Annotated in this window: 52 protein-coding genes and 1 pseudogene (1 of these 53 only partly in view); 32 read left to right on the forward strand and 21 right to left on the reverse strand. The window is 72.6% G+C overall.

The genetic code is table 11. From position 1 onward, the window contains the following. Positions 1–1,019: 1,019 nt before the first annotated feature. The 4 genes and pseudogenes from E1300_RS12115 to E1300_RS12130 form a co-directional block, all read right to left on the reverse strand. A complete protein-coding gene (locus E1300_RS12115) occupies positions 1,020–2,570 on the reverse strand; it encodes an HNH endonuclease signature motif containing protein (RefSeq protein WP_131757069.1) in 1,551 nt (516 codons plus the stop codon). 449 nt (positions 2,571–3,019) lie between these two features. After that, positions 3,020–3,229 carry a DUF397 domain-containing protein gene (locus E1300_RS12120; protein ID WP_306440652.1) on the reverse strand — a complete coding sequence of 70 codons (210 nt, stop codon included), beginning with the start codon at positions 3,227–3,229 and terminating at the stop codon, positions 3,020–3,022. Beyond that, a pseudogene (locus tag E1300_RS12125) lies at positions 3,204–3,668 on the reverse strand (DUF5753 domain-containing protein); the annotation flags it as partial. The gene E1300_RS12120 and the pseudogene E1300_RS12125, both read right to left, overlap by 26 nt. A 12-nt stretch (positions 3,669–3,680) precedes the next feature. Then, positions 3,681–4,058 carry a helix-turn-helix domain-containing protein gene (locus E1300_RS12130; protein WP_165502802.1) on the reverse strand — a complete coding sequence of 126 codons (378 nt, stop codon included), beginning with the start codon at positions 4,056–4,058 and terminating at the stop codon, positions 3,681–3,683. A 786-nt stretch (positions 4,059–4,844) separates the two neighbouring features. Here E1300_RS12130 and E1300_RS12135 point away from each other — a divergent pair. The 11 genes from E1300_RS12135 to E1300_RS12185 all read left to right on the forward strand — a co-directional run bounded on the left by E1300_RS12135 (position 4,845) and on the right by E1300_RS12185 (position 15,730). Next, positions 4,845–5,258, forward strand: a complete 414-nt coding sequence (locus E1300_RS12135) for a VOC family protein (RefSeq protein ID WP_131757073.1) — start codon at positions 4,845–4,847, stop codon at positions 5,256–5,258. Positions 5,259–5,913: 655 nt separating this feature from the next. After that, positions 5,914–6,699 carry an MlaE family ABC transporter permease gene (locus tag E1300_RS12140; RefSeq protein ID WP_131757074.1) on the forward strand — a complete coding sequence of 262 codons (786 nt, stop codon included), beginning with the start codon at positions 5,914–5,916 and terminating at the stop codon, positions 6,697–6,699. A gap of 13 nt (positions 6,700–6,712) precedes the next feature. Then, on the forward strand, positions 6,713–7,579 hold the full coding sequence (locus E1300_RS12145; protein WP_131757075.1) for an ABC transporter permease: 867 nt from the start codon (positions 6,713–6,715) through the stop codon (positions 7,577–7,579). Then, the gene (locus E1300_RS12150) at positions 7,576–8,604 is read left to right on the forward strand and encodes an MlaD family protein (RefSeq protein WP_131757076.1); all 1,029 of its coding nucleotides are present in this window, start codon (positions 7,576–7,578) and stop codon (positions 8,602–8,604) included. Before E1300_RS12145 ends, E1300_RS12150 begins: the two co-directional genes overlap by 4 nt. Before the next feature lie 2 nt (positions 8,605–8,606). Next, positions 8,607–9,686, forward strand: coding sequence for an MCE family protein (locus E1300_RS12155; RefSeq protein WP_131757077.1), 1,080 nt, complete (start codon positions 8,607–8,609; stop codon positions 9,684–9,686). Continuing rightward, a complete protein-coding gene (locus E1300_RS12160) occupies positions 9,686–10,735 on the forward strand; it encodes an MlaD family protein (protein ID WP_131757078.1) in 1,050 nt (349 codons plus the stop codon). The genes E1300_RS12155 and E1300_RS12160 overlap by 1 nt, the downstream gene beginning before the upstream one ends. Next, positions 10,732–11,772, forward strand: coding sequence for an MCE family protein (locus E1300_RS12165; RefSeq protein WP_165502803.1), 1,041 nt, complete (start codon positions 10,732–10,734; stop codon positions 11,770–11,772). The genes E1300_RS12160 and E1300_RS12165 overlap by 4 nt, the downstream gene beginning before the upstream one ends. Continuing rightward, positions 11,772–12,857 (forward strand): MlaD family protein, encoded by a 1,086-nt coding sequence (locus E1300_RS12170; RefSeq protein ID WP_242619104.1) that lies wholly within the window; start codon positions 11,772–11,774, stop codon positions 12,855–12,857. Before E1300_RS12165 ends, E1300_RS12170 begins: the two co-directional genes overlap by 1 nt. Continuing rightward, positions 12,854–14,185: an MlaD family protein gene (locus tag E1300_RS12175; protein ID WP_131757080.1), complete on the forward strand. Its 1,332-nt coding sequence runs from the start codon at positions 12,854–12,856 to the stop codon at positions 14,183–14,185. The genes E1300_RS12170 and E1300_RS12175 overlap by 4 nt, the downstream gene beginning before the upstream one ends. 14 nt (positions 14,186–14,199) lie before the next feature. After that, entirely contained in the window at positions 14,200–15,069 is an 870-nt protein-coding gene (locus tag E1300_RS12180; RefSeq protein WP_131757081.1) for a hypothetical protein, read from the forward strand. A 10-nt stretch (positions 15,070–15,079) separates the two neighbouring features. Further along, a complete protein-coding gene (locus E1300_RS12185; RefSeq protein WP_131757082.1) occupies positions 15,080–15,730 on the forward strand; it encodes a TetR/AcrR family transcriptional regulator in 651 nt (216 codons plus the stop codon). Positions 15,731–15,765: 35 nt separating this feature from the next. Here E1300_RS12185 and E1300_RS12190 read toward each other — a convergent pair whose 3' ends face one another. The 3 genes from E1300_RS12190 to E1300_RS12200 form a co-directional block, all read right to left on the reverse strand. Continuing rightward, positions 15,766–16,638 carry a hypothetical protein gene (locus tag E1300_RS12190; RefSeq protein WP_131757083.1) on the reverse strand — a complete coding sequence of 291 codons (873 nt, stop codon included), beginning with the start codon at positions 16,636–16,638 and terminating at the stop codon, positions 15,766–15,768. A 33-nt stretch (positions 16,639–16,671) separates the two neighbouring features. Next, complete coding sequence (locus E1300_RS12195; RefSeq protein WP_131757084.1) at positions 16,672–17,055, reverse strand: group I truncated hemoglobin; 384 nt, start codon at positions 17,053–17,055, stop codon at positions 16,672–16,674. A 230-nt stretch (positions 17,056–17,285) separates the two neighbouring features. Further along, on the reverse strand, positions 17,286–17,852 hold the full coding sequence (locus E1300_RS12200; protein WP_131757085.1) for a TetR/AcrR family transcriptional regulator: 567 nt from the start codon (positions 17,850–17,852) through the stop codon (positions 17,286–17,288). Between the two features lie 140 nt (positions 17,853–17,992). On the opposite strand from E1300_RS12200, the gene E1300_RS12205 reads away from it, so the two are divergent. The 3 genes from E1300_RS12205 (at position 17,993) to E1300_RS12220 (ending at position 19,446) form a co-directional block, all read left to right on the forward strand. Then, positions 17,993–18,430: an SRPBCC family protein gene (locus tag E1300_RS12205; RefSeq protein ID WP_131757086.1), complete on the forward strand. Its 438-nt coding sequence runs from the start codon at positions 17,993–17,995 to the stop codon at positions 18,428–18,430. Positions 18,431–18,698: 268 nt separating this feature from the next. Further along, positions 18,699–18,965 (forward strand): hypothetical protein, encoded by a 267-nt coding sequence (locus tag E1300_RS12215; protein WP_131757088.1) that lies wholly within the window; start codon positions 18,699–18,701, stop codon positions 18,963–18,965. A 16-nt stretch (positions 18,966–18,981) separates the two neighbouring features. Next, positions 18,982–19,446 carry a VOC family protein gene (locus tag E1300_RS12220; protein WP_131757089.1) on the forward strand — a complete coding sequence of 155 codons (465 nt, stop codon included), beginning with the start codon at positions 18,982–18,984 and terminating at the stop codon, positions 19,444–19,446. Between the two features lie 100 nt (positions 19,447–19,546). Here the strand turns inward: E1300_RS12220 and E1300_RS12225 are convergent, their stop codons facing one another. The 3 genes from E1300_RS12225 to E1300_RS12235 form a co-directional block, all read right to left on the reverse strand. After that, positions 19,547–20,770 (reverse strand): ketosynthase chain-length factor, encoded by a 1,224-nt coding sequence (locus E1300_RS12225; RefSeq protein ID WP_131757090.1) that lies wholly within the window; start codon positions 20,768–20,770, stop codon positions 19,547–19,549. Further along, a complete protein-coding gene (locus E1300_RS12230; protein WP_131757091.1) occupies positions 20,767–22,038 on the reverse strand; it encodes a beta-ketoacyl-[acyl-carrier-protein] synthase family protein in 1,272 nt (423 codons plus the stop codon). The genes E1300_RS12225 and E1300_RS12230 overlap by 4 nt, the downstream gene beginning before the upstream one ends. A gap of 150 nt (positions 22,039–22,188) precedes the next feature. Next, the gene (locus E1300_RS12235; protein WP_131757092.1) at positions 22,189–23,496 is read right to left on the reverse strand and encodes a ParB/RepB/Spo0J family partition protein; all 1,308 of its coding nucleotides are present in this window, start codon (positions 23,494–23,496) and stop codon (positions 22,189–22,191) included. Positions 23,497–23,836: 340 nt separating this feature from the next. Between E1300_RS12235 and E1300_RS12240 the strand changes: the two genes are divergently transcribed. The 3 genes from E1300_RS12240 to E1300_RS12250 are packed head-to-tail and all read left to right on the forward strand — an operon-like array spanning position 23,837 to position 27,161. After that, complete coding sequence (locus E1300_RS12240; protein WP_131757093.1) at positions 23,837–24,601, forward strand: gamma-glutamyl-gamma-aminobutyrate hydrolase family protein; 765 nt, start codon at positions 23,837–23,839, stop codon at positions 24,599–24,601. A gap of 35 nt (positions 24,602–24,636) precedes the next feature. Then, positions 24,637–25,287 carry a sulfotransferase family protein gene (locus E1300_RS12245; protein ID WP_131757094.1) on the forward strand — a complete coding sequence of 217 codons (651 nt, stop codon included), beginning with the start codon at positions 24,637–24,639 and terminating at the stop codon, positions 25,285–25,287. 32 nt (positions 25,288–25,319) lie between these two features. Beyond that, a complete protein-coding gene (locus tag E1300_RS12250) occupies positions 25,320–27,161 on the forward strand; it encodes an FAD-dependent monooxygenase (protein ID WP_131757095.1) in 1,842 nt (613 codons plus the stop codon). Positions 27,162–27,190: 29 nt separating this feature from the next. Here E1300_RS12250 and E1300_RS12255 read toward each other — a convergent pair whose 3' ends face one another. Then, positions 27,191–27,601: a VOC family protein gene (locus tag E1300_RS12255; protein ID WP_131757096.1), complete on the reverse strand. Its 411-nt coding sequence runs from the start codon at positions 27,599–27,601 to the stop codon at positions 27,191–27,193. 142 nt (positions 27,602–27,743) lie between these two features. Here E1300_RS12255 and E1300_RS12260 point away from each other — a divergent pair, with 142 nt between their 5' ends. Then, positions 27,744–28,520, forward strand: a complete 777-nt coding sequence (locus tag E1300_RS12260) for an alpha/beta fold hydrolase (protein ID WP_131757097.1) — start codon at positions 27,744–27,746, stop codon at positions 28,518–28,520. Between the two features lie 47 nt (positions 28,521–28,567). Here the strand turns inward: E1300_RS12260 and E1300_RS12265 are convergent, their stop codons facing one another. Then, complete coding sequence (locus E1300_RS12265) at positions 28,568–28,897, reverse strand: TcmI family type II polyketide cyclase (RefSeq protein ID WP_131757098.1); 330 nt, start codon at positions 28,895–28,897, stop codon at positions 28,568–28,570. 42 nt (positions 28,898–28,939) lie between these two features. Beyond that, on the reverse strand, positions 28,940–29,725 hold the full coding sequence (locus E1300_RS12270) for an SDR family NAD(P)-dependent oxidoreductase (RefSeq protein WP_131757099.1): 786 nt from the start codon (positions 29,723–29,725) through the stop codon (positions 28,940–28,942). Between the two features lie 208 nt (positions 29,726–29,933). On the opposite strand from E1300_RS12270, the gene E1300_RS12275 reads away from it, so the two are divergent. The 4 genes from E1300_RS12275 to E1300_RS12290 all read left to right on the forward strand — a co-directional run bounded on the left by E1300_RS12275 (position 29,934) and on the right by E1300_RS12290 (position 35,882). Then, positions 29,934–30,962 (forward strand): methyltransferase, encoded by a 1,029-nt coding sequence (locus E1300_RS12275; RefSeq protein WP_131757100.1) that lies wholly within the window; start codon positions 29,934–29,936, stop codon positions 30,960–30,962. Positions 30,963–31,027: 65 nt separating this feature from the next. After that, on the forward strand, positions 31,028–33,508 hold the full coding sequence (locus E1300_RS52380) for an FAD-dependent monooxygenase (protein ID WP_131757101.1): 2,481 nt from the start codon (positions 31,028–31,030) through the stop codon (positions 33,506–33,508). Positions 33,509–33,515: 7 nt separating this feature from the next. Then, complete coding sequence (locus E1300_RS12285; RefSeq protein ID WP_131757102.1) at positions 33,516–35,114, forward strand: FAD-dependent monooxygenase; 1,599 nt, start codon at positions 33,516–33,518, stop codon at positions 35,112–35,114. 30 nt (positions 35,115–35,144) lie between these two features. After that, positions 35,145–35,882, forward strand: a complete 738-nt coding sequence (locus E1300_RS12290) for an antibiotic biosynthesis monooxygenase family protein (protein ID WP_131757103.1) — start codon at positions 35,145–35,147, stop codon at positions 35,880–35,882. Positions 35,883–35,938: 56 nt separating this feature from the next. Here E1300_RS12290 and E1300_RS12295 read toward each other — a convergent pair whose 3' ends face one another. Genes E1300_RS12295 through E1300_RS12315 form a run of 5 tightly spaced genes read right to left on the reverse strand, consistent with a single transcriptional unit; the run spans position 35,939 to position 42,033 of the window. Beyond that, the gene (locus tag E1300_RS12295) at positions 35,939–37,843 is read right to left on the reverse strand and encodes a hypothetical protein (protein WP_131757104.1); all 1,905 of its coding nucleotides are present in this window, start codon (positions 37,841–37,843) and stop codon (positions 35,939–35,941) included. Next, positions 37,840–38,178, reverse strand: coding sequence for a 4Fe-4S dicluster-binding protein (locus E1300_RS12300; RefSeq protein ID WP_131757105.1), 339 nt, complete (start codon positions 38,176–38,178; stop codon positions 37,840–37,842). Before E1300_RS12300 ends, E1300_RS12295 begins: the two co-directional genes overlap by 4 nt. A gap of 7 nt (positions 38,179–38,185) precedes the next feature. Then, the gene (locus E1300_RS12305; RefSeq protein ID WP_131757106.1) at positions 38,186–38,995 is read right to left on the reverse strand and encodes a DUF3050 domain-containing protein; all 810 of its coding nucleotides are present in this window, start codon (positions 38,993–38,995) and stop codon (positions 38,186–38,188) included. 18 nt (positions 38,996–39,013) lie between these two features. Further along, complete coding sequence (locus tag E1300_RS12310; protein WP_207399666.1) at positions 39,014–40,558, reverse strand: glutamine synthetase family protein; 1,545 nt, start codon at positions 40,556–40,558, stop codon at positions 39,014–39,016. Beyond that, on the reverse strand, positions 40,555–42,033 hold the full coding sequence (locus E1300_RS12315) for an amidase (RefSeq protein ID WP_207399667.1): 1,479 nt from the start codon (positions 42,031–42,033) through the stop codon (positions 40,555–40,557). The genes E1300_RS12310 and E1300_RS12315 overlap by 4 nt, the downstream gene beginning before the upstream one ends. A gap of 255 nt (positions 42,034–42,288) precedes the next feature. Here E1300_RS12315 and purB point away from each other — a divergent pair, with 255 nt between their 5' ends. The 4 genes from purB (at position 42,289) to E1300_RS12335 (ending at position 46,765) form a co-directional block, all read left to right on the forward strand. Continuing rightward, entirely contained in the window at positions 42,289–43,575 is a 1,287-nt protein-coding gene (gene purB, locus E1300_RS12320) for an adenylosuccinate lyase (protein WP_131757108.1), read from the forward strand. Further along, the gene (locus tag E1300_RS12325) at positions 43,559–43,996 is read left to right on the forward strand and encodes a GNAT family N-acetyltransferase (RefSeq protein WP_207399668.1); all 438 of its coding nucleotides are present in this window, start codon (positions 43,559–43,561) and stop codon (positions 43,994–43,996) included. The genes purB and E1300_RS12325 overlap by 17 nt, the downstream gene beginning before the upstream one ends. Positions 43,997–44,140: 144 nt before the next feature. Further along, a complete protein-coding gene (gene hemG, locus E1300_RS12330) occupies positions 44,141–45,643 on the forward strand; it encodes a protoporphyrinogen oxidase (protein WP_131757109.1) in 1,503 nt (500 codons plus the stop codon). A gap of 129 nt (positions 45,644–45,772) precedes the next feature. Further along, positions 45,773–46,765 carry a methyltransferase gene (locus E1300_RS12335; protein WP_131757110.1) on the forward strand — a complete coding sequence of 331 codons (993 nt, stop codon included), beginning with the start codon at positions 45,773–45,775 and terminating at the stop codon, positions 46,763–46,765. A gap of 24 nt (positions 46,766–46,789) precedes the next feature. On the opposite strand, the gene E1300_RS12340 is transcribed toward E1300_RS12335, so the two are convergent. After that, positions 46,790–48,160 (reverse strand): NDP-hexose 2,3-dehydratase family protein, encoded by a 1,371-nt coding sequence (locus E1300_RS12340; RefSeq protein WP_131757111.1) that lies wholly within the window; start codon positions 48,158–48,160, stop codon positions 46,790–46,792. A gap of 172 nt (positions 48,161–48,332) precedes the next feature. Between E1300_RS12340 and E1300_RS12345 the strand changes: the two genes are divergently transcribed. The 4 genes from E1300_RS12345 to E1300_RS12360 all read left to right on the forward strand — a co-directional run bounded on the left by E1300_RS12345 (position 48,333) and on the right by E1300_RS12360 (position 52,310). After that, positions 48,333–49,493: a glycosyltransferase gene (locus E1300_RS12345; RefSeq protein ID WP_131757112.1), complete on the forward strand. Its 1,161-nt coding sequence runs from the start codon at positions 48,333–48,335 to the stop codon at positions 49,491–49,493. A 58-nt stretch (positions 49,494–49,551) separates the two neighbouring features. After that, on the forward strand, positions 49,552–50,160 hold the full coding sequence (locus E1300_RS12350) for a VOC family protein (protein WP_131757113.1): 609 nt from the start codon (positions 49,552–49,554) through the stop codon (positions 50,158–50,160). A 121-nt stretch (positions 50,161–50,281) separates the two neighbouring features. After that, positions 50,282–51,268: a methyltransferase gene (locus E1300_RS12355; protein ID WP_207399670.1), complete on the forward strand. Its 987-nt coding sequence runs from the start codon at positions 50,282–50,284 to the stop codon at positions 51,266–51,268. A 64-nt stretch (positions 51,269–51,332) separates the two neighbouring features. Continuing rightward, on the forward strand, positions 51,333–52,310 hold the full coding sequence (locus E1300_RS12360) for a Gfo/Idh/MocA family protein (RefSeq protein ID WP_242619108.1): 978 nt from the start codon (positions 51,333–51,335) through the stop codon (positions 52,308–52,310). Here E1300_RS12360 and E1300_RS12365 read toward each other — a convergent pair. After that, positions 52,234–53,454 (reverse strand): aminotransferase class I/II-fold pyridoxal phosphate-dependent enzyme, encoded by a 1,221-nt coding sequence (locus E1300_RS12365; RefSeq protein WP_131757115.1) that lies wholly within the window; start codon positions 53,452–53,454, stop codon positions 52,234–52,236. The genes E1300_RS12360 and E1300_RS12365 overlap by 77 nt on opposite strands. A 106-nt stretch (positions 53,455–53,560) precedes the next feature. Continuing rightward, entirely contained in the window at positions 53,561–54,289 is a 729-nt protein-coding gene (locus E1300_RS12370; protein ID WP_242619106.1) for an SDR family oxidoreductase, read from the reverse strand. Between the two features lie 202 nt (positions 54,290–54,491). On the opposite strand from E1300_RS12370, the gene E1300_RS12375 reads away from it, so the two are divergent. Beyond that, positions 54,492–55,994 carry an FAD-dependent monooxygenase gene (locus tag E1300_RS12375; RefSeq protein WP_242619107.1) on the forward strand — a complete coding sequence of 501 codons (1,503 nt, stop codon included), beginning with the start codon at positions 54,492–54,494 and terminating at the stop codon, positions 55,992–55,994. A 52-nt stretch (positions 55,995–56,046) separates the two neighbouring features. Next, positions 56,047–56,526 carry the 5' end (the start) of an FAD-dependent monooxygenase gene (locus E1300_RS12380; RefSeq protein WP_131757118.1) on the forward strand. The gene runs 1,017 nt beyond the window's last position, so 480 of the gene's 1,497 nt are visible here — the first part of the coding sequence; the start codon lies at positions 56,047–56,049; the stop codon falls past the right edge of the window.

Genomic DNA, 56,526 nt, shown 5'->3' on the forward strand with positions numbered 1-56,526 from the left:
GCACCGCCACGCGGGCACCGCCACGCGGGCACCGCCACGCGGGCACCGGCGGGCGACTCGGGGTACCGCGGCGCGGGCACGGCGGCGCCGGGCGGGACGCGGGGCACGGTCAAGGTAGATGACCCCACGATCGGGCCGACCTCCGCCGAACCCAGTCTCCGGGGCCTGGCAGAGTGCGCGCCCTCTTCACTAGACCGGCGGCATGCCGCGCGAACGTCGTGGCGGACGGCTACAGCGATCGCGAAAGGCGTCGCGCCCCTCATCGACCAACGCCCTTCTCATCTCAGTGCTCGCCCCCTCGTCCTACATGCCCTCGGCGCGTTCGCGCGGCAACGCGTCACGCGACGGCATGGCGATACCGGCGCGGTGCAACCTCGGGGCGGGTGCAACCTCGGGGTGGGGCGGGCCTGCGGGCGGGGCCTGGGGGTGGGTGCAGCGGGGGGTGGGTGTAGCCGGAGGGCGAGTGCGCTTAAGGCCGGGCTTGGGGGGCTTGGGGCCGGGCTTGGGGGGCTTGGGGCCGGGCTTGGGGGGCTTGGGGCCGGGCTTGGGGGGCTTGGGGCCGGGCTTGGGGGGGGGCGGGGTGCGCGGCTCTTCAGCCAGGTCAGCGGATGCTCGGCAGGTCGCGGGCCTGACAGGCATGGAGCGGGCACGGCGAGTTGGAGTGGGACGCGGCAGTGGACAACGGAGGCGGGACGCGGGGCGGGACGCGGCCACCGTGAAGGCAGGCGGGCCAGCGGTCGGGTCAACCTGCGTCGGATTCAGGCTTCACGCTTCACGTTCAGCGGCTTGCGGGGCCTGGGCCGATCTTGTAGGGGTGGCGGAATGCGCGCCTCTTCGTCCAGACCAGCGGATACTCGGCAGGATGCGGGCGGGACACTGCTACCGGCTAGGGCGGCCTTGCTCGTCGGGCCGCCTCGCACTGGCCCGCACCCCTGGGTTTGGCGGAGTGCGCACCTCGTCTACCGGAACGGCCACTTGCTAGTGGTGGTTCTTCGGGCGGCGGTGGGAGGGGTCTGGTTTTACGGGTCTGCGGATTGGTGGCTGTTGCGGGTGCGGCGGACCGTTCGGGCGGGTGGGGGGCGGCGGCGTAGAGCGGGGCGCAGCAACGTTCGATGGCCCCTGCGTTCCGGTGTCGTGACGGGGGGTGTGTCGTCGATGTGGTCGTGGGCGACGGTGGGGCAGGCGCTTTGGGTTTGCTGTGGTTGGTTGGTCGGGGTGGTTTCGGGGCCGCTGTGGCGGGTTGGGTCGTCCTGGTTCGCCGGTGGGTGGGTGGTCGGGGTGGTGTTGCGGCTGTCGCTTCGGGTGGTGGGGGCGGGGTCATCGAATGTGGGCATGCCTGTTTCGGCGGCGTTGATTCGTTGAGTTGTGGCTGGGGACGGGGGTGGCAGGAGGCGGTAGGTGTAGCGGCCGTCTGGGGCCTTCGTTATCTGCATCTGGTCTGGGTGGGTGTGCTTGTGGCGGTTGTGCCAGCCGCAGCACAGGGCGAGTTGGTCGATGTCGGTGGGGCTGCCATTGAGAGCCCAGCCTTTGACGTGGTCGACTTCGCACAGCGCCCCGGGTACTTCGCAGCCTTGCACCGCGCAGGTGGAGTACAGCGTCTCTAGGACTTGGCGCTGAGCTGGGGTGGCGAAGCGGACGCGGTGTCCCAGGTAGAGGGGGATGTTGCCGCGTCCCAGGAGGAGGGGTGAGACGCCTGCCGTGAGGGCGATGCGGCGGGCTTGTACGGCGGGGATGGGGGTGCCGTCGGCGAGCCGGGCCGGGGCTTGGCCGCCGGTGAGGGTGTCCAGATCGCAGATGACGGTGACCTTGGTGGCGGTGTGTCCGCCGGACAGGACGCTGGACAACGCGGCTGCGGTCCGCTCGGAGAGGTCGCGGTGGTCGTCGGTGCCGGCGGGTTTGGCCAGGGGTCCCAGTGCGCCGTCCCAGACGGCAGCGTCTTCGGCGTTCAGCCAGCCCTTGAGGTAGCGGCCGCCGTCCAGCGACCGGGTCGAGGTGATCCAGGACCGTTCGTAGCCGCGCTTGGACTCGGGATCGGGCTTGTCGGTGCCGTCCCGTTCGGCGATCACGTCGCGGATGCGGGCACCGAACGCGGCGAGTTTTCCGGCGGAGAAACCCTGGTCGGTCATGTCCAGCAGGAGGGTCTCGGCTCTGGTGCAGTCCGCGTCGTCTAGGCGGGCGACAGCGGCGGCGATGGTGGCCGCATACCCGTAGGACAGTCGTCCGGTGGCCAGCCTCTCGGTGACGGCGGGTAGACGAGGCCGTTGGCGAGCCAGGGTGATGCGGTCAGTGGCGCGGGCCTCGCGCATGCCCATCCGGGTTCGCAGCCATGCCTTGGCGGACGGAAGGCCCCAGCGGCGCATCTCTCCGGAGACGTCCACCCTTGCGATCCGCCCGGCCAGCGCACTCTCGTGGGAGTCGATCACCCGTCCGAGCGCCTCGGCCTGCTCCATGCACGCGGAGGGACTGTCGGGCACTTCGCGGCGGGCGAGTTCGGCCGCGATCAATGCCGCCGCGTCCACCAACTCCGTGGTGGACATCGACGCCATATCGATCATCGCTTCCGAATGCATGTTCGAATACTATCCCAGGAGACGATGATATGGCCGACGGTCCGCCCTTTTTCCGGGTTGGATTACTGTTACCGTCTAGATACGTCGTCCGTCACAACCATCGCCCCTTCAAAGTTGCAGTGATATATGTCGACTTTGAGCCCTTGCATCGTTTTGTTCGGATTTGGCGATTTGCTTCGCATACGGCAGAGAGTTGGCTTGGCCGCTGTGGGGCTTGGACGTGGTTGCTGTGGTGGTCTTGGACGTGCGGTGGGGGCGGCGCGTCGGTGCGGGGCAGGCGGAGCCTGCCGTTGTGCGCTGCCCCAGGGGCCGTAGAGGCTCCGAAGTCAAGGGTGGGCCGGAGGCCCATCGCGAAGCGACGCGAAGCGCCCTTGACTTTGGAGGGACGGCCCCGTACGCAGCGCCGCCCCCACCGCCCCCGTTGCCCTTACAGCGCTTGCCCTTGTCGATTACTCGGTTCCCCGCACTCGATTCATCAGATCACGTGCCGCGACCGGAGTGAGGGCGATTACAGGCCCATTCGGGTTCTTCGAGTCTCGAACTACTACACATCCCCACTGCACGCCGACTTCGACGCATTCGCCGCCAGTGCCGTCACTGTGACTACTCTTCCGCCACGTCACCACTGGCCGGTCAAGTTGACTCACGGTACTCCTCACGCATCAACCTCATGAAGTCGATGGACTCGGCTCGATTGAGAGCTTCGCTCACCACTGATGTGAAATGTACCCCCGCCTTGAAGACAATCGCCCGATCCTCGATGAATTGGCTGACACTCCCCGTCTCGGTGTACATGAGATCAGGATCCTTCGGGAAACTGAGCAGGATGAAGCCCCCGGCCAGGGCGATGGGGGTGACGCTCTCGAACGGCATAACCCTCACCTGCACAGACGGCGTCTGCGCCATGGCGATCAGATGGTCGATCTGAGCCGTCATGACTGCCGATCCACCCACTGGCCGCCGGAATGCGGACTCGTCCAGGACGAACATCGCCTCCGGGGACTTGTCGCGGATCAGCAGGGCCCGCCGCTCCATGCGCACCGCCACCCGCGCGGCCGACGTCTCGGCCGGTGCGCTGGGATCCATGATCGCGCGAGCGTAGTCCTCGGTCTACAGAAGACCTGGAACGATCTGGGCCGCGAAGCAGCGGATCCCGATAGCCCTGGACTCCTGTTCGAGATAAGACTCGAAACCGGGACGCAGGGCGCGGTGTTGGCCGGCGCGGCGGATGGCGGTGTAGAGGCGGTGGAAGTGGCCGTCGTTCTCCTCCCAGCCGTCGGTCTTGAAGTAGGTGTCCAGGTCGAGGGCCGCTTGTTCGGACGCGGGCTTGTCGGCCTTTTCGAGCTGGCAGACCCACTGCGGGGAGCAGCCGAGGGCCTTGGCGAGCTGGCTCATGGACAGGCCCGCGCGCAGGCGGAGGCGGCGGAGTTCCTGGCCGAAGTGGACGCGCAGGGCATCCGGATCTTGTTCCTGCTGGTCGCTGGCCATGTCAGGGGCCTCCGGCCTCGGTTGGCGGGGGGGAACGAGGTGCTGGACGTCCAGTAGATGACGCTTCATAGCCGAGAGTAATGGCTCGGTAGCAGTCTGTCCTGAACACGAGTAAGGCCGGCGCCTCGTCCGGCCTGGGAAAGGGACGGATGCGTCATGAAGAACGCGGAAACGGCCGCCGTCGAGCGGGACTTCCCCGCTTGGATGGTGTGGGTTCACGGCAGGGCGTGTTCTGGGGCGCCGTCCGGCGGGATCCGAGGCCGCAGCTGACCCCGACCGTCATCGCCGATTCCGAGGACGAGTTGCGCGCGATGCTGACGCGCCAAGCAGCGGAACAAGCCTTGGGGCAAGCGGCGGAACGACCGGCGGTGGGGCGACCGGCGGTGGGGCGACCGGCGGTGGGGCGACCGGCGGTGGGGCGACCGGCGGTGGGGCGACCGGCGGTGGGGCGACCGGCGGTGGGGCGAGCGGTAGGACGAGCGGCGGGAGATGGCCAGGGGCGGTGAGGCCGGACACGAGCCCGGTGCCTTGGGGTCCGATCCCGGGGCTCAGGGTCTGGTACGGCCTCTACACCGGATCGTGGTGGGCGTTCGTACCCGGTCGTCCCGACCGGCTGATCGAGGCGCCCTCCCCCGGCCTGCTCCTCCAGAAGCTCGCGCGGGTGGCCTGCGTGGACACGCCACTCACGTCCAGGCGCCATCGGTCAGGAATCGAGAAGCGTTCGCCCTCGCCCCCTACGTAGCGTCATCTTCAACGGAGCGCATCGCGAATACGGGAGGCATGACGATGAAGGCACACGTGAGCTCGATCCTGCTCGGCGTCCGGGACATGGACCGGGCCAAGCGGTTCTACACCGAAGGGCTCGGCTGGAAGATCAAGAACGACTGGGGCGTCTCGGTGTTCTTCGAGGCGGACGGTGCCTCGCCGGTCGGCTTCTACGGCCGCGACGGCCTGGCCGAGCAGGTGGGGACGAGGCCCGAGGGCAGCGGTTTCAGCGGGCTGGTCCTCACGTACGTCGTCCGCAGCGAGGCCCGCGTCGACGAGATCATCGCGGAGGCGCAGAAGGCCGGCGCCACGGTCCTCAAGCCCGCCGGCGCCCTGCCCTGGGGCGGGTACGGCGGCACCTTCGCCGACCCCGAGGGCTACATCTGGAGCCTCGGCTACAGCGACCAGGGCGAGGACCAGCCTTACGCGGAGTAACTGCTGAGGGGCCCCTGGCCAGTACGGGAGAAGACCCTCGGCCAGTACCCAGTACGGGAGGCTCTCGGCCAGTACGGGGAGGCCCTCGGCCAGCACACGGAGGCCCCGGTCAGTGCCAGGAGGCCCCGGTCAGTGCCAGGGGGTCTCGGTCAGTGCCAGGGGGTCTCGGTCAGTGCCAGGGGGTCTCGGTCAGTATTAGGAGTCTCGGCCAGCCTCAGGGGGGCTCGGTCAGCACCAAGGAGCCTCGGCCAGCCTCAGGGGGGCTCGGCCAACACCAAGGAGCCTCGGTCAGTGCCAGGGAGCCTCGGCTAGTACAAGGGCCTCGCTGCACGGGTGAGGTGACCTGACTGAGTCAGTTCGGCGTCGGCGCGGCATCGCGTCGGCGCCGAACTTTTTTCTTGGGTCGGCGGCCGGTTGGGCGGCTTGCCGGCTCCCGCGCCTGTTGACCGATGGCCAATAAATGTGGCGACTCTATTGGCGCGTCGTCAATAACCGTCTAGGGTGTCCGTGCCCGGGTCGAGTTCGGGAGGCGAGTGGGCTGGCGAGGCCGGGGCGAGGTCCTGGGGGTGAAGAGGAAGTCGGGGCGGGTCCTCCGAGTGAGGTTGCCGGAGGGGGTCCGGGGGTTGGCGGTCCGAAGTGAAGGAGGTGTCGCGCCTTGTCCGTCTCGTATGTGCCGCGTCGCGTGCACGGGCTGCTCGGTGAGGTCGGGGAGCTGTTCGTCATCGCGTTGGAGGCGGTGCGCAGGACGTGGGACGTCCGGACGTGGTGGTGGGAGTTCGTCGAGCAGGCGTGGTTCCTGGCCCGCGTGACGAGCCTGCCGGTGATCCTGGTGTCGCTGCCGCTGGGAGCGACGGTCGCGCTCCAGGTCGGGCAGCTCGCCTCGCAGCTCGGTGCGCAGTCGGCGACGGGCGGCGCGGTGGTGGTCGGGCTGGTGCGGGAGGTCGCCCCGATCGCCGCGGCGCTGATCATCGCGGGGGCGGGCGGGTCGGCGATGACCGCCGACATGGGCGCACGCCGGATCCGGGACGAGCTGGCGGCGATGGAGGCGATGGCGGTCAATCCGGTGCACCGGCTGGTCACGCCGCGGCTGTGGGCGGCGAGCCTGATCTCGACGCTGCTGGCGTCCCTGGTGATCGTCGCGGGTGCGGCGGGCGGGTTCGTGTTCAACGTCCTGCTCCAGGACGTCACGCCGGGCGCCTACTTCGACGGGGCGGTGTCGCTGCTCCAGACCTCCGACCTGGTGGTGACGCTGCTGAAGTCGTGGCTGTTCGGGGTGATCGCGGCGGTGGTGGCCTGCTACATGGGGATGAACTGCGCGGCGAGCCCGGTCGGGGTGGGGCGCGCGGTGAACCGGGCGATCGTCGTGGCGTTCATGCTGGTGTTCGCCCTCAACTACGTGATCACGACGGTGTACTTCGTCGCGTTCCCGCCGAGGATCTGAGGGTGAGGCTCTGATGGCCGACATCCCCTTGGCCGGAAGGATCGCGCCCCGCGTCCTGCGGACGGGCGCGTCGGCGCTGCGGCGCAGCGGGGACCTGGCGCAGTGGCCGGTGTTCGTCTGGCGCATCCTGCTGTACTCGGTCCGCGACCTGGTGCTGCGGCGCAAGTACACCCGGACGGTCGCGCGGCATGTCAGCGACGTGGTGGTGGGCGTCGGGGCGACCGTCGTCGGCGGCGGCATGATCTTCGTGATCTTCACGATGGCGTTCTTCGTCGGCACGGAGGTCGGGCTCCAGGGCTACACGGGGCTCCAGTCGATCGGCGCGCAGTCGTTCATGGGGCTGGTGGGGTCGTTCGCCAACGTCCGGGAGATCACGCCGGTGATCGCGGCGACGGCGCTGGCGGCGCAGTGCGGGTCGGCGTTCACCGCGGAGCTGGGCGCGATGCGGATCTCCGAGGAGATCGACGCGCTGGAGGTCATGGGCATCGGGTCGTTCGCGTACCTGGTGTGCACGCGGGTGGTCGCGGCGCTGGTGGCGCTGGTGCCGCTGTACCTGATCGCGCTGTTCGCGAGCTTCTTCGCGACCCGGCTGATCAGCACGAGCTTCTTCGACCTGGCGCCGGGCGTCTACGACTACTACTTCCGGCTGTACCTGCCGACGATCGACCTGGTCTACAGCTCGATCAAGGTGGCGGTGTTCTCGTTCGCGGTGATCACCATCCACTGCTTCTACGGCTACTACGCCACCGGCGGCCCGGCGGGGGTCGGGCGCGCCGCCGGACGCGCGATCCGGCTGTCGATCATCGTCATCGTCACGCTGAACCTGCTGCTGTCCTACGTGTTCTGGGGCAACGGCGCGACCGTGAGGCTCACCGGATGATCAACGAGGAGCTGTCCCTGCGCCGCCGCCTGCTGATCACGGCGGTCACGCTGGCCGTCGCGGCGGCGCTGCTGTACGTGCTGGTCGCGCGGCCGCTGCGCGGGGAGGGGACGACGCTGACCGCCGAGTTCGGACGGGCCGGGCAGGGCCTCGGGCCGGGGACGCAGGTCAAGGTCCGCGGTGTCACGGTCGGGTCCGTCGAGCACGTGACGCTGACCGGGCAGGGCAAGGCCCGGCTCAGCCTGAAGCTGGACCCCGGCACGCGGGTGCCCGACACCGCCAGCGCGTCCATCGAGCCGGCGTCGGCGTTCGGGCCGAAGTTCGTCGTCCTGGTCCCGGGCGCGCACGCCGAGACCGGGCCGTATCTGGCGTCGGGGGCGCGGATCGCCCGGACGTCCGATCCGCGGGATCTGTCGGATCTGCTGGCCGATGCCGACTCTCGGCTGGCCGCGGCCGACCCGCAGGAGGTGTACACCATCGTCCACACCATCGCGCAGGGCCTGGACGGGCAGGGCGGCAAGCTGCGGGCCACCATCGACCAGAGCGGCGTCCTGCTGAACGTCGCCTACGACAACCGCGCGAACGCCCGGCGCTTCATCTCCGACGGGGCCACGCTGTCGGGCTCGCTGGCCGACAAGGGCGACGAGGCGGTCGCCATCACCGGCGACCTGAACACGCTCATCGACGCGGCCGCCGGAGGACGCGGGCGGCTCGCCGGGTTCGCCGACGGGATCTCGGACGTGTCGGCGCTGGTCGCCCACGGGTTCGACAAGCGCGGCGGGCAGCTGCGCGAGGCGTTCCGCTCGTCCGAGCGCACCGCCGCGATCATCTACGCGCAGCTCGGGCTCGTCGGCGACGCCGTGCGCACCGGCAACAAGCTGCTGCCGCTGTACGCCCGGTTGACGTCGCTGCCCGGTCCGGACGGCAAGAACTACCTGCGCTCGCAAGGCTACCTGCCGACCAGCCCGTGCGCGCTGGTCCTCGGGCTCTGCGGCCCCTACGGCGACGTGAACGGAGGGCGGTGAGGATGCCCGGCCCCGCACTGCGAGGAAGATCGGCACTGCGGCGTGCCCGGACGGGACTCGCGCTGCGGCTGGCGGCGTTCGTGGCCGTGACCGGGACGCTGACGGTCGTCATCGGCATGCAGATCGCCCGCGTGGACGTCGGCGGCGGATGGCGGCTGAGCGCCACGTTCGACGACGTCAGCGGGCTCGGCACCGGCGACCAGGTGAAGATCGCCGGAGCGCCGGTGGGCCGCGTCGACAAGGTCAAGGTCGTGGACGGCCGCGCGCGGGTGACCATGACCGTCGACGACTCCGTCACCCTCCCGGCCGACAGCGAGGCCGCGATCCGCTGGCGCGACGCCATGGGACGCCGCGTCGTCTACCTCATCCCCGGGACGAGCCACGACACGATGCGGCACGGCGCGCTGATCACCCGCACCCGGTCGGTCGTGGACGCCGGGGCCCTGCTCGACCAGCTCGCGCCGCTGACCCGCAGCCTCGACCCCGGGCAGGTCAACCAGGTGCTGGTGTCGCTGGCCCAGGCGCTGGACGGCAACGCCGGCAACATCGACCGGCTCATCGCGGACGTCGACCGGCTCTCGTCCACGATCGCCGCCCGCCGCGGCCGGCTCAGGCAGATGCTCGACGACTACGCCACCGTCACCGGCGTCATCGCCCGCCGCGACAGGCAGATCGGCGCGGCGGTGGACGACCTGGTCAGCCTCAGCAAGGCGTTCGCCGACCACCGGCGGCTCATCGACGACACCATCGTCCAGCTCGCCGCCCTGGCGCGGACGTCGGACGCGGTGCTGGCGGGCAACAGCGCCGAGCTCGCCAGGGTCGTGAACCGGCTGTCGGCCTTCACCTCGGGCGTGCAGCGCAACCGCGGCACGCTGCTCCAGGTGCTGGGATCGGCGGCGCCGAAGCTCCAGCACATCTTCGCCGCCACCGACAACGGCGGGTTCGCCGAGGCCGCCGTGCCCTGCCTCACCCTGGCCGCGCCGCCGTGCCCGTACCCGACCCGGCTGCCCGGCCCGCGCGAGGACGCCGAGCACCTGAACTCGTCCGAGTCGCTCCGCAAGCTGATCGTCGGGGGGTCCTGATGGCGCTGGGATCGTTCCGCGACCGCAACAGGATCGCCGTCGGGCTGGTGTCGGCTGCCGTCCTCGCCGCCCTGGTCCTCGGCGTGTACCTGGTCGGCACCCAAGGTCTGCTCCAGGACCGCTACACCATCACCGGCGTCTTCGCCGACACCGGCGGGCTGCGCTCCGGCGACGAGGTCCGCATGGCCGGAGTGCGGGTCGGAGAGGTCACCTCCGTCAGCCCGGACTACCGCCGCGGCGAGGTCCTCATCACCTGGAAGGTCGACTCCTCCGTCGCGCTCGGCCCGCGGACCCGCGCCGAGATCAAGGTCGCCAACGTGCTCGGCGGACGCTACCTGCGCCTGAGCGGCCCGGTCGGCACCCCGCACCTGGCCGACCTGCCCGCCGCGCGGCGCCGCGTCCCGCTGGAGCGCACCGAGTCGCCCACCACGGTCAACGACGTGCTCGGCGCCTCCGCCCGCACGGTCGCCAAGCTCGACACCCGCTCCATCAACGCGATCGTCTCCGAGGTGAACGGCATCGGCGCGGGCGACCGCGGGAAGCTCGGCCACGCGCTGACGAACCTCGCCCGGCTCGCCGGCGACGTCAACGCCGCCGACCCGCAGATCAGGCGGCTCCTCGACAACGGCGACCGCGTCCTCACCCTCGCGCACGCCAAGGACCGGCAGCTCTCGCAACTGCTGTCCAACGTCCAGACCATGCTGGACGAGCTGCAACGGCGCCGCACCGAGCTCGCGTCGTTCCTCGGCAGCGGCGGCAGGACCGTCGCCGCGCTGACCCGGCTGATCGACCAGCAGCAGGCCAGGCTGCTCTCGGTCATCGCCGACCTGCGCAGCACCCTCGGCACGCTGCGTCCGGCCACGGGCGACTTCAACGCCCTGCTGGCCTGGGCCGGGCCCACCCTGTCCGGGCTGGCGGGCACCGGCGGCAACGGGCCCTGGCTGGAGGTCCTCGCCACCGGTCTCGGCCCGCTGTCACCGCGCGACCTGGCCGAACTCGCCCGGATGGCTCCCCAGGCCCAGACGAATCCGCAGGGAGGCAAGCAGTGAGACGCCCGATCTGCGCCGTCGCCGTCCTCGCGCTCGTCGCCGCGCTCGGCGGCTGCGGCATCACCGGGCGGGGCGGCTCCTACCGGCTGACGGTCTACTTCGCCAAGGCCCCCTCCCTGTACGAGGACTCGCGGGTCAAGGTGATGGGCGCCGACGCCGGGACGATCACCTCGGTCACCGACGAGCGGAACCGCGTCCGCGTCGAGCTCGACGTGGACCGCGACGTCCCCGTCCCGGCCGACGTGCACGCCGCCATCACCTCGTCCGACGCGCTCGGCGAGCGCTACGTGCTGCTGCATCCGGTGTGGAAGCCGGGGATGCGCAGGGCAGCCCCCGGCGCCGTCATCCCGCAGCAGCGCACCGAGCTGCCGGTGGAGGTGGACGAGGCGCTCGACGCGTTCGCCAAGCTCAGCCGCTCGATCGACGGCGCCGCGCTCGGCCCGGCCCTGCACCGCGCCGCGGGCGCCGTCGACGGCCGCGGCGACGACCTCAACCACGCCTTGCAGGACACGTCCGCGCTCACGAACAACCTCGCCGCGCAGGACCAGAAGATCGTGTCGCTGGCGCGGGGGCTGCACTCGCTGGCCGCCAGCCTCAACGGACGCGACCAGCAGCTTTCGCGGCTGCTCGCGTCGTTCTCCACCACCAGCCGGACGCTGGCGGAGGAGCGCACGCGGCTGCGGGACTTCGTCGCCGGCCTGGCCGCGGCGATCCAGAAGAGCGGCGTCCTCATCACCGCCTACCGGGAGACGCTGCCGAGCACCGTCGCCGACCTGTCCAACATCGTTCTCAGCCTCAAGGGCAACGCCACGGCGCTGGACCAGGCCATCGACAGCCTCGGCCGGTTCGCCGACGTCGCGATCAACGCGTGGGACCGCCGCAACCACGTCGCCACGATCCGCCTGGTCGTCCACGGCACCCTGCGGGCCTGGCTCCAGCCGCTGTTCACCGCGATGGGCTGGGGCACCGTCCCCTGCCTGGAGGGCAACACAGCCCTCGCCAACTGCACCCCACCTCCGTCGAAGAAGGCCCCCTGATGACGCCTCAGATGACGCGCCCGACGGCGTCCCGGATGAAACGCGAGATGAGGCGGACGGCCGCGACGTGCACGGCGGTGGTCGTCCTGGTCACGGGCGCCGGCGGGTGCTCGCTCCAGACCCTCGGCGCCCCCAAGGGCGGCACGACCCTCAGCGCCGACTTCGACGACGTCCAGAGCCTGGTCGTCGGGCACAGCGTCCAGATCGCCGACATCCGCGTCGGGACCGTGACCCGGATCCGGCTGGCCGGCTACCGCGCCCGGGTGACGATGTCGCTCGGCCCCGGCCGGCGCGTCCCCGACGGCACCACCGCCACGATCGCCCGGTCGTCGCTGCTGGGCGAGAACTACGTCCGGCTCGACGTGCCGTCCGGCCGCGGCCTCGGCACCGGCCCGTTCCTCGCCGACGGCGCGACCATCGGACGCACCGGCACGCAGCCCGACCTGGAGCAGATCAGCGAGCGGGTCGGTCCGCTGCTGACCGCGCTCGGCGGCCAGGACCTCGCCACGATCACCGGCGAGTCCGCCACCGCCCTGCGCGGCAACGGCACGAAGCTCAACACCTTCATCGTCAAGGCCACCGCGGTCGGCGACGACTACGCCGCCGCCAGCGCCGACCTCGGCCGCGCCCTGGACTCCCTCGCCCGGCTCGGCCGCGACCTGCGGAAGGGAAGCGACCAGTTCGACCGGCTCCCCGGCAACGTCGCGCTCGCCACCCAGCGTCTCCAAGCCGACCGGTCCGAGCTGCGGCGCTCGATCGAGTCGCTGCTGAAGCTGGCGCGCTCGGTCAACGCGAAGGTGCAGCGGCGCCACGCCGCCCGCCTCGCCACCCTGCTGGGACGCGCCGACGCCCTGCTCGCCGCCGCGCTCCGCGGCCGCGACGACCTCAAGACGCTGGCCACCACCGTGCTCGGCTTCCTGCGCGGCCCCTCGGTCTCCTACCGCGGGCAGGCCCTGCTGTTCCTGTGGATCAAAGGCTTCCTGCCCGATCCCGGGACCGCTCATACAGGTGCAAAAGTCTCTCCCAACTCCCCCCGTTCAGCCGGACGGCAGACGCTGGACGGCCTGCTGGAGCCGCGTCCATGAGGCACCTGCGCATCGTCACCAACCTGGTCTTCTTCACCCTGCTCGGCGTCGCGCTCGCGGTGTGGGCCGTCCGCAGCATCATCCGCGTCGACGCCCTCGAACGGCCCTTCCCCGTGACCGCCGACTTCGCCTCCTCCCCCGGCCTGCACAGCGACCTGGAGGTCACCCACCTCGGCGTGCGCGTCGGCGAGGTCGGCACCGTCCGGCTGGACGGCGACCACGTCGCCGTGCGCCTCGACCTGGACCGCGGCGTCCGCGTCCCGTCCGACGTCGGCGCGCGGGTACTGCGCAAGTCGGTGATCGGCGAACCGTACATCGACCTCACCGAACCCGCGTCCCGGACGTCCCCGGGCACGCCGGCGACGCTCAAGGCCGGCGACCACATCCCCCTGGCCCGCACCGCGGGGACCACCGACTACAAGCAGCTCTTCGACGGCCTCAGCCGGACCCTCGACGCGGTCGACCCCCGCGACACCCGCACGCTCGTCCACGAGCTGGCCACCGGCCTGCAAGGACGCGGCGACAACCTGCACGACATGATCGGCGACGCCCACCAGCTCACCGGCACGCTCGCCGCCGGCGCGGGGACCCTCGACGCACTGTCCGCCCAGCTCACCCGCCTCACCGCGACGCTCACCGACCACCGCGCCCAGATCGGCTCCGGCATCGACGACCTGGCGTCCGTCACCGCCGCGCTGCGCCGCTCCAGCCGCGACCTCGACACCGTCCTCGCCAAAGGTCCCGGGACGCTCAAGGACCTCGACCGGCTCCTGGAGACCGCCAGACCCGGCCTGGACTGCCTCCTGGCCGCCTCGGCCACCCCCACCGCGCCGCTGCTCACCCCCGCCAACCAGGCCAAGATCCGGCACGTGCTGTCGCTCGTCCCCACGCTGCAAACGCTGGTCGCCGACGTCACCGCCACCGACCCGAGCGGCAGCTACCTGCGCGTCACCCCGGTCATCACGCTCACCGGGCCCGCGAAGGCCGCACCCGAATACAGCAGCCCCGTGCCCAAGCCCGTCCCACCGGCGATGGCCCTATGCGGAAGCAAGGGGCGGCCGGACGGAGCGGCACCGCGCAACGCCGCACCGAGAGCCTCGACGACCGCTGCGGCCCCCGGCACCAAGCCAGGCGCCACGTCCGGCACGTCGGGGACGGGCGTCCAGACGGATCCCAACGGTGACACCCGTCCGATCGCGGACGAGGACGAAACGGCCACGTCGCCTCAGCACTGGTTGCCACTGCTCCCGCCCGCGCTGGCCGCGGCCGCCGTGCTCGCCGCGATCGCCAACGCCCTGCGCGCGCTCCGCCGCCGCAAAGCCCGATGACCCCCGGAGGACCCATGGCCAAGACCGACACCAAGCCGTCCGACACCAAGACGCCCGACACGTCGACCGAGGACACAGCAGCGGACACCGCCGCGCCCAACGAGACACCGGACACCGTTGAGCCTGACAAAACTGACAAGGTTGACGCTGACCAGGTTGACAAGGCCACCGACGAGGCGAGCGACACCGCCGCAGCCGCCGACAAGGCGACGACCACCAGCGCGCCGGACGACGCAGCCGACACCAGCGCACTGGACGACGCACCGGTTAAAACCGGCGCTGGCACGGCGGCGGACGGGAACGCGGGCGGGGCGTGGGCTCGTCTGCGCAGCAAGGCCGTGCTGCCCCGGGCGACCGTGGCGGTCCTGCTGCTCGGATCGGCCGTCACCGCGGGACTCCAGTGGCATCAGGCCGACCAGGCGTCCCGGCGCGACGCCGAGCGCCGCGCGATCAAGGCCAGCGCCGCCGACTTCGGGCAGGCGCTGCTCAGCTACGACCACACCAAGCTGCAAGCGGCCCGGAACCGCGTCCTCGCCCTGGCTTCCGACGACTTCGCGAAGACCTACGATGAGGCCTTCACCGGCGGGCTGGAAGGCGTCATCACCAAGCTGAAGGCAGACGCGACCGCAACCGTCCGCACCGTCTACCTCGGCGACGTCGGATCGGGGACGGCGAGGGCCGTCGTCGTCATGGACTCCGAGGTCCGCAGCACCGCGGGCACGCGCCGCGTCCTCGGCTCCTACCTGGACATGCGCCTGGCACGCCACGGCAAGAAGTGGCAGGTCATCGACGTCACCTCGATCGGAGCCGCGAACGAGAGCATGGTCGACCCGCAGGGCAGGCAGCAGCCGTCGCCCACGGCGACCCCGTCCCCCAACCCGTGATGGGGGCACCGTGAGCGACCCCGCCGAGGTCCCCGCGCCCCGCCGGGGCCGGGACCGCAAGGCCCCGGACGAACGGCGCGGGCAGATCCTCGCGTGCGCGCGGGCGCTGCTGAGCGAGCGCCCCTACGGCTCGGTGTCCAACACCGACATCGCGGCGGCCGCCGGGGTCAGCCGCGGGCTGCTCAACCACTACTTCGGCACCAAGCGCGAGCTCTACCTGGCCGCCGTCGCGGACATGATGGCGGTGCCCCCGGCGCCCGTCCCCGCGTTCGCGGAGGGCGCCACCGTCCGCGAACGCGTCGGCCAGAGCATCGAGGCGTGGCTGGAGCTCCTGCACCGCAACCGCGCCACCTGGATCACGGCCCTCGACATGACCGCCTCCCGAGGCGACGCCGAGCTGGAGAAGATTTTGGACGAGGCCCGCGAGCGCGCGGTCGACCACATGGCCGAGGTCGTGGGACTGGCCCCGGCGAGCCGCGAACGTTCCGAGCTGTGGGCGGCCTTCCGCGGATTCTCCGGCATGGCCGAGGCCACCACGCGCGAGTGGCTCAAGTACGAGCGGTTGACGCGGGCGCAGGTGCGCCTAATCCTCGAAGAGGTCCTCCTGCACCTGCTCGACGAGATCGTCCCGCGCCTCGCGCACGACACCGCCGGCGAGTAGGCGGGTAGGCGAGTAGGCAGGTAGGCGGACAGAGGTCACGGCAGCGGTTCGTGCCGGGGCAGCAGCGTGACGGCCAGTCCCGTCACCGCGACCCCGCCGGCCAGGAGCAGCAGCGCGGCGCCGCGCGGCCACAGCAGCCCGTAGAGGACCGTTCCCGTCACGAGCAGATGCGTCTTGGCCACCACCGTCGCCGTGAAGGCGATCGTCACCATGCGGTGCCGTTGCAGGGCGGTCTGGAGCTGCGCCACCCCCAGCCCGGCCGCGACGAGGAAGAGGTAGGGGTAGACGGTCCGCGGCAGGGCCCCGATCGTGTAGTCGAGCTGAGCCATGCCTTCGAGGGCGAGTTCGGCGGTACCGATCAGGACGCCGGCCGTGACGCCGAACACGATCCCCGCTCTCGGCCTGGCGTGCAGCCCCGCCGGTTCGCGGTCGCAGGTGAGGAAGACCAGCACCGGCAGCAGCAGGCAGGGCGGGATCAGGAGCGCCAGGCCGATCGGCGACGGCGGCGACGCCGAGCCGGAACGCGTCGCCGACGCCGCCAAGGCGACCATCAGCGTTCCGGACGTGACCAGCAGCAGCGCGCACCACTCGCGGGGAGTCGGCCGCTCGCTGAAGCAGCCGACGGCGATGCCGACCAGCACGGCGACCGACGACACGAGGACGGGCTGCGCGGCCGGCAGCGCGAGCGCGTTGAGCGCGACGGCCTGGAGCAGCAGGCCCATGAGCACGACCGCGGCGCCGATCAGCCAGACCGGCTCCCCGAGCATCCGGACGAGCAGCTCGACAGGATGGTCGCCGCGCAGGGGCGGCATCCTGCCCGCCGCCACCTTGAACAGGGCCACGCCGACCCAGTAGACGCTCGACGACACGAACGCCACGGACATCGCGAGCCATGAACTCAGAACCATCGTCCCTCGGCTCTATCCCCGGCGGTCAGGGGGTCATCGCGCCGCGCCCGACTCCGCGGCGAGCGTGCCGGACACGATGTCGTCGGCGAGCGGCAGCACCACGGCGGCGATCTGCCCGATGGTCTCCTCGGGGACGCCCGCCGCGGCGAGCGACGCCACCAGGTGCTCGGCGACCCGGTCGAAGTGCGGCTGCTCGATGCCGAGTCCGAGGTGCACGTCCTTCATCCCTCCGCCCTGGTAGAGCATCGGCCCGCCGAGCGCCTGCCCGAAGAACTCGACCTGGCGGCCCTTCAGCTTGGCGAGGTTCGTCCCGGCGAAGAACACGCTGAGCGTCTCGTCGGCGAGGATCCGTTCGTAGAGGTCGTCCACCACCGCGATCAGCGCCGCCTCGCCGCCGATCGACTCGTAGATGCTCATCCGTCCTCCCTCGGACCGGGAGCCGCCGCTCCGGGTGACCGGTGCCGGCCGCTCAGACGCCGGCTGAGCGGCCGGCACCGGAGCCAGCAGATCCGCGGACGCGAGCCGTGGACCCAGCCGGGCCCGCCCGCGGTAAGGGAAACCCTAGACCCTTATTGGCGATCCGCCAATAGTTCGGAGCCGACGGTGTCCCGGGAACGCGGAGTGCGGGCCGCCGGGCGGGACGCGCCCTAATCGCGGGGCCGCTCGTACCGGTCGAAGAACAGATCGGACGCGCGGGCTATGGCGTCGCGTTCGCCGGTCGCCAGCAGGTCGAGGAGCAGGCCCCGGGACACCGCCAGCAGCAGCCGCGCGTGCGCGGGGGCGTCGTCGGCCGGGACGCCGAGGCGCAGGCTCAGCTCGGTCAGCGGTCCGAGCCAGGCGTCGACCACCTCGGGCAGCAGCCGGACGGCGTGCGGCCGCCCTTGCAGCGCCTGGCCGTAGAGCTCGAAGAAGAGCCGCTCGCTGGGCCACAGCGCCGGATCGGACAGCCGCGCGGCCATCCACCGCATCTGCTCGCGCGGGTCGGCGGTCTCGTCCACGACGAGGGCGGCGAGCACCTGGCGCTGGCGCTCCTCCACGGTCCGGACGATCTCGACGAGCAGGCCCTCCTTGGAGCCGAAGTGGTAGCCGAGCATCCGGTGGCTGGTGCCGAGCTCCCGGGCGAGCCGCCGGAAGCCCAGGTCGCCGAGTCCGTGTTCGGTGACGTACTCGACGGCCGCGTCAAGCAATCGCTTCTTGGCCTCCGCCTGACTCACGCCGTCAGCCTACAGCCCGTCTCACATCAGGTCGCCCGGGCAGCCGGACCGCTCTTGATCGCGAATTGTTCCAACTGGCACACTGACAGGCTCTGGCAGCCCGGAGACGAGTCCGCGGAACCCGCCGAGAGGAGAAGGCCATGGCCGTGCAGAGGGTGGACGTCCGCGTGAGCGCGAAGGCGTCACCGGCGGCGGTCTACGCCGCGTTGCGGGACGGGTCGACTTGGCCGGACTGGTCCCAGGTCGGCACGTTCGAGCTGGAACGGCCCGGGGAAGGCGAACCCGAGGGTGTCGGCGCCATCCGGCTCTGGCGCAACGACCGGCGCACCCTCCGCGAGCAGATCGTCGAGCTGGTGCCGAACCGCCGCTTCGCCTACACGCTGCTGTCGGGGCTCGCGATCCGCGGCTACCGCGCCGACGTCGACATCGAGCCGACCGAGGACGGCTGCACGATCCGCTGGCACTCGTCCTTCCGCACCAAGGTGCCGGGGATGGGCGGCGTCTACCGCAAGGCGCTGCGGGAGGTGACCGAGTCCAACGCCCGCCGCCTCGCGGAGTACGCGCGAACGCACTCCTGATCGGCGATACGGCGCTGTCGGCGGCGTCCCCTCCGCACCCGGAAGCATGGGCACTGACGCGCGGTCGTCGTGGGTGCGGTCGTCGTGGGTGCGGTCGTCGTGGGTGCGGTCGTCGTGGGTGCGGTCGTCGTGGGTGCGGTCGTCGTGGGTGCGGTCGTCGTGGGTGCGGTCACTGCATGCGGGCTTGGTTGGCGGGGTCGAGTGGGAATCCAGCGGCCGGCGAGCGCCTCCCGCGATGATCCGGGCATCCGAGCATCGAGGGGCGCCCATGCAGGACGACATGCCAGGCCCGCGCCGCCCGCGGACGATCCTCAGACGGGTGGCCCGCTACGTGGTCCGCGGCCTGGCGTACGGCGGTGCGAGCGCATGGATGTGCCCGGAGGTCGTCGCCTACCTGTTCGCGCCGGGACAGGAGTGCGACTCCGATCGGCACGCCGGTCCCGACCGCGTCACCCCCTACGCGGAACTCCCCGTGCGGGAGCGGCGGTACCTCCTGGAACTCGACGCGATGATCGAGACAAGGGACGCACCCTGACCGAGGAGCAGTCGCGATGTCCAATCCGGTCACGCAGAAACTGGCCATCTTCCTGATGTTCCAGGGGAACGCCGAAGAGGCGATGAACTTCTACACGTCGCTGTTCGAGGACGCCGAGGTTCTGCAGGTCATCCGCGCCCGCGCGGAGGACCCGGGATGGACCGAGGGGACCCTCCAGTACGGCATCTTCAGGATCGCGGGGCAGCAGGTCGTCTGCAGCAACACGCCGCCGCCGGACAGCCCGCTCCGCGAGATCGCGCCCTGGGACGAGTTCACCTTCAATCCCGCGATGACGATGTACGTGCAGCGCGACTCGGTGGAGGACTTCGACGCGCTGTACGAGGCGCTCGCCGAGGGCGGCAGGGTGTACCTGCCGGCGAAGGAGTACGGCTTCAGTCCGCGGTTCGCGTGGCTGGACGACCGCTACGGGATCTCCTGGCGGATCGACCTCTCGTCCGAGGCGGTCCCGGCCCGACCCTGAACGACGACCGGAACGTTGCGCCGGGCTGCGGGACGGCTCGCGGCCGGACGACGGGACGCGGCGATGGCCTCTTCGGGGGTCGTCGCCGCGTCCTGTCCGGTCAGTTCCAGTCGATCGATCCCAGGACGACGGCGGAGTTGAAGCCGCCTTGGCCTCGCGCCAGGACGAGGGCCGTTCCGACGGACGCGGGCCGCGGCTCCGTGGTCACGAGGTCGATGTCGTACTCCGGTGCGAGGCTGACGTTCGTCGTCGGCGGGATAAGGCCTGATCGCATGGACAGGAAGGCGGCCGCGACGTCCAGCGGAGCGGTGCCGGAGCCGAGCCTGCCCGTCATGGTCTTGGGCGCGGTGACCGGCACCCTGCGCGGCCCGAAGACCCCGGTGATCGCGGCCGCTTCGGCGCGGTCGAGTTCCGGGACGGCGGCCGCGTCGGCGAAGACAACGTCGATGTCCGCCGGGGCCAGGTCCGCGTCGTCCAGCGCGATCTCGATCGCCTTCCGCAGCGCCGGCCCGCGTCCGCTGCCGGGCTTCGGGTCGAACGTGGCGCCGTGCCCGCGGATCTCGCCGTAGACACGGGGGACGCCGCGCCGGCGCGCGGCCTCGGCGTCCTCGATGATCAGCAGGGCGCCGCCCTCGCCCGGCACGTGGCCGGCCGCGCCGGCGTCGAAGGGGAGGTAGGCCCGCTCCGGCTCGCGGCCGGTGCTCAGCCGCCCGCCGGCGAGCTGCGCCGCCCATGCCCAGGAGCAGACCGGCGCGTCCACGCCGCCGGACACGATGAGGTCGCCGCCGCCGCGGACGAGCCGGCGGGCCTGCGCGATCGCGTCGAGGCCGCCGGCCTGGTCGGCGACCAGCACGCCGCTCGGCCCGCGCATGCCGTGCCGGATCGAGATCTGGCCGGTGTTCACCGCGTAGAACCAGGCGAAGGACTGGTACGCGCTGACGTACTGGCCGCCCTTGCTCCAGAGGTTCTGGAGCTCCCGCTGGCCGAACTCGAAGCCGCCGCAGGTGCTGGCGGTCACCACGCCCATCCCGAACTCGGGCAGGTCCGCCGGGGTCGCCGCGGCGTCGGCGAGCGCGTGCTCCGCGCCCACGAGGGCGAGCTGGGTCATCCGGTCGGTCTGCGGTATGAGCCGGCTCGGGATGTGGTCCTGCGGCCTGAAGCCGGACACCTCCCCGGCGAGCCCGGCCGGATAGCGGCGGGCGTCGAAGCGCGTGACGGGGCCGATGCCGCTCTCGCCGCGGCAGGTGGCCGTCCAGTACTCGGCCGTGCCGAACCCGTTGGGAGCCACGACGCCGATCCCGGTCACCACGGCACGCGCGGTCATGCCCGGTCCCGATCGGGACGGGTCAGGACCATCGCGCTCTGGAACCCGCCGAACCCGCTGCCGACCGTCAGCACCGCGTCCGTCCGCTGGTCGCGCGCGGTCAGCGGCACGTAGTCGAGGTCGCATTCGGGGTCGGGCTCGTGCAGGTTCGCGGTCGGCGGCACGACGTTGTTCTCCATGGCGAGCACCGACGCGGCGATCTCGATCGAGCCGATCGCGCCGAGCGAGTGGCCGACCATCGACTTGATCGAGCTGACGGGCGTGCGGCGGGCGTGCTCGCCGAGGCTGCGCTTGAAGGCGGCGGTCTCGTGCCGGTCGTTCTGCTTGGTGCCGGAGCCGTGCGCGTTGACGTAGTCGATCTCGTCCGGGTTCGTCCGCGCCTCGTCCAGCGCCGCGCGGATGGCCTCGGCCATCTCCCTGCCGTCGGGACGCAGCCCCGTCATGTGGAAGGCGTTGCAGCGGGAGGCGAACCCGGCGATCTCCGCGTACAGGTGGGCGCCGCGGCGGCGCGCCGCCTCCCGCTCCTCCAGGACGAACACCGCGGCGCCCTCGCCGAGCACGAAGCCGTTGCGGGTGCGGTCGAAGGGCCGGGAGGCGTGCTCGGGATCGTCGTTGCGCGGCGTCGTCGCCTTGATCGCGTCGAAGCAGGCCACGGTGATCGGCGAGATCGGCGCGTCGGTGGCGCCGGCGATCATCACGTCGGCGGAGCCGTCGCGGATCAGCCCGGTCGCGTGGCCGACCGCGTCCAGCCCGGAGGTGCAGCCGGTGGAGACCACGGCGACCGGTCCCTCGGCGCCGGACGACCAGGCGACCTCGGCCGCGAAGGAGCTCGGCACGAAGTAGTCGTACAGGTGCGGGACGGCGTACCCGTGGTCGACGAGGTCGAGGCGGCCGCCGTCGCTGACCACCCGGTACTCCCGGTCCAGGCCCGTGGTGGCGCCCACGGCGGTGCCGATGGCGACTCCCGTGCGGTGGGGCGCGACGGAGCCGAGGTCGAGGCCGCTGTCCGCGATCGCCTGCCGCGCCGCGACGACGGCGAACTGCGCGGCCCGGTCCATGCGGCGTATCTCCTGCGGGCCGAGGCCGTGCGCCCAGGGGTCGAAGTCCGCCTCCGCCGCGACCCTGGAGCGGAACGGGGACGGGTCGAAGAAGGTGATCCCCCTGGTCGCCGTCCGGCCCGCGCTGAGCAGGCCCCAGAAGTCCTTGACTCCGATCCCGCCCGGCGCCAGCACCTCCATTCCGGTGATGACTACCCGTCGGCCGGCCATGCGGACTCCCAGCGATCGATTCTCATCTTCGGACCAGCATTCCCATCTCGGAGAACCCCATCTCGGAGAACCCCATCTTCGGAGCGTCCGCCGCGCGAAATCAAATACCGCACCGTGCGAGGCGAATCCCCCTCGCCCCGGGACCGTCCGTTACGCCGTCTCCTGCTCGTTCTGGAGCCGTTGCGCGAACAGGCTCCATTCCTGGCTGATGCTGTCGGCGATCGGGGCGATGACGGTCTGCCAATGCGGCGGAATGGTGTTGAGGAATTCCCGCCACCGGTGCGGATCGGAGGCGTGCAGCGACATCCAGCGGAGGAACTCCCTGCCGCTGTCGGTGTAGCGGACGGCCGGGTCGTTGGCCATCTTCGCCACGGTCTGGGGCCAGGTGGGCGGCAGGTCCGTGTGGTTCTTGCGGCGCAGCGGCGTGCCGCCGGCCCCACCGCCCGGGAAGGCGGCCGGCCGCGGGCCGGGTGCGGAGTGCGCCCGGTTCGCATGTGGCCGGCCCGCGTGCGTCCGGCCCGCGTGCGTCAGGTCCGAGTGCGTCCGGGTCCCGGGTTCCGGCATCCCGGACGTCGGCATACCGGACGTCGGCTCCCCGGTTGGCTGAGTGCCGATCGGCTGAGCACCTGCTGTCTGAGCGGTGGACGGCGAGCCGGTGGGCGGCTGGGCGGCGGGCGTCCGGTGGCCGTCGCGTTCCGGGTTCGCGCCCCGGCGCAGCCGGGCGCTGACATCGTGGACCGTGCCGAGCGACACGTCGGTCGCCTTCGCGACCTGCCGGAGCGAGGCGTCCGGGTGGGCGGTGATGTACTCGGCGGCGCGGAGCCGTCCCTCGCCGAGGGTGACCGGCCGGCGCTTCCCGTCGCGGCCGAGGCGCTTGCCGCCGAGCCGGGCCGCGCCCGCCGACCGGCTGCGCAGCGACGCGATCGTCTTCGCGCTCAGCCCGGTGATCGTGGCGATGGCGCGGTCGGACCAGTCGGGGTGGGCGGCGAGGACGCTCGTCGCCCCGTAGACGCGGTCGGCCTTCGACAGCGGCAGCCCGTGCGCGCTGTTGGCCTTCATCGCGAGGACGAGCGCCTCGGAGTCGGTGCAGTCGACGAAGCGCGCCCGGACGACCGCGTCGCCGCGCAGCCGGGCGGCCTCCAGCCGGTGGAGGCCGTCGATGACCCGCCAGCCGTCCTCCTGCACCAGGAGGGGCGGGAGCTCCGCGGTGCCCGACGCGTCGATCAGCAGTTGCACGTGGGCGGCGTTGGTTCCGCTCTGGCGCAGGCCGAGCCCCGGCGACAGCGCGTCCACCGCCACCTCGCACGCGGGCAGTCTCTCGAAGTTCCTCAGGTCCAGGCCGTCTCCGGCGGCCGGACCGTCGGCGTCGGGACCGCCCGCGCCGGATCCGGCGGCGCCGGAACCGGTGAGATCGATGCCGTCCGCGACCAAGGTAGCCTGCCCATCGCCACCAGCCATGCCCGGTGCTCCTCCCTGCCGCTGCCGTCCCGGACGACCTTGGCAAGGGCCCCTTTAAGCACGGTCGACGGCGGTTAGACGCTCTCTGGACGGACCGCGATGAGGGAAAAGCACCGGTGCCGTCAATGGCCGATCGCTCGCGCCGGGTGCGCGTTCATCTGTGCCTTTCCGTCAGTTGAACGATCGGGAATCGGGGACGCCGGCGAGTAGCATCCGCATGGGCCGGTGACCACGGTCCCCGCATAAGCGGAAATCGCCCCCGGCGGCAGAGACGACATGACTCCGGCGCGGAAATCGCGGAAGACGATGTGAGGCTACGAGGCTGGTCATGAATCATGCGATGAACGGCGAGGGAAACGCGCGGCGGCCCGGCGGGCGGCCGGTGATCGGCATATGCGCGCGGACGGCTCCGGTCACGCTGCGGGGCTCGGACATGATCGTCAGCCTGGTGTTCCAGCCGCACGTGGACATCCTCGCGTCGGCGGGCTGCGTCCCGGTGCTGCTCCCGCTGCTGCCCGAGGTCGGGCCCGTCCTCGACCAGCTCGACGGCCTGCTGATCCCGGGCGGCCCGGACGTGGACCCGGCGCTGTACGGGGGCACGGCGCATCCCCGGACGTTCGGCGGCGGTCCGGCCGCGGACGCCGCCGAGCTGGCCCTCGTCAGGAGGGCGCTCGACGCCGGGCTGCCCGTCCTCGGCATCTGCCGCGGCATGCAGCTGCTCAACGTGCTGCGCGGCGGCACCCTGCACCAGCACCTGCCCGAGGTGACGGGCGACGACGCGCACTGCCCGGAGTCCGGGGCGTTCACGCTCGGCCGGCACCGGCTGCGCCTGGAGCCCGGCAGCCGGCTCGCCGAGATCTTCGGGGACGGGGCGGCCGAGGCGGCCTGCCACCACCACCAGGGCATCGACCGGATCGGCACGGGCCTCGCCGCCACCGCCTGGGCACCGGACGGCGTGATCGAGGCGCTGGAGGCCGTCGACCACCCGTTCGCGGTCGGCGTGCAGTGGGAGGCCGGCCACACCGGCGACGAGCCGCTCTACTTCGCCCTCGCCGAGGCCGCCACTGCCCGGTCGGCCGCCGCCGAAGGATCCGGCCGCCGCTGAAGGAACCGGGCCCCACCGAAGGAAGGGACACCGTCATGGTGAAGCTCATCAACGCCGGACTGGGCAGGACCGGGACGACCTCGCTGAAGGCGGCGCTGGACCGGCTCGGTTACGGGCCGTGCTACCACATGTTCGACGTCGTCGGCGACGAGGCGCGTCTCGCGCAGTGGGAGCGGATCGTCTGCGACGGGGAGCCTCCGGACTGGGACGCCGTCTTCGCCGGATACACGTCGGCCGTGGACGGCCCCTCCGCGATCTACTACCGGGAGATGGCGGAGGCCTTCCCCGAGGCGAAGATCGTTCTGACGGTGCGCGACGCCGAGCGCTGGTACCGGAGCACCTACGACACGCTGTACCAGTTCGTCCTGGCGAACGAGAAGGGCGCGCCGCCGCCCGGCTCCATGCCCGCCCGGATCTACCGCGTGACGAGCACCATGGTCTGGGACGGCCTGTTCGGCGGGCGGTTCTCCGACAAGGAGCACGCCATCGAGGTCTTCGACCGGCACAACCGGGAGGTCGTCGACCACTTCGGGCCGGAGAGGGTCCTCGTCTACGACGTGGCGCAGGGGTGGGGGCCGCTGTGCGGCTTCCTCGGCGTCGAGGCGCCGCCGGAGGACTTCCCGCGCCTGAACGACACCGCGTCCATGCGCAAGCAGCTCGCCCGGATGGGCGGCGGAGCCAGGTGACAGGCCCGGAGCGGCGGTCCGGAGGGACGAGCATGGCGACGATCGAGGTGCCGGTCCTGATCGTGGGCGGCGGGGGGTGCGGCCTGTCCGCGTCCGTGTTCTGCTCCGACCACGGCGTCGAGCACCTGCTGGTGGAGCGGCACGCGGGCACGTCCACGATCCCGAAGGCGCACTACCACAACCAGCGCACGATGGAGATCCTCCGCCAGCACGGGCTGCACGAGGCGGTGGCCGAGCAGGCCGCGCCGGTGGAGCGGTTCGCGAAGGTGCGGTGGATGACGTCGCTCGCCGGCGACGGCGCGCCGGACGGCCGGGTCATCTACGAGATGGACGGCTTCGGCGGCGGCCCGCTGCGCGACCGGTACGCGGCGGCGAGCCCCGCCCTCCCGTCCAGGCTGCCGCAGAACCGGCTCGAACCGATCCTGCGCCGCCGCGCCGAACGGGACAATCCCGGCCGGATCCTGTTCGGCCGCGAGCTGGCCGCGCTCACCGACGAGGGCGACCGCGTCGTCGCCGAGGTCCGCGACACCGCGACCGGCGAGACGACCGAGGTCGTGGCGCGGTACGTCGTCGCGGCGGACGGCGGCCGCACGGTCGGGCCGGCGCTGGGCGTCCGGATGCGGGGCCTGCCGGGGATGCGGCAGATCACGACCGTGCACTTCTCCGCGGACCTCTCGCCGTGGTGGCGCGAGGGCGCGCACATGACCCACTTCCTGAACCCCTACAACCCCGGCCTCTTCTGCAACATCTTCGAGATGGGACCGACCTGGGGGAAGCACTGCGAGGAATGGGTCATCCACTTCCACCTCCCTCCGGCCGACGCCGCGAAGCCCGGCGAGTCCGGCGAGTCCGGCGAGCGCGGCGGGCCCGGCGGGTCCGGTGAGCGCGCGGCCCTGCCCGGCGAGGAGGCGGTCGTCCGCAGGATCCGCGACGTCCTCGGCCTGCCGGACCTGGACCTCACCCTGCACGGCATGACGAGCTGGACCGTGCAGGGGCTGCTCGCCGACCGCTACCGGCACGGGCGGGTGCTGTTCGCCGGCGACGCCGCGCACCGCCAGCCGCCCACGGTCGGCCTCGGCCTCAACACCGGGATCCAGGACGCGCACAACCTCGCGTGGAAGCTGGCCGCGGTGCTCACCGGCCGCGCGCCCGACGGGCTGCTCGACACCTACGAGGCGGAGCGGCGGCCGATCGGCCGGCACAACATCGACTGGGCGGTGTCCGCGGCGGCCCACAACCAGGCGGTCCTCGGCGCGATCGGGCTCGGCCCGGGCGTCCCGGCGGAGCGCCGGGAGCGGATGTTCGCCGCGTACTTCGACCCGTCCCCGCTCGGCGCGGCGGGCCGGGCGCGGGCCGCGGAGATGTTCGCCACCACCCGCGGCGGCTACCAGGCGCACGACGTGGAGGTCGGCTTCGCCTACGACGAGGGCGCGGTCGTCCCCGACGGCAGCCCGCCGCCGCACCGCGAGCCCCTGCGCGACGTGTACCGCCCCACCACCCGTCCCGGGCACCTGCTGCCGCACGCCTGGCTCGAACGCGGCGGCCGGCGCCTGTCGACGCACGACCTGACCGGGTCCGCCGCCGGCTTCGCGCTGCTCACCGGCCCCGCCGGGACGCCGTGGTGCGAGGCGGCCGCGCAGGTGGCGGAGAAGCTCTCGATCCCGATCCGGACGGCCCGCATCGGAGCCGGCGCCGAGTTCGCCGACGCCGAGGGCACGTGGGAGGCCGTCCGGGAGATCAGCGACGACGGCGCCGTCCTGGTGCGCCCCGACAACCACGTGGCCTGGCGCAGCACGGGCGGCGGCGAGAACCCGGCGGGCACGCTGGCGGACGCGCTGTCCCGCGTCCTGCACCACGACGACAGCACCCGATAGCTCCCGACAGCGCCCGGTAACCCGCGGGCTCAGCGCTCCTCTTGGATGCGGATCAGGTTGCCCGCGGGGTCGCGGACGGCGCAGTCGCGCACCCCGTACGGCTGGTCCGTCGGCTCCTGGACGATCTCGGCGTCGCCGTCCCGCAGCCGCTCGAAGACGCCGTCGAGGTCCTTGGTGGCCAGGTTGATGCCGGCGTAGGTGCCCTTGGCCATCATCTCGGCGATGGTGCGGCGCTCGTCCTCGGTGACGCCCGGGTCGGCCGCCGGGGGCTCCAGCAGGATGGCCGTGCCGGGCTGGCCGGGCGGACCGACCGTGATCCAGCGCATCTCGCCGTACCCGGCGTCGTTGCGGACCTCGAAGCCGAGGACGTCGCGGTAGAACGCCAGCGAGGCGTCCGGATCGGCGTACGGGAGGTAGCTGGAGTGGATCGTGATGTCCATGCCGCTCACGCTAACCCCGGCCCGGCGACCTGTCCTTCTCGATTCCTGATCGGTTCGCTCCCCGAAGATTTCTCGACCGGGCGTCCATCGGCGTGGCGGACATTGTGGCACCGACAGCCCTTCCGGCATCGAGGAGAGCGTGATGCGCAAGGTCGTTTCGCAGGACGGCACGACGATCGCCTACGAGAAGGCGGGCGACGGGCCGCCGATCGTGCTCCTCAACGGGGCGTTCCGCGATCACACGATCTTCGACCAGCTGGTGCCCGAGCTGGCGCCGCACTGCACGGTCTACGTCTACGACCGGCGCGGGCGGGGTGAGAGCGGCGACTCCCCCGGCTACGCGGTCGAGCGGGAGATCGAGGACCTCGTGGCCGTCATCGGGGAGGCGGGCGGCGAGGCCGCGGTGTTCGGCGGGTCCATCGGCGCGAACCTCGCGGTGGAGGCGGCGCTGGCCGGCGCTCCGATCACCAGGCTCGCGCTGCACGAGCCGTACTACCGGGTCGCGGGGCACCGCAAGCCCCCGGCCGACTTCATGGAGCGCCTGAAGGCCATGCTGGCGGACGACCGGCGCGGCGAGGCGGCGGAGTACTTCCTCGCGGAGCTGATGGAGCTCTCCCCCGACACGATCGCGGGCTGGCGGCGGGCCCCGCTGTGGGCGACGAACGAGGCGAACGCGCACACGCTCCCGTACGACACGGCCATCTGCGGGGACTTCGAGGTCCCGGTGGAGCGGCTGGCCGCGCTGCGGATCCCCGCGTTGGTCGTCAACAGCGACGGCACCAGCGACTGGCTGCGGGACGCGGCGCGGGCGACCGCGGCGGCGCTGCCCGAAGGCCGCGGGATGGAGCTGCCCGGTTCGTGGCACCGGATCGAGATGGACGTCCTCGGCCGGGTCCTGGCCGAGTTCGCCACCACCTGACGGGCGGGCGGACCGCTCGCGCGCAGGTGGTGGCCTCTCCCGGGGCGTCAGCCGCTCGGTTCCCAGTGGTAGAACCGGGCGGCCATGGCGTCGGCGGGCGAGCGCCAGGTCGCCGGGTCGTAGGGCTCGATGAACGCCTTCAGATCGTCGCTGATCTGGATGAACCGGGGGTCGGTCCGGGCTTCGAGGACCCGGTCGCCGCCGTGCTCGTCGTCGAAGTCCTGGAGATGGAAGTACAGGCCCTGGTAGCTGAACAGCTCGCGGCGCCTGGTCCCCATCCGGTGCGGCATGTCCGTCTCGTCGAACGCCCCGAAGAGCCGGGCGACCTCCGCCTGGTCGTGCGGCCGCATCCGCGCGACGATCAGGGTGCTGTACATGACTGCTCCACCGCCTTCACTGCCGTAGGAAATGTGACCGCGTCAGTAGTTCCCGAGCCCTCCGCAGACGTTGATCGCCTGGGCCGTCACCGGCGCGGCCGCGTCGGTGACCAGGTAGGCGACGAGGCCGGCCACCTCCTCGGGGGTGGAGTAGCGGCCGAGCGGGATCTTCGCCTGGAAGCGTTCGAGGATCTCCTCCTCGGTGGTGCCGAAGTGCGCGGCGTACCCCTGCCGCACCCGCTGCGCCATCGGCGTCTCGGCGTAGCCGGGGCAGACGGCGTTGACGGTGACGCCGGTCTTCGCGAGTTCGAGGCCGAGCGCCTTGGTGAAGCCGACGACGCCGTGCTTGGACGCCGAGTAGGGCGCGCCGAGCACGACGCCCTGCTTGCCGCCGGTCGAGGCGATGTTGATGATCCGCCCCCAGCCGCGGTCGAGCAGCCCGCCCGATCGGAGCGCCTCGCGGGTGACGAGGAAGACGCTGTTCAGGTTGGTGTCGATGACGTCGTACCAGAGCTCGTCGGCGATGTCGGCCGTCACGCCGCCGCCGCTGCGCCCGGCGTTGTTCACGAGGACGTCGAGGTGCCCGTAGCGCTCCACGGCGGCGGCGACCAGGCGCCGGACGTCCTCCGGGCGCCGGACGTCCGCGGCGACGCCGTCGGCGTCGTGGCCGTTCGACCGCAGCTTGCCCGCCGTCTCCTGGACGGCCTCCGCGTTCCGCGAGCAGATGAAGACCTTGAGGCCCCGCGCACCGAGGGTCTCGGCGATCGCCAGGCCTATTCCGCTGGTCCCGCCGGTGACGAGCGCGACCCGCTGTCCATTGTCCGCCATTCCGCCAACTCCTTCTCGGCACTCTCTCCTTCTTGACACTTTGTCGTGGCAGTCTGGCAGGGGCCCCACTAATTCCGGTCGAACACCGATGGATTCCGGTCGAGTTCAACCGTCCCGATTCTCCGGTTGAACGTTCCGGGTGAAGTTGCGGGTGGAAAGCACGCCATTCTAGGTTCGCCGCCAGAGGCTACCGACACAGGAGGCGAACATGTCCGCATTGCCCGCGGTGCGCGACCAGTCTGCCGCGTACTCGCTGCTGGACCTGATCCAGGGTTCGGTGATCACCCAGGCGATATCCGTCGCGGCCAGGCTCGGCATCGCGGACGTCCTCGCGGACGGGCCGCTGCCCGCGGACGAGGTCGCGAAGCGGGTGGGCGCCGACCCGGACGCGACGTACCGGCTGCTGCGCACGCTGTCCGGCTTCTCGGTGTTCGAGGCCGGCCCGGACGGCCGGTTCGCGCTCACGCCGACGGGCGACGCGCTGCGCGAGGACGCGCCCGACTCGATGCGCGGCATGGCCGTCCTGATGGGGCATCCCCTGCTCTGGGAGGACTGGGGGCATCTGCTCGCCTCGGTCCGCACCGGCGAGGCCAACCTGCCGAAGCTGCGCGGCATGGGCGCCTACGACTTCCTCGGCGCCAATCCCGAGTACGCCGCCGTGTTCTTCCAGGGGATGGGGAGCATCTCGGCGTCGGAGACCGATCCGGTGCTGGCGGCCTACGACTTCTCGCGGTTCCGCACGGTCGTGGACGTCACCGGCGGGCGCGGCGGCCTGCTCGCGGGGATCCTCGCGCAGGCGCCGGACGCGCGCGGCGTGCTGTTCGACACCGAGATCGCGACCGCGGACGCGCCGGCGGTGTTCGAGGGCGCCGGCGTCGCGGACCGCGCCACGGTCGAGAACGGCACCTGCTTCGACCCGCTGCCGGCGGGCGCGGACGCCTACGTGCTCAAGCACGTCCTGCACGACTTCCCCGAGCCGCAGTGCCTCGCGGTGCTGAAGAACGTCCGGGACGCCATCGCCCCGGACGGCAGGCTGCTCCTCATCGAGTACGTGCTCGAAGGGAACAACGAGCGGCACATCGGCAACATCATCGACCTGTGGCTCCTCCTGCTCCTCGGCGCGAAGGAGCGCACGCTGCCGGAGTACACCGAGCTGTTCGCCAAGGCGGGCCTGAAGGTCACGAGGGCGGTCCCCACCGCCTGCCCGGTCTCCATCGTCGAGGCGGTCCCGGTCTAGAGCGGCGAGAACACTTCATGGGCGGAAGGCGCCGAGGGCAGGAAACGGCTGGGGATTGGATAGGAATGGATACTGACGTCATCATTGTCGGCGCCGGGCCCACGGGATTGACGCTCGCCGGCGAACTCCGCCTCGGCGGCGCCGAGGTGATCGTCCTGGAACGGATGACCGAGCGGGGCTGGCAGTCGCGCGGAATCGGCTTCACGGCGCGCGCCACCGAGATGTTCCACCAGCGCGGTCTCCTGGACCGCCTGGAGAATCCCGAGACCACCACGCGCGGGCATTTCGGCGGCATCCCGATCGACTACGGGATTTTGGAGGGCGCGCATTTCGGCGTGCGCAACGCGCCCCAGTACAGGATCGAGGAGATGCTGGAGACGCGGGCGCGGGAGCTCGGGGCGTCCGTGCGCCGCGGCTACGAGCTCACCGGCCTGGACGACACCGGGGACGGCGTCACCGCGACCGTGCGGGGCCCGGACGGGACCGAGCAGGTCTCCGCCCGCTACCTGGTGGGCTGCGACGGCGGGCGGAGCACCGTCCGGCGGCTCGCCGGCTTCACGTTCGCCGGCTCCGACGCGACCCGCGAGATGTACCTGGCGGACGTCAGGGGCTGCGACATCAAGCCCCGGAGGATCGGCGAGCTGTCGCCGCGCGGCATGGTCATGGCGGCGCCGCTGGAGGAGGGCTACACCCGGATCATCGTGTGCGAGAACGGGAACCGGCCGGACCCCGGCGAGCAGGTGACCTTCACCGGCCGCCAGGTGGGGTTCACGGAGCTCGCGGACGCCTGGCAGCGGATGACCGGCGACTCGATCCACCACGGCGAGGCGCGCTGGGTGAGCAGCTTCACCGACGCGACCCGCCAGGCCACCGAGTACCGCCGCGGCCGGGTGCTGCTGGCCGGGGACGCCGCGCACATCCACCTTCCGGCGGGCGGGCAGGGGCTGAGCGTCGGCGCGCAGGACGCCTTCAACCTCGGCTGGAAGCTGGCCGCGACGGTCACGGGCCGGGCCCCGGAGGGCCTGCTCGACACCTACGAGTCCGAGCGGCATCCGGTGGGCGCGCGGGTCCTGCTCAACACCCTCGCCCAGGGGACGCTGAACCTCAACGACAGCTCCGTCGAGCCGCTGCGGACGGTCATGGCGGAGATCATCGCGATCCCGGCGGCGGCGCGGCACCTCATCGGCATGGTGAGCGGGTTCGACGTCCGCTACGACATGGGGGTGCCGGACGGGCATCCGCTGCTCGGCGGGCGGATGCCCGACCGCGCGCTGGAGCTCGCCGACGGCGGCCGCGACCAGGTCGCGCGGCTGCTGCACGCGGCGCGGGGCGTCCTGATCACCGCCGACGCCTCCGGTGCGGCGGCCCGGACCGCCGCCGGCTGGTCCGACCGCGTCGACATCGTCCGGGTCCGGTCCTTCCCGTCCGTGCCGGAGGCCTGCGGCGCCGCGACGGAGTCGGTGCTGCTCCGTCCCGACGGGTACGTCGCCTGGGTCGCGCCGGACGGCGGCGACCTCGGAGACGCCCTGCGCCGCTGGTTCGGCGCGCCCGTGCCGGCGAGCCCCGTACGCCGGACGGAGCACGCGATCGACGTCGACGCCCCCGCCGAGCAGGTGTACGCGCTGATCGCGGATGTCGGCCGGTGGCCGGAGGTCTTCCCCCCGACGGTGGACGCCGAGTGCGTCGAACGGGACGGGAACTCCGAGCTGATCCGCCTCTGGGCCACCGCGAACGGCACCGCGAAGACGTGGACGTCCAGGCGCGAGCACGACCCGGAGCGCATGAGCGTCACGTTCCGCCAGCAGCGGTCCCAGCACCCGGTCGGCGGGATGGGCGGCGAATGGGTCGTGGAGCCCGTCTCCGCGTCCGCGTGCCGGGCGCGCCTCCTCCATGACTTCTTCGCGGCGACCGGCGACCCCGCCGACCTCGACTGGATCAGCGAGGCGGTCGACCGCAACAGCATGTCCGAGCTGCGGGCGCTCAAGGCGAGCGCGGAGCAGGACGGACCGGACCGGCTCGTCACGTTCGACGACACGGTGACGGTCCACGGCCGCGCCGAGGACGTCTACGGCTTCCTCAACGAGGCGCAGCTCTGGTCGGAGCGGCTCCCGCACGTGGCCAGGGTGTCGCTGGAGGAGGAGACGCCCGGCCTCCAGATCCTGGAGATGGACACCAGGACGAAGGACGGGTCGGTGCACACCACGCGGTCCGTGCGCGTGTGCCGTCCCCACACGAGCATCGTCTACAAGCAGATCGTCCTGCCCGCGCTGCTCACGCTGCACACCGGGCGGTGGCTCATCGAACCGGCCGACGGCGGCGGGGTGACGGTGACGTCGCGGCACACGGTCCGGATCAACGCCGAGCGGATCACCGAGGTGCTCGGCGACGGCGCGGACATGCGGGCCGCGCAGGAGTTCGTCCGGAACGCACTGAGCGGCAACAGCCTGGCCACCCTGCGCCTCGCCAAGGCCCACGCCGAAGGACTCGCCGAAGGGCTCGCCGCGAAGCGCGCCGCGAGGCCCGCCGAGGCCCACGCCGAGAGGTAGGAAGCACATGCAAGGCTCCAGCACCGGGCACCTGGACGTTGCCCGGAGTCTCGACGCCGACGTCATCGTCGTGGGCGCCGGCCCCACCGGGCTCATGCTCGCCGGGGAACTCCGCCTCGCCGGGGTCCGGACCCTCGTCCTGGACCGGCTCGCCGAGCCGATGAGGCAGTCCCGCGCCCTCGGCTTCTCGGCCCGGACCATCGAGGAGTTCGACCAGCGGGGCCTGCTGCCCCGCTTCGGCGACGTGCAGACCATCCCCGTCGGCCACTTCGGCGGGCTGCCCATCGACTACCGGGTCGTCGAAGGCGGCTCCTACGGGGCCCGCGGGATCCCCCAGTCGCGCACCGAGGAGGTGCTGGCCGGATGGGCCGCCGGGCTCGGCGCCGAGATCCGCCGGGACCACGAGGTCACCGGCCTCACCGACGGCGACGGCGGCGTCGAGGTGGACGTCGCGACCCCGCACGGCCGCGAACGCCTGCGCGCCCGCTACGTGGCGGGCTGCGACGGCGCCCGCAGCACCGTCCGCAAGCTCGCCGGGATCGGCTTCCCCGGCACCGATCCGGCCATCGAGCTGTGGTTCGCCGACGTGACCGGGTGCCCGCTGCGGCCCCGCTTCACCGGCGAGCGCGTCCCCGGCGGGATGGTGATGGTGCTGCCGCTCGGCCCGGACGTCAACCGCGTCATCGTCTACGAGCGCGGCATGGCGCGGCAGGGCGACGGCGCCCCGGAGTTCGCGGAGATCGCCGCCGCGTGGAAGCGGCTGACCGGCGAGGACATCGGCGGCGCGCGGCCGCTGTGGACGAGCTTCACGACCGACGCGAGCCGCCAGGCGGAGCACTACCGGCGCGGGCGGGTGTTCCTGCTCGGCGACGCCGCGCACATCCACCTGCCGATCGGCGCCCAGGGGATGAGCGCCGGCATCGGCGACGCCATGAACCTCGGATGGAAGCTCGGCGCCGACATCAACGGGTACGCGCCGGCCGGCCTGCTGGACACCTACCACGCCGAGCGGCACCCCGTGGCGGCCCGCATCCTGGCGAACACGCTCGCCCAGCGCATGCTGTACCTCGGCGGCGACGAGATGGACCCGTCGCGCGCGATCATGTCGCAGCTCCTCGCATACGAGGAGGTCCAGCGGCTGCTGGTCGGCATGGTCACCGGCCTGGACATCCGCTACGACGTCGGGCCGGGCGGCCATCCGCTGCTCGGCCGCCGGCTGCCCGACACCGAACTCGCGGGCGTGCGACCGGCCAACGGCTCGGCGGACGGTGCGGCTCGTGCCTTCCGGTTCCTGCACGCCGGGCGCGGTGTCCTTCTCAGCCTCGGCGCAGGCGAGGAGCGCGCCGCCCGGCTCGCGCGGGACGCCGCGCCGTGGACGGACCGGATCGACGTGATCACCACGGCCTCGCGTCCGGCGGGCGCGCTCGCCGGGGTCGAGGCCGTGCTGGTCCGGCCGGACGGCTACATCGCGTGGATCGGCGCCGACGACTCCAGCGCGGAGCCCGGTCCTGACGGCCTGCCGGACGCCCTCGCCCGCTGGTTCGGCCGGCCGCACGACAGTCACCGGGCCGCGGCCCCCGCCGCGGCGGCGGCCGCCCGGCCGTAGCCACCGCAACCCCGAGGATGCGAGGACACCATGCCATTCATCAATCCCGAGGACGGGTACCTGACCGTCATCAACCTGTTCAGGACGGACACGACGGAACGCGTGGACCGGCTGGTCAGCGAGATGCGGGCGATCGTCGACACGGCGGCGTTCCCCGGCTGGATCTCCAGCACCGTCCACCGGGGCGAGGCGAGGCCGGGCACCGCGAACTTCATCCAGTGGCGCGGGAAGCAGGACCTGGAGTCGCGGTACGCCGGTGACGAGTTCAAGCACCGCACGGTGCCGGTCTTCCAGGAGATCACGACGTTCATCCGGCTGATGCAGACCGAGGTCGAGTCGAGCCGGCGCCACCCGTCCCAGGGCGACGCCACCGAGATCTCACCGGACCGCGACGACTACACGGTCCTTGAGGTCCTCGGGGTGGAGCCCGCCGACCAGAGCGACCTGATCGCCGTGCTCGCGGCGTCCCACGACTGGCTGTTGGACGTGCCGGGCTACCGGTCGCAGAGCGTGCTGCGGGGCATCCGGTCCCGCGGTCCCGGGGACGGCGGCCTCACGGCCGTCGGCAGGGACAACGACTTCGTCGTGGTCTACTCGCAGTGGGACGGCGAAGCGTCGTACAACGCGTTCCGCGGGACGGCCGAAGACGAGCAGCCCGCCGCACGGCGCAAGAGCCTGAACCGGCGCAAGGCGCTGACGACCGAGCTCGACTGGAACACCTACCGGGTCGTCCACAGCCGGTCCGCGTCGGAGCCCGCGGTGGCCTGACTCCCCGTGCATGAGCGCGGCCCTCGGCGGACGAGCCGAGGGCCGCGTGTTCTGCCTTACTGGGCGATGGTGTCCCAGTGCCACTGGGAGTCGAACGCCGTGACCGTGATGTCCGCGCCGCCGGCGACCAGCGCGGCGGCGGCGCCCGTGGCCTTCGCGACGAACCCCGAGACCTGATGCGCGGCCAGCAGGTCCTGCTCGCCGAACGGCCGCCCTTCGCAGCGCAGCAGCCGCAGGTCGACGAAGCCGTTCAGCGCCCGGCCGAGCACCGTCACCGCCTGCGGACTGCGGATGCTGAAGCGCACTTTCGCGGCGACGTGGCCGTGGTGGTGCTGGTCGGAGTGGTACGCGACGTCCGGGATCGTGGGCGGGACGAAGTAGTCGCGCGCCGCGATCTCGGGGACCTTCGGCAGGTTCCCGACGAGGAAGTGCCACGAGTTGTACTGCATCCGCGCGGAGATGGACCAGGCGGTGTCGGCCAGGTGCGCGCTCGACTCCCCGAAGTACCGGCGGGCCCGCGGCGCGGGCACGACGCAGCAGAAGAAGTGCGGCAGGTCCCAGGCGGCGATCTCGGCCCACCGCTGACCGCGCATCGCCTCGACCAGCGCGGTCAGCGACCGCATCCCGCGGCTCATCGCGAAGTCGGCGTCGAACGCGTCCGCCGCCGCGCGCACGGTCTCGTACACGAGGGATTCGAGGCCCGTCCCGAACCCGCCGTGCGGCTCGGCCAGCCAGCCGGGCGACGCCTCGGCGGAGGCGCCCAGCTCCGCGAGCGTGCCGCCGGAGAGCGGGAGCCGGTCGCGCAGCCGCGCGCAGACCCCCGCCTCCAGCCGCCGCGCGCCGTCCGCGGGCGCGCCCGCGACGCGCTCGATCTTGTGCATCAGCGGGCCGTGGATCTCGCGGTAGAGCCGGACGTCCCCGGCGATCTCCCGGCGCCGCCGCGCGATCGCGTCCGCGAGGCCGGCGAGCGCCGCGACCCGGGACGACGCGGCGGGCGGCACCGGCCGCCCGCCCGCGACGCCGTTGTACGCGAGGCGCGTCCGTTCGAGGAGGCAGGCCACGTGGTCGAGGGTGAGCTGCGTCCCGTTGGCCTCCTCGATCCGGGCGAACCCGGCGGACCGCACCAGCAGCGTCAGGCAGGTGACCATCAGGACGTCGCCGTCCGACCACAGGTCGAGCGGCACCGCCGAAAGGCTGCTCAGCGCGCAGTCCGGATGCCCCGGCCACAGCGTCTTGCCCGTCAGTGTGTTCCGGTCGCGGAAGTTGGTGTACTGCCGGTCGCCGGAGTACAGCACGAACGGCGCCGTCCGGAGGGCCGCCTCCTTGAGGTTCTCCAGCATGTCCCGGCGGCCGTCCTCGCCGGCCGCCGCCAGCCACGCGCGGCAGTCGGCGACGGACTCGCGCAACCGTCCGGCGGCACCGGCGAGCTCGGCCCGGTAGGCCGCCAGGTCGCGGCCGGACCACCGCACGCGCAGCACGCCGTCCACGAGGTCCTCCGCACCGGCGAGCGGGGGCTTGGACGGGACGCGCACGACGACCCGGCCGCTCGTGTTCAGCCCGATCTCGCCGAGGAACGCCGTCCCGGCCGCGTCCTGCCGAGGAACGGCTTCCCGAGGGACTGCTTCCTCCGGAGGATCGGACGTCCGCCATGACCGGCCGAACAGGACCTTCAGCGCGCACTCGTCCGGTGCGGGCAGGGCCCGGAGCTGGACGTCCGCCGGGACGTGCCCGCCGAGCGTGAGCAGCGTGTCCACGGCCGACGGGAGGTCCGGCGCGGCGGCGGCCTGCTGCCAGACCCGTTTCAGCAGGCCGGGGAACCCGGCGTCCGCCTCCATCGGGTAGTCCGGCTTCGCCGCCGCTCCCGCGCGCCGCCCCAGCCTGCTCGGCCGGCGGCTCTGCCGCGCCTTCGCCAGCGCGGCCCTGCGGGACACCCCGCCGCCGGGCGTGGTCGGAAGAGTCATCGCGGAGCCCCTTCGGCCGTCAGTTCGATGTGGTCCCAGAGCCGGGGGCCGGTGGGCGTCCACTCCTCGTCCACGTAGATGCAGTCGACGGGGCAGACCATCACGCACACCGGGCACCCGGAGCACAGCTCGGGGACGATCACGACGTCGAGCCCGCGATCGAAGATCGCCCCGAACTCGGGCGGGCAGTTGCGCAGGCACAGGTCGCAGGTGATGCACTCCGACGTCTCGATGCGGCGCGGCGGCTTCCTCCAGGCCTCGTCGCGGGAGCGCCGCGCGATCCGCTCGCCGCGCCCGGCGCCCGCGGCGGCGAGGGTGTCCTTCGCCCACGGCATCCCGCCCTCACCTCGGCTTCCCGGCGGCGCCGCGTTCGAGGACCGTGCCGAGGATGCCGTCCCACAGGCTCATCCGCGCGGTGAGCGCGACCTCGACGGTCCGCCGGCACTCCGCCCACTTGGCGTCGTCCTCGCCGCACAGCTCGACGAGCATCTGCATCGCCATCGGCGTGTGCTCCTCGCTGTCCACCTGGATGTGCCGCCGGAGGTAGTCGACGAAGGTCGTCAGCGCACCGGATCCGGCGTTCAACGCGGCGACCTGGTCGAACATGTCCGGGATCAGGTCCTCGCGGCCGAACGCGAACGCGGCGGCCTGGCAGTGGACCGGGGCGTCCTCGATGAAACCCCAGGTCGTGGTGACGAAGTCGACGACCGGTTCCGGTGCGCCCGCCTCGGCGAGCGCCGGGAGGACCGGCCGGCCCGCGCGCAGCAGCCCGATGAAGGCGTCGATGGCGGACGTGTCGGCGCCCATCTGCCGCATGCCGTCCAGGTACAGCTCGAAATGGCTGGTGAAGCCGCTGCCGAGCTCGTCGCTCTCCTCGACGAGGACGATGTCGTTGATCAGCCTGCGGCCGCCGGTGGGCCCGGACGGCACCCAGGGGACCTCGACGCAGGTCAGGCGGCGCTGCAAGGTCTTCAGCAGGGACATGAAGTCCCACACGGCGAACACGTGGTGCTCGGTGAACGCCACGACCGCGTCCACGGTACTCAACTGGTCGTAGAGCGGGTGCCCGACCACCTTCTGGCGGGCCGGTTCGATGGATTCCTTGAGCCTTTCGACGGCGGGGTTCGTGCCGCCCCAGTCGTACCGTGACATGGACGTCCTCTCTCGCTATCAGAAGACACCGAAGTACTCGCGGTGCTCCCATTCGGTCACTTCACCGGCGGCCGGACGCTCGGCCGCGCACCATGCGTCGAACCGCGCCGTCTCGCTTTCCTTCAGCTTTTCCAGGCAGGTCTTCAGCGGCGCTCCGAGCAGCCTTTCCGCGCTGCCGCCGGCACGGAACGCGTCCAATGCCTCGCTCAGCGACTTCGGCAGCGGCGGGTACGCGTCCCGGGTCGCCGGCGCTCCGGCGGTCAGCCCCTCCAGGCCCGCGTGCAGCTGGGACGCGATGGTCAGGTACGGGTTCGCGCACGGCTCCCCGATCCGGTTCTCGACGTGCGTGGACTCGCCGCCGCTGAGCACCCGGACCATCGCGGTGCGGTCCTCGAACCGCCAGTCGGCGGTGGTCGGGGACAGCGTGAACTCCGGTCCGAGGCGCCGGTAGCCGTTCACGGTCGGGACGCTGAGCAGGCACAACTCGCGCGCGTGCGCCAGGAGGCCCGCGACATAGGCCTCGCCTTCGGGCGACATCGCATCGGGAGCCGCGCTCGGCACGGAGTCAGGCACGGCGTCGGGTACCGCGTTCGGTGCGTCGGTCGTCGCCGCGAACACGTTGCGGTTCGTCTTCGTGCTCAGGACGGACTGGTGCAGGTGCCACCCGCTGGAGTCGAAGCTGTCCAGGCGGGGCAACGTCATGAAGGACGCGTGCAGCCCGCGGCGCCGGCAGAAGCGCTTGACCTGGGTGCGGAACAGCAGCATCGCGTCCGCCGCGTCCAGGGCCAGCATCGGGGCGAAGGTGGTCTCCATCTGCCCGGGGCCGGACTCGTGCTCCATCGAGCGCAGCGGCAGGCCGAGCTCAGCGAGCAGCACGGTCAGCGGGTCCGCGGCCTCGGCCACCGAGTCGTAGTGGCCGTCGAGGTTGAACTGGTAGCCGGAGTTCATCGCCTCGACGGCCGGGGCGGGTCCCTGGAGGCCGAAGCCGTTGCCCGCGTTGCCCGGCGTCCCGCCGGTCAGCCGGGTGAGGTACCACTCCACCTCCAGCCCGATCACCGGGGCAAGGTCGTGCTCGGCGTACCGGCCGAGGACGCGGCGCAGGACGGCGCGGGACGCCAGCGGATGCGGGGAGCCGTCGCGCAGGTACTCGTCGCCGAGGACCCACGCGGTCCTCGGCTCGGTGCCGGGCAGGACCTGGAACGTCCGCGGGTCCGGGACGAGCACGAAGTCGCCCGCGCCGAGCAGCTCGCCGACGCCCACGCCGGGGTCGGTGAGGAAGTCGACGGCGACGGCGTGGCCGGTGTCGAAGAGGAACGGCCCGGCGCTGAAGTCCATGCCGTTGCGCAGGACCGCGCGGAAGACGCCCGCGGGCACCGTCTTCGACCGGGCCAGCCCGTGCGGGTCGCAGAACACGACGCGGACGAGGTCGACCTCGCCGAGCTGCGTCTCGACCCGCTCCGCCGCGGCGGCGCGGCGGTCGTCCCAGAGCCCGAACTCGGCGACGAACGACGGGCGTCCGACGGCGCCCTCGCCGCCGTGCACGGACCATGGCCGGGAGATCATGATCGTTCCCCTTCCGTTGCGAGGACGGGCGGCACCGGCGCGAGGCCGGCGGTCGGTCCGGCCTCGGCGAGGCCCGCTTCGACGGCGCCGCCGGTCGCGAGCACCAGGTCGTCGTCACCGATGCGGCCCACGAGCTGGAGCCCGACCGGGAGCCCGCTGGACGTCATGCCGGCGGGCAGGGACAGGGCCGGCTGCCCGGTGATGTTGAACGGGTAGGTGGCGGGCGACCACGCGAGCCACAGCAGGTCGCCGGGGTCGGCGGCCCAGGGCGGGGCGATCGCCCCGGCGGCGAACGGCTCGACGGGCACGGTCGCCATGGCCAGGAGGTCGTAGTCGTCCATCACCGCGCCCAGCGTCGCCCGCAGCGCCATCCGCGCCTCCTCGGCGCGCATGATCGCCGTGCCGGTCAGGGTGCGCCCGTACCGCACGACCGCGGCGCGGCCCGCGTCGCACCACGGCTCGTCCTCCGGCGCCGTGCCGCTCGCCTCGGCGGCGGCGAGGACGTCCACCAGCGCCGCGTACGGGTCGGGGAACGGGACGTCGATGCGGTCGACGCGGTGCCCCAGCCCGGCCAGGACCGGCAGCACGTCCTCGGTGACGCGGCGGACCTCGCCGGACGTCCGCGGGAACTCGATCCAGCCGATCCGCAGCGGGCCCGCCGCCGCGGCGGGGCCCGCCGCCGCGGCAGGGCCGGCCGTCCACGCGGGGACGGGCGGACGGGCCGCCGAGTCCGGGTCGCGGGTATCGGGACCGGCCAGCACCGCCATGAGCTCGGCGGCGTCGGCCACGGACCGCGCGAGCGGCCCGGCGTGCGCGAGCCGGTCGGCGCAGGGCGGCACGTAGGGGATCCGGCCGAAGGACGGCTTGAAGCCGACGACGCCGCAGAACGAGGCGGGGATGCGGATCGACCCGGCGCCGTCGGTGCCGATCGCCGCGGTGCACAGCCCCGCCGCCACGGCGGCGGCGGACCCGCCGCTCGATCCCCCGGCGGACCTGCCGGGCGCCCAGGGATTGCGAGTGGGGCCGGCGACCCGGCTCACCGTGCTCGCGCTCCAGCCGTGCTCCGACGTGGCCGTCTTCCCCACCACGATGGCCCCCGCCGCGCGGAGCCGGGCCACGGCGGGCGCGTCCTCGGCGGCGCGGCGGTTCGGCAGCAGCGAACCCCGCCGGGTGGGCAGGTCCCGCGTCTGGACGAGGTCCTTCACCGCCACCGTGACGCCGAGCAGCGGCCGGTCGCGGAAGGCGGCGTCGCCGAGGGCGGCGATCAGCCGGTCGGCGGCCTCGGCCTCCCGCAGCGCGCCGGCGTCCGCGACGGCGACGAACGCGCCGAGCCGCGCGTCCGTTGCGCGGATGGCGTCGAGCACGGCCCGCACATGCTCGGCGACCGTGCTGCGGCCGTCCCGGAACAACTGCCGTGTCTCGGGAATGCCTCGGCAGATCCGCTGCCCATTTCTCGTGCTCGTGGGAACTGACACGCGACCCACTACAGGGCACCGGGCAACTCGCGTGCAAGTGACGGATCACCAGGACCGGGGCCGCGCAGAGCAATCTCGGAGAAATACGTCCGGCGGGAGACGTTCAACTGCCGACTTTCGGCGGCTGAACGCGGTTCCCGGCGGAGCGGCGGTGCGGCGCGGCGGGTGCGGCGCGGCGAAAAGCCCGGCTATACATCGCGCCGCGGCGAAACCTATCCTGCGGCTGCCGGTGACGCCCGCGAAAGGACCACGGATATGATATCCCGCTATTCGCTGCCCGAGATGGCGGAGATCTGGTCGGACGAGAACCGCTACGCCACCTGGGCCAGAGTGGAGCTGCTGGCGTCGCGGGCGCAGGCGCTGCTCGGCCGGGTCCCGGCGAGCGCGGTCGACGACATCCGGCGCGCGCGGGTGCCGTCCGCGGCACGGGTCGCGGAGATCGAGCGCGAGCGCGACCACGAGGTCCTCTCCTTCCTCGCGGCCTTCTGCGAGGACATCCCCGACGACTCCGCCCGCTGGGTGCACCTCGGCATGACGAGCTACGACCTCGTCGACACCGCCCTCGGCCACTGCCTCGCCCGCGCCTGCGACCTGCTGGTCCAGGCGGCGGCGCGGCTCCGCGGCGTCCTGGCGGACCGGGCCGCCGAGCACTGGGAGACGGTGTGCATCGGCCGCACCCACGGCATGCACGCGGAGCCCACGACGTTCGGCCACAAGCTCGCCGGGTTCGCCTTCGCGGTCGACCGCTCCGTGCGGCGGCTGGAGGCGGCGCGGGTGGAGGTCGCGGTCGGCACGATCTCCGGGTCCGTCGGCACGTACGCGCTGATCGACCCGTTCGTCGAGAAGTACGTGTGCGGCGAGCTCGGCCTCGGCGTGGAGCCCGCGCCGAGCCAGGTGGTGGCCCGCGACCGGCACGCGCAGCTCGTCCAGGCGGCGGCGGCCCTCGGCGCCTGCGTGGAGCAGATCGCCACGGAGGTGCGGCTGCTGTCGCGCAGCGAGGTCCGCGAGGTGGAGGAGCCCCGGACGTCCCGCTACCAGGGGTCGAGCGCCATGCCGCACAAGCGGAACCCGACGTCCAGCGAGCGCCTGGTCGGGCTGGCCCGGCTCCTGCGCGGCCACGCCGCCACGATGCTGGAGGACGTCGCGCTCTGGCATGAGCGGGACCTGTCCCACTCGTCGGTGGAGCGGATCATCCTGCCGGACGCGATGACCGTCGCGCACTACCAGGCCAGCGCGGCGGCGGACCTGGTGGAGGGCCTGGAGGTGTTCCCCGAGCGGATGCGCGCCACGATCGACCGGACCGGCGGCCTGGCGTACAGCTCGGCGGTACTGGCCGACCTGCTGGAGGACGGGACCGAGCGCGAGCGGGCCTACCGGGCGGTGCAGGCCGCCGCGAACGGCGCGATCGCCGGCGACGGGGACTTCGCCGCCCTGCTCGGCGCCCAGGGCATCGACGCCGGCCCGCTGGGGCCGGAGCGCTTCCTGGTACACCATGACGTGATCCTCAAGCGATTGGAGAAGCTCCGTGACGCGGGACATTGAGCGTGGGTGGGACACTGAGCGTGGGTGGGACATTGAGCGCGAGGACGGCGCCGCCCTGGACCTGGACGAGGTCCTGGAGGTGTACCGGTCGTCGGGACTGGGCGAGCGGCGGCCGGTCGCGGACACCGGGCGCATGGCGGCGATGGTCCGCAACGCCAACCTGGTCATCACCTGCCGTGTCGGCGGCGAACTCGTGGGCATCGCGCGCAGCGTCTCGGATTTCTCGTACGTGACCTACCTCTCCGATATCGCGGTCAGTTCGGCGTACCAGCGTTCCGGTATCGGACGGGCCCTCATCGACGCGACGCGGAAAGAGGCGCCGCAGGCCAAGCTCGTGCTCCTTTCCGCGCCCGCCGCGGCGGACTATTACCCGCACATCGGTTTCACCCGGCACGAATCCGCCTGGGTGCTGAACCCGTAAAGGCACCGGCCCGCCGGACCCCGCTGAATCCACACTTAATCCACACGCGATCCACGTTGCGTCCACTCGCGTTCGACCGGATTTATGGGTGCCCCTGCCACGGTGCGATGGCACGGTTCCGACAAAGGCGAGGGAGAGTCCGGGATGGTGGCCACGGATCAGGGTCAGGGACTGGTGGGCGGGGTACCGCACGTGGCGGTCGTGGGAGGCGGCGTCGCCGGGCTGACGGCGGCGTTCCTGCTGCGGAACGAGCCGGTGCGGGTGACGGTGCTGGAGGGGACGTCCCGGCTCGGCGGGCAGCTGGCCGTGTCGGAGGTGGCGGGGCTCGCGGTCGACGAGGGCGCCGAGGCGGTGTGGCGGCCCAAGACCGAGTGGCTGATCGGCGACGCGGGGCTGGGCGACCGGCTCGTGTCGGCCGACAACGCGGCGGTGGCGACGTGGACCAGGGGCGGGCTCTGGCCGCTGCCCGGCGGCCACTTCATGAGCGTGCCCTCGGACATGGACGAGCTGGCCAAGTGCGGCGTCCTGTCCGACGAGGGCGTGGCGCGGGCCCGCGAGGACCTGGCGCTGCCGGCGACCCCCCGCGACGGGGACGTCGCGGTCGGGGCCTACGTCGCAGCGCGGTTCGGCCAGGAGGTCGTGGACCGGCTGGTCGACCCGTTCATCAACGAGATGTGCGCCGGCCGGGCCGCCGACCTGTCGTTCGAGGCCACGCTGCTGCCGCTGTTCATGGCGTCCCGCAAGCACGCCTCGCTCGCCAGGGCGGCGGGCATGCTGCTCCCGTCGCCGGAGTCGGGCATCCCCGCGCTCCACAGCGGGCTCGGCACGCTGGTCGGCGGGATGGGCGCGCTGCCCGGCGCGCTCGCGGACGCCGTCCTCGCGGCCTCACCGCACGCCGACATCCGCACCGGAGCCCAGGTGACGGGCCTCGCGCGCGACGACAACGGCTGGAACCTGACGGTGAAGTCGTCCGGTGGCGCAAGCAGCACAGCCGGGAACACAGCCGGGCCGGCCACCGAGGACATCGCCGCGGACGCGGTGATCCTCGCCGTCCCCGCCGGGACGGCGAGCGAGCTGATGGCCGGGGTGCCCGGCACCGCCGCGGCCCGCGCGACGCTCGCGGACATCGCCTACGCCAGCGTCGCGATGATCACGCTGGCATATCCCCGCGCGGCGTTCCCCGGCGGGCTCGCCGAGCGGGGATGGTCCGGGTACCGGGTGCCCGCCGTGGACGGGCGGACGGTCCGGTCGGTGACGTTCTCCAGCGTGAAGTGGGCGCATCTGGCCGGTGACGTGGAGATCGTGCGCTGCCAGGCCGGCGGGATCGACGTCCCGGAGCTGGTGGACCGCGACGACGCCGACCTGGTCGCGCTGGCGGCGGGCGAGCTGGCCGAGGCGACCGGGGCGACCGGCGCGCCCGTCGAGACCCGGGTCACCCGCTGGCGCGGGGCGCTGCCGCAGTACACCGTCGGCCACGTCGGCCGGATCAAGCAGGTCCGCGCGGAGGTCGCCGCCGCCCAGCCCGGGCTCGCGCTCTGCGGCAACGCCTACGACGGCGTGGGCATCGGCCAGTGCTTCAACGCCGCGCGCAAGGCCACGGAGCAGGTCCTCGGCCACCTGGACAAGACGCCCGCCCACGCCGAGTGACGGGGCCGGGATCCGAATGACAGGGAGGTCGTTGCGATGAGTGCTGCGAAAAACGCCGGCACGAGTGCCGGGGTAGAGAGTTCAGCCCGACGGAGCGGTGGGCCTGGCGGCGGGGCGGGGGCGGAGGTGATGGGGCGGCTGCGGGCGCTGTCCGACCTGGCCACGCCCTACGCCATCCGGGTCGCCGCCACCCTGCGGCTGGCGGACCTGATCGAGGCCGGGGCCCGGCGTCCCGGCGAGCTCGCCGAGCGGTGCGGGGCCGACGCGGCCGCGCTGGAGCGGGTGCTGCGGCACCTCGTCGCCAAGGGCGTGTTCGCGCAGCCGGAACCAGGGGTGTTCGCCCTCACCGAGCTGTCCCGCCTGCTGCTGACCGACGGGCGCAACGGGGGCATGACCCCGTGGCTGGACGCCGACGGCGGGCTGGGGCGCTCGGACATGGCGCTGTCCGGGCTGCTCCAGGTCACGCGCACCGGCCGTCCCGTCTACGCGAGCATGTTCGGGCGGACGTTCTGGGACGATCTGGAGGCCGACCCCGAGCGCAGCCGGGCCTTCGACGCGCTGATGGCGGTTCAGGTCTCGTTCGTGGCGGACGAGGTCGCGACGGCGTACGACTGGTCGGGCGTCCGCCACGTCGTGGACGTCGGAGGAGGGACGGGCACGCTGCTGGCGGCGCTGCTCACCAAGCATCCGGACCTCCGGGGAACGCTCGTCGACCTGCCGTCCGTCGTCGAGGCGGGGCGGCGCGACCTCGCCGCCGCGGGGCTCGCCGACCGGTGCGGCTTCGTCCCGGGGAGCTTCTTCGACCCGTTGCCCGCGGACGGCGACGTCTACGTCCTGTCGAGGGTCCTCCACGACTGGGACGACGACGGCGCGACGGCGATCCTGGCCCGCTGCGCCGAGGCGGCGGGGTCGAGGGCCCGGGTGCTGGTGATCGAGCAGGTCGTCGCCGAGCAGGGGACCTCGCCGCAGACCACCGCCATGGACCTGCGGATGCTCGCCGTCATCGGCGGCCGGGAGCGCTCCCTCGACGAGTACCGCGCGCTCGCGGCCGCCGCCGGGCTCGCGCTGCGGGACGACGTCGCCACCGGGTCGGGGCGCTCGATCCTGGAGTTCACAGCCTGACCGGAGTCACAGCCTGACCGGAGTTCACAGCCTGACGGCGTGGGTGTTGAGCACGGCCAGCAGGGTCCGGGCCTGCACGTTGACGTAGTGGCTGTGCCCGGCCAGCCAGTTGAGCTGCCCCGGCGTGATCCAGTGGTAGCCGGGCGGGGCCTCGGCGGGGGTCGCCGCCTCGTCGGTCTCGACGATCAGGTAGCGGCTCTCGGCGTTGAGGAACCGGCCGCCCTCCTCGGAGTGGACCGCCGCGTAGCGGATGCGGTCCGGCGGCGCGTCCAGCATGAGGTCGAGGAAGGGCGGCCGGTGCGCCGACGGCAGCCGGACGTAGTTCGCCGGGACGTACTGGACGGTCGGGCCGAGCTCGGCGGTGTCGAGGAAGCCGCCTTCGACGCGCGCGTGCACGAGGACGTGCGGGACGCCGCCGAAGACCCGGTAGGCGAAGCCGACGACGCCGGGGCCGACGGGCTCGAACAGCGGCTGCGTCCAGCTGGAGACCTCGCGGGCGGCGCCCTCGACCGCGACCGCGACGACCCGGAAGAACCGCTGGTCGGCCCGGTAGATGGAGTGGGCGTCGCGGATCCAGTCGGCCACCTGGTTCAGGGGCATGCGGCGGGCGTGCACGTCGTGGCGGGCCCGTTCCCCGGTGAACCAGGACAGCAGGTCGGTGTCGGACGACAGCGCCCGCCGCTCGGGGTGGGTCATCGGCGCGCTGGCCAGCACCGTCCGGGCGTCCATGTTCACGAGGTTGTCCCGGTGCAGCAGGGCGCCGAGCTGCCCGAGGGTGAGCCAGCGGAAGTCGTCGTCGGCGGGCACGTCCCCGTCCACCTCGACGATCATGTTGCGGTTGCGCTTGTGGTAGAACCAGGCGCCGTGCTCGGACTGGAGGACGTCGGTGAGCACGCGGTCGCGGTCCCGGTCGAGGAAGTACTCCAGGTACTTCACCCGCGCCCCGCCGTGCGCCTTGGTGTAGTTGCTGCGGGTGGCCTGCACGGTCGGCGAGAGCTGCACCAGGTTGGGGTTCCCGGGCTCCATCTTCGCCTGCATGAGGAAGTGGAGCGTCCCGTCGAACTCCTTCGCGAGGATGCCGAGGATGCCGATCTCCGGCTGGTTGATGATCGGCTGCTGCCAGTCCGCGTTCGGCCGGACGACGTGCAGGCCCTCGACGGAGAAGAACCGCCCGCTGCGGTGCCGCAGGTCGCCGGTGCCGTCGGCGAACGACCAGCCGTCGAGCTCGGCGAACGGGATCCGGCGGACCCGGGACGGGCGGGCCCGCCGGCGCGCGGCCAGCCAGCCGGGCACGTCCGCGGTCGCGATGCCGGCGCCCTCCGCGGCCGCCGCGGAGCGGGCCAGCCGCTCGGCGGCCCCGGCTCCGGAGCGCGGCCTCAGCAGCAGTACGGTCATGGGAGATCACCGTTCCTTCCGCCCGGCGCGATGACGGGTTCCGCGCCGCCGCCGCGAATTCCGAATGGCCATCGGACCATTTTTCGGCGCGCCTTTCCATTTCCCGGCGCGGCACGGTCCGTTCAACCGGTGAATCGCGCGGTTGAACGCGGCGGGAGCCGATCCTGGAGCCATGAGATTCCTGTTCACGCCGGTCGGCAGCCAGGCGAACGTCGATGCCGTCACCCCGCTCGCGATGGCCGTGCGGAGCGCGGGGCACGAGATACTCCTCGCCGCGAACGACCCGATGATGGCGTATGCGGAGGAGGTCCGGATTCCCGCGGTCAGCGTCATGTCCGAGCCGACCCGGCACTTCGTGATGACCGGCCGCACGAGGAAGGACGCGCAGAGCCCGGACGATCTGCGGGAGGAGGCGCGGGGCATGGGCCGGGGCTTCGCCAGGATGGCGTCCGCCTCGCTGGACGCGCTGCTGGAGGTGGCGGAGGACTGGTCCCCCGACCTGGTCGTCGGCGGCGCGATGAGCTTCGCGGCGGGGCTGCTCGCCGCCCACCGCAAGATCCCGCACGTCCGGTTCGCCGAGTATCCCGGGATCCCGGTCACCGACATCGACCCCGCGGCCGAGGAGGGGCTCCGGCCCGAACTCCAGCGCCTCGGGCTCTCGGCGCCGCCGGCTCCGGCGCTGTTCATCGAGGCGTGCCCGCCGTCGCTGCGGCCGGCGCCCGCCCCGGACGTGCGGCCGCTGCGCTGGGTGCCGAGCAATCCGCAGCGCCGCCTCGAACGGTGGATGTACACCCGCCCGGAGGGGCGCCGGCGCGTGCTGGTCACCTCGGGCAACCACTTCCGCATGCTCTCCCCCGGCGCGCTGCGGCACCTCGCGGACGAGCTGGCCCCGCTGGGGGCCGAGGTGCTCGTGGCGGCGCCGGGCAAGACCGCCGAGGAGTTCCGCGCGGCGCTGGAGGGGCTGGACGGCGTCCGCGTCGGCTGGATGCCGCTGGACGTGGTCGCTCCCACCTGCGACCTGGTCGTGAACCACACGGGCGGGACCACCACCATGACCGTCCTGGCGGCCGGGGCGCCGCAGCTGCTGTTCCCGCCGAACACCGCCACGAAGGCCGTGGCGCGGGCGATGACCGGCTTCGGCTCCGCGCTGACGGTGCTGCCCGAGCGGCAGGAGACCGAGGAGGACAAGGCCGCGGCGTTCGCCGCGGGCTGCCGGGAGATCCTCTCCACGCCGTCGTACGCGCAGCGGGCGCGGGAGCTCGCCCGGGAGAACGCCGCGCTCCCGTCGCCCGTCGACACGGTCCGCGCGATGGAGGCGCTGACGGAAACGTGACCGGAACCGATCAGGAATCGAGAAGCACGGCCGCGGGCCCGCATCTACCATGACCGCCATGGCTTCCGTCGACTTCGTCACTCTAGAGGTAGCCGACCTCACGGCCGCCAAGCGCTTCTACTCCACCGCCCTCGACCTGGACGTCGTGCGCCTCCAGTCCTCGGAGGCGCCGACCAGCGGGTTCCGCGGGTTCACGATGTCGCTCATCGTGTCCCAGCCCGCCAATGCCAACGCCATCTTCGACGCCGCCCTGGAGGCCGGCGCCACGTCGCTCAAGCCCGCCAAGAAGTCCCTCTGGGGCTACGGCGGCGCCTTCCAGGCCCCGGACGGGACCGTGTGGACGGTCGCGTCCCAGTCGAAGAAGGACTCCGGCCCCGCCAGCCGGAAGATCGACGACATCGTCCTTCAGCTCGGCGTCGACGACGTCGGCAAGAGCAAGCAGTTCTACGTCGAGCACGGCCTGGAGGTGACGAAGAGCTACGGCGGCAGGTACGTCGAGTTCGCCGCCGAGTCCAGCCCCGTGAAGCTGTCGCTCTACAAGCGCCGCGGCCTCGCCAAGGTCGCCGGCGTCGATCCCGACGGCAGCGGGTCGCACCGGCTCGTGATCGGCAGCGCCGCCGGGCCGTTCACCGACCCCGACGGCTTCGTCTGGGCGGCGCCGGAGTAGCGCCGCCCGGCGGCACGTCACCGGCCATGCCGGGCGTTGAACGCCGCACCGCCGAAAGATGCCTCCCGGGGACACGGCTCTCACAATGGACGAAGGGGCCGATCACCCGGGAGGTTAGGACATGGCGGATACGGCGGACGTCTGGGCGCTGAGCGACCTGGCGACCCCCTGGTGCCTGCGCGTGGCGGTCACCCTGGGCGTCGCCGAGCACCTGGCGCGGGGCACCACGAAGATCGACGACCTGGCCCGGGAGGCGGACTGCGACGCCGACTCCCTGGCCAGGGTGCTGCGCCACCTGGTGGACAGGGGCGTCTTCGAGGAGCCCGCCGAGGGCGAGTTCGCGCTCAACGACGCGGCCCGCGTCCTGGTGGAGCCCGGCGCGCTGCGCGGCAACCTCGGCCTCGACGGCTGGGGCGGGCGGATCGCGGGCGCGTGGAGCGGCCTGCTCACGGCCGTCCGGACGGGACGTCCCGCCTACGAAAAGGTCTTCGGGCTCCCCTACTGGGAGGACATGGACGCCCATCCGCACATCGCGGCGAGCTACGACGCGCAGATGAGCGAGGGAGGCCGCGCCGTCCCGGACCCCGCCGTCCTGATCGACGGCGGGTGGGAGGACGTCCGCCACGTCGTCGACGTCGGCGGCGGGACGGGCGCGATGCTGGCCGAGACGCTGCGCGCGCACCCGCACCTGCGCGGCACGCTCGTGGACCTCCCCCGCACGGTGGCGCGGTCCGATGAGGTCTTCGCGTCCGCGGGGGTGGCCGACCGCGTCACCGTCAGCGGGCAGAGCTTCTTCGACCCGCTCCCCGCCGGGGCGGACGTCTACCTGCTCACGCGCCTGCTCCTGGACTGGCCCGACGACCAGGCGGTCGCGCTGCTCACCCGGTGCGCCGAGGCCGCCGCCCCGCACGGCCGCGTCGTCGTGGACGGGTGCGTGTCCCCCGGGCGGACGCCTCCCCGGGGCGGCCTGATGGTGATGATCCTGACCGGCGGCAAGGCCCGCAACCTCGACCAGTTCAGCGCCCTGGCGGCGGAGGCGGGCCTGACCGTCACCGCGTCCGGTACGGCGCCGTCCGGCCGCTTCATCATCGAATGCCGTCCGAGCTGACTCCGGGGGAAGCCTCCGGAACGCGGAACCGAAGGCGGTGACGGGCATGCCGTCCGTGGTCCGTATGGGAGTCCTCGGGTGCGCGAGCATCGCGCTCCGCAAGGTCATGCCCGCCATGCGGGACGCCGAGCACGTCGAGCTGAGGGCCGTCGCGAGCCGCGATCCGGCCAGGGCGCGCGACGCCGCCCGGCGGTTCGGCTGCGCCGCCGCCGGCGGGTACGAGGACCTGCTCGGCCGGGCGGACATCGACGCCGTGTACATCCCGCTGCCGACCGGCCTGCACGCGCACTGGACGGAGCGGGCGCTCGCCGCCGGCAAGCACGTCCTGGCGGAGAAGCCGCTCACCTGCGACCACGCCACCGCCGTCGCCCTGGTGGAGCAGGCGCGAAAGGCCGGGCTGTGGCTGATGGAGAACTACATGTTCCTCCACCACGGCCAGCACCGGGCGGTCGGCGATCTCGTCGCGGCCGGCCGGATCGGCGCGCCGCGCGTGTTCACGGCGCGCTTCGGCATCCCGCCGCGGGACGCGGCCGACATCCGGTACCGGCCCGACCTCGGCGGCGGCGCCCTTCTGGACGTCGGCGTCTACCCGATCCGCGCCGCGTCCCACTTCCTCGGCCCCGAGCTGGACGTCGTCGGCTCGGTCCTGCGCATGGACCCGGCAACGGGCGTCGACGTCGCCGGCCACGCGCTGCTGTGCACGCCTTCGGGCATCACGGCCGAGCTGTCGTTCGGCTTCGAGCACGCCTACCGCTCCGGCTACGCGCTGTGGGGCGACCGTGCCCGGATCACCGTGGACCGGGCGTTCACCCCGCCTCCGGGCTCGGAGCCGCTCGTCCGCGTCGAGTCGCCGGACGGGACCGAGGAGCTGTCCCTCCCGGCGGACGACCAGGTCAAGAACACCGCCGAGGCGTTCGCCCGATCGGTCCTCGGCGACGCGGACTACGCGCCGCACGCCGAGGCGATCACACGCCAGGCCGCGCTGGTCGAGCGGGTGCGCGCACGGGCCCGCATCGTCCGGCCACCTGCGCCCTCCAGGTGAGCGCACACCGCACGATGTCGCAGATGAGGCGGATGTCCGCTTCGGAGACCGCGGGTCCCGTCGGCAGCGCGAGCACCTCGTCCGCCAGGCGCTCGGTGTGCGGCAGCTCGACCGGGCGCTCCGTCCGGTACGGCTCCATCTGGTGGCAGGCGGGCGAGAAGTAGCTCTGCGCGATGACGTTCTCCGCCCGGAGCACCCGCATCAGCAGGTCGCGGTGGAGACCGGCGCCCGCCTCGTCGATCCGGACCACCACGTACTGGTAGTTGGGCGTCTCGTCCGGGTCGAACGGGACGACCGACAGCCCGTCGAGCCCGGCCAGCTCGGACCGGTAGAGGGCGTGGTTCGCGCGGTTGTGCCGGACGGTCCGGTCGAACACCTCCAGCGACGTCAGGCCCATCGCCGCGGCGGCCTCGGTCATCTTGGCGTTGGTGCCGGCGCGCTCGACGCGGCCGTCGGGCCCGGCGCCGAAGATGCGCAGCGACCTGAGGTGCCGCGCGAGCCCGTCGTCGTCGGTGGCGACGGCGCCGCCCTCGAAGCAGTTCACCACCTTCGTCGCGTGGAAGCTGAACACCTCCGCGGTGCCGAGGCCGCCGACGCGCCGTCCCCCGTAGGAGCAGCCCAGCGCGTGCGCCGCGTCGAACAGCAGCGGCACGCCGTGCCTCGCCGCGACCTTCCCCAGCTCGTCGACCGCACAGGGCCGTCCCCACAGGTGGACGCCGACGACACCGGACGTGCGGGACGTCACCGCGGCCTCCACCGCACGCGGGTCCAGGCATCCGGTCGCGGGATCGACGTCGCAGAACACCGGGGTGACCCCGAGCATCCGGGCGGAGTGCGCGGTGGCCACGTAGGTCATCGACGGCATGATGACCTCGCCGGACAGGCCCGCCCCCATGTAGAGCAGTTGCAGCGCCATGGTCGCGCTGCACGTGGCCACGCAGTTGCGCACGCCGACCAGGTCCGCCACCCGCTCCTCGAACTCGCGGACGAGCGCGCCGTTGGTCAGCCACTGGCTGTCCAGCACCCGGTCGAGCCGGGCGAAGAGACGCGACCGGTCGCCCAGGCTCGGCCGCCCCACGTAAAGGGGCTCCGCGAAAGCCGCGGGCCCGCCGAAAAGGGCGAAGTCATCGATGTTCTGCTTCACGCCGGATTCCCATCGTGAGCACGCGCCGGCATTTTTCTCGCCATACGGTGGCCGCGGTATTCGTTGTGCGCGGCATTCGGTGTCCTCGGGTGTTCGGGGTCCGCGGTCACCACGGGACGTTCCCCTCGTCCGCGAGGCTCGCCCCCGACGGCCCGGACGCGTCCAGCAGCGCCAGCCGGACCGCGATCGCGGCGCCCTCCGCCGGGGTCCGCTGCCCGCGATGGGCGTTGATGTCCGTGGCCACCGATCCGGGATTGGCGGCGTTGACCTTGATCGGCGTCTCCCGCAGCTCCTTCGCGTACGCGATCGTGAGCGCGTTCAGCGCCGTCTTCGAGGACTGGTAGGCGATCATGTTGAGGTTCGCCATCGGGGAGCGCGGATCCGCGTTCAGGGTCAGCGACCCCACGTGGCTGGACAGGTTGACGACGCGCCCGGCGGCCGAGCGGCGCAGCAGCGGTAGCATCGCGTTGGTCACGGTCAGCACGCCGAAGACGTTCGTCTCGTAGACCTCCCGCAGGTCGCCGGCGGTGGCCTCGCTGGGCGGGCCGGTAAAGGCGCCGGCGATGCCCGCGTTGTTCACGAGGACGTCCAGGCGGCCGTAGCGCTCCGTGATCGCGTCCGCGGCGGCGGCCGCCGAGGCCGGGTCCGTCACGTCGAGGCGCAGCGGCACCGCGGCGATGCCGCGGCCCGCCAGCGCGTCGGCGGCGGCCTTGCCGCGCACCTCGTCCCTGGCGCCGACGAGCACGACGCCGCCCTGCTCCCCGAGCTGCCGTGCTATCTCGAACCCGATGCCCTTGTTGGCGCCCGTGACAAGCGCGATCCTCTCGACCGACACGTCCGGAGACCCCTTTCCTTCACGGGGAGGGATGGCAGACCGATAAGTCATCCTTCCATCGCGGATTCGGAATTCCCAGACCGTTCAACCGCGCTCGTCCGCGCCCGCTCGCCATTCCTGGAAACTGAACGCGCCGGCGCGTAGCTTGGCGCTGCATTTCTCGTACCGCAGCCTGCGGGAGGGCCGGACAATGAATGGTCGCGTGATAGTCGTCGGTGCGGGTCCGGTGGGGCTGATGCTGGCGGGCGAGCTGCGCCTCGGCGGGGCGGAGGTCACCGTCTACGAGAGGCTGGCCGCCCCGACCGGCGAGTCCCGCGCGCTCGGCTTCAACAGGCGGGCCGCCGAGTCACTGGACCAGCGCGGCCTGCTGTCGCGGCTCGGCGACTTCATGTGGGGCCGGATGGGGCACTTCGGCGGCGTCCGGATCGACCTCGACCTCCTGGACGAGGACCACAGCGGTGTGCTGGGCCTGTCCCAGGCCAGGACCGAGGAGATGCTCGGAACCTGGGTGGACGGGCTCGGGGTGCCGGTGCTGCGCGGCCACGAGGTGACCGGCCTCCGCGAGACGCCGGACGGTGTCACGGTCGCCTTCGACGGGCCGCACGGCCGCGGCGAGGACACCGCCGCGTACATGGTCGGCTGCGACGGCCCGCAGAGCACCGTCCGCGAGCTGGCGGGCATCCGGGCGCCGGGCTGGGAGTCCACGCGCGGGATGTACACCGCGGAGATCAGCGGGGTCCGGCTGCGTCCGCGTCCCATCGGCGAGCGCCTCCCCGGCGGCAACATGGTGCTGTGCACGCCGCAGGGCCCCGGCCGGTACCGCATCGTGATCCACGACAGGAGCCTGCCCGCGGACCCGGATCCCGGCGCGCTCACGTTCCCCGAGGTCGCGGACGCGTGGCAGCGGCTCACCGGCGAGTCCGTCCACGATGCGCGACCGCTGTGGACGTGGGCCTGCGGCAACGCGGCCGGGCTGGCCGAGGAGTACCGGCGCGGACGCGTGCTCCTCGCGGGCGACGCCGCGCACCCCATCCCGCCGCTGGCCGCGTGGGGGCTGAGCGCGGGCCTGCTGGACGCGGTGAACCTCGGCTGGAAGCTGGCCGCGACGGTCACCGGCCGGGCGCCCGACGGGCTGCTCGACACCTACCACGCCGAGCGCCACCCGATCGGGCGGCAGCTCATGCGCAACGTGCAGGCGGCGACGATGCTCTACCTCGGCGGTGACGATCTGGACCCGGTCCGGGACGTGATCGGTGAACTGCTGGCGCACAAGGACGCCGCCGGACACCTGGCCGGAATGCTCAGCGGCCTTGGCATCCACTACGACATGGGCCCCGGCGACCACCCCCTCCTCGGCCGCCGCATGCCACCCGACCAGCACCTCACCCTCACCAACGGCACCGACGTCCGCATCGCTGACCTCCTGCACACCGCCCGCGGCCTCCTCATCACCACCGACCCCGCGGTTCGCGCCGACGAGTGGGCCGACCGCATCGACACCATCACCGCCACCTGGCCCCCCGACCACCACCCCGAACTCGACACCGTCCTCATCCGACCCGACGGCTACATCGCCTGGACCCACCCCGGCACCCACCACGACCTCACCACCGCCATCCACCGCTGGTTCGGAACCCCTTACACGAACACCCCCCACGCGAACACCGCCCGGGCCATGGCCACCGCCCGGACGTCCGGCCGCTGACCGGACCGCACCCACCGAGACCGACCGGAACCGACCGAACAGGAGCGCAAGCATGGCAACGGACGTGATCGTCGTCGGCGCGGGCCCGGTCGGGCTGATGCTGGCCGGTGAGCTGCGCCTCGGCGGCGCCGGCGTGGTCGTCTACGAGAGGCTGCCCGTCCCGCCGCGGGAGTCGCGCGGCGCGAGCTTCACCCGGCGGACGGCCGAGTGCTTCGACCAGCGGGGGCTGCTCGGCAGGCTCGGCGAGGTGGAGTCCACCGAGAGCCACCTCGGCGGCGTGCGGATCGACGTGCGCCTGCTCGACGAGGACCACTCCAGCGTCAGAGGCGTCTCCCAGTTCCGCACCGAGCGGATGCTGGAGGACTGGGTGGCCGAGCTGGGAGTGCCGGTGCGGCGCGGTTACGAGGTGACCGGTTTCCGCGAGACGCCGGACGGCGTCACGGTCGCCTTCGACGGGCCGCACGGCCCCGGCGAGGACACCGCCGCGTACGTGGTCGGCTGCGACGGGGGGCGGAGCACCCTCCGCAAACTG

The sequence above is a fragment of the Actinomadura fibrosa genome (assembly GCF_900659615.1).
GTDB lineage: Bacteria > Actinomycetota > Actinomycetes > Streptosporangiales > Streptosporangiaceae > Spirillospora > Spirillospora fibrosa.

Bases quoted from the DNA above. Each gene is read 5' to 3' on its own strand.
- E1300_RS12260 (WP_131757097.1), top strand. From the start codon at position 27,744: ATGCGCAAGGTCGTTTCGCAGGACGGCACGACGATCGCCTACGAGAAG.
- E1300_RS12355 (WP_207399670.1), top strand. From the start codon at position 50,282: ATGGCGGATACGGCGGACGTCTGGGCGCTGAGCGACCTGGCGACCCCC.
- E1300_RS12290 (WP_131757103.1), top strand. From the start codon at position 35,145: ATGCCATTCATCAATCCCGAGGACGGGTACCTGACCGTCATCAACCTG.
- E1300_RS12270 (WP_131757099.1), bottom strand. From the start codon at position 29,725: ATGGCGGACAATGGACAGCGGGTCGCGCTCGTCACCGGCGGGACCAGC.
- E1300_RS12190 (WP_131757083.1), bottom strand. From the start codon at position 16,638: ATGGTTCTGAGTTCATGGCTCGCGATGTCCGTGGCGTTCGTGTCGTCG.
- E1300_RS12275 (WP_131757100.1), top strand. From the start codon at position 29,934: ATGTCCGCATTGCCCGCGGTGCGCGACCAGTCTGCCGCGTACTCGCTG.
- E1300_RS12180 (WP_131757081.1), top strand. From the start codon at position 14,200: ATGGCCAAGACCGACACCAAGCCGTCCGACACCAAGACGCCCGACACG.
- E1300_RS12350 (WP_131757113.1), top strand. From the start codon at position 49,552: ATGGCTTCCGTCGACTTCGTCACTCTAGAGGTAGCCGACCTCACGGCC.
- E1300_RS12345 (WP_131757112.1), top strand. From the start codon at position 48,333: ATGAGATTCCTGTTCACGCCGGTCGGCAGCCAGGCGAACGTCGATGCC.
- E1300_RS12225 (WP_131757090.1), bottom strand. From the start codon at position 20,770: ATGACCGCGCGTGCCGTGGTGACCGGGATCGGCGTCGTGGCTCCCAAC.
- E1300_RS12255 (WP_131757096.1), bottom strand. From the start codon at position 27,601: ATGGACATCACGATCCACTCCAGCTACCTCCCGTACGCCGATCCGGAC.
- E1300_RS12310 (WP_207399666.1), bottom strand. From the start codon at position 40,558: ATGATCTCCCGGCCATGGTCCGTGCACGGCGGCGAGGGCGCCGTCGGA.
- E1300_RS12285 (WP_131757102.1), top strand. From the start codon at position 33,516: ATGCAAGGCTCCAGCACCGGGCACCTGGACGTTGCCCGGAGTCTCGAC.
- E1300_RS12305 (WP_131757106.1), bottom strand. From the start codon at position 38,995: ATGTCACGGTACGACTGGGGCGGCACGAACCCCGCCGTCGAAAGGCTC.
- E1300_RS12205 (WP_131757086.1), top strand. From the start codon at position 17,993: ATGGCCGTGCAGAGGGTGGACGTCCGCGTGAGCGCGAAGGCGTCACCG.
- E1300_RS12230 (WP_131757091.1), bottom strand. From the start codon at position 22,038: ATGGCCGGCCGACGGGTAGTCATCACCGGAATGGAGGTGCTGGCGCCG.
- E1300_RS52380 (WP_131757101.1), top strand. From the start codon at position 31,028: ATGGATACTGACGTCATCATTGTCGGCGCCGGGCCCACGGGATTGACG.
- E1300_RS12160 (WP_131757078.1), top strand. From the start codon at position 9,686: ATGGCGCTGGGATCGTTCCGCGACCGCAACAGGATCGCCGTCGGGCTG.
- purB (WP_131757108.1), top strand. From the start codon at position 42,289: ATGATATCCCGCTATTCGCTGCCCGAGATGGCGGAGATCTGGTCGGAC.
- E1300_RS12240 (WP_131757093.1), top strand. From the start codon at position 23,837: ATGAACGGCGAGGGAAACGCGCGGCGGCCCGGCGGGCGGCCGGTGATC.
- E1300_RS12170 (WP_242619104.1), top strand. From the start codon at position 11,772: ATGACGCCTCAGATGACGCGCCCGACGGCGTCCCGGATGAAACGCGAG.
- E1300_RS12195 (WP_131757084.1), bottom strand. From the start codon at position 17,055: ATGAGCATCTACGAGTCGATCGGCGGCGAGGCGGCGCTGATCGCGGTG.
- E1300_RS12235 (WP_131757092.1), bottom strand. From the start codon at position 23,496: ATGGCTGGTGGCGATGGGCAGGCTACCTTGGTCGCGGACGGCATCGAT.
- E1300_RS12115 (WP_131757069.1), bottom strand. From the start codon at position 2,570: ATGCATTCGGAAGCGATGATCGATATGGCGTCGATGTCCACCACGGAG.
- E1300_RS12155 (WP_131757077.1), top strand. From the start codon at position 8,607: ATGCCCGGCCCCGCACTGCGAGGAAGATCGGCACTGCGGCGTGCCCGG.
- E1300_RS12340 (WP_131757111.1), bottom strand. From the start codon at position 48,160: ATGACCGTACTGCTGCTGAGGCCGCGCTCCGGAGCCGGGGCCGCCGAG.
- E1300_RS12130 (WP_165502802.1), bottom strand. From the start codon at position 4,058: ATGGCCAGCGACCAGCAGGAACAAGATCCGGATGCCCTGCGCGTCCAC.
- E1300_RS12360 (WP_242619108.1), top strand. From the start codon at position 51,333: ATGGGAGTCCTCGGGTGCGCGAGCATCGCGCTCCGCAAGGTCATGCCC.
- E1300_RS12175 (WP_131757080.1), top strand. From the start codon at position 12,854: ATGAGGCACCTGCGCATCGTCACCAACCTGGTCTTCTTCACCCTGCTC.
- E1300_RS12135 (WP_131757073.1), top strand. From the start codon at position 4,845: ATGAAGGCACACGTGAGCTCGATCCTGCTCGGCGTCCGGGACATGGAC.
- E1300_RS12250 (WP_131757095.1), top strand. From the start codon at position 25,320: ATGGCGACGATCGAGGTGCCGGTCCTGATCGTGGGCGGCGGGGGGTGC.
- E1300_RS12150 (WP_131757076.1), top strand. From the start codon at position 7,576: ATGATCAACGAGGAGCTGTCCCTGCGCCGCCGCCTGCTGATCACGGCG.
- E1300_RS12295 (WP_131757104.1), bottom strand. From the start codon at position 37,843: ATGACTCTTCCGACCACGCCCGGCGGCGGGGTGTCCCGCAGGGCCGCG.
- E1300_RS12265 (WP_131757098.1), bottom strand. From the start codon at position 28,897: ATGTACAGCACCCTGATCGTCGCGCGGATGCGGCCGCACGACCAGGCG.
- E1300_RS12215 (WP_131757088.1), top strand. From the start codon at position 18,699: ATGCAGGACGACATGCCAGGCCCGCGCCGCCCGCGGACGATCCTCAGA.
- E1300_RS12245 (WP_131757094.1), top strand. From the start codon at position 24,637: ATGGTGAAGCTCATCAACGCCGGACTGGGCAGGACCGGGACGACCTCG.
- E1300_RS12335 (WP_131757110.1), top strand. From the start codon at position 45,773: ATGGGGCGGCTGCGGGCGCTGTCCGACCTGGCCACGCCCTACGCCATC.
- hemG (WP_131757109.1), top strand. From the start codon at position 44,141: ATGGTGGCCACGGATCAGGGTCAGGGACTGGTGGGCGGGGTACCGCAC.
- E1300_RS12145 (WP_131757075.1), top strand. From the start codon at position 6,713: ATGGCCGACATCCCCTTGGCCGGAAGGATCGCGCCCCGCGTCCTGCGG.
- E1300_RS12220 (WP_131757089.1), top strand. From the start codon at position 18,982: ATGTCCAATCCGGTCACGCAGAAACTGGCCATCTTCCTGATGTTCCAG.
- E1300_RS12300 (WP_131757105.1), bottom strand. From the start codon at position 38,178: ATGCCGTGGGCGAAGGACACCCTCGCCGCCGCGGGCGCCGGGCGCGGC.